Below are 56,904 nucleotides of genomic sequence, written 5' to 3'. Positions count from 1 at the left end.
TGGCGCCGACGGCGAGGGCGGCCATGGCGGCGGCGGTAAACAGGTTTTTCATCAAATGCCTCCCGTTGAAACGGCAAAAGGAAAAGTTTGTTTCGGCAGGGCCCGGCGCAGCGGCCTGTCGTCGGGCGGTTCCGCCTCGAAAGCTTGTTTCGGGACGGATGGTAGCCGATCCAAAGACGACTGAAAAGCTCGTGTTTCGTTCGAGTGAAACCCGCTTCATTTGGTTCATCTGATGGATGCCCACAGGGAAGGCCCTTGGGCTTGAAGGAAAAATCTCCGAGCTGACTTTAGCCCTAGTTGCTTTCCGTGAGTCGGTTCCATAGGCTGAACGCGGACGCAGCACGGCTGCGTGCTGCCGAGGAGTGGGGGCGTTTCGAGCGAGCCGGGCGCGGTGCGGCGAATGGTTTGCGGTTTACCGATTCGTCACCTCTGGTCGATACTCTGGTGCCGTCCCGCGGGGCGGCGGGCGCGGTGTGATCCGCGTCGGCGCCGCATGGCACGCGGGTGGGGGAAGGGGAACCGGCCGGCCGCCGGCTCTCCACAGGTCGGAAGTGGTGGATGAGCGTACTTTTCAAGGCGCTTGAGAAGGCGGCGCGTCAGAACGCCGAAGCGCAGGAGCCCGAGCCGGCAGACGCCGGCGGCGGGGCCTACGGTGCTGCGCCCCTGGGCGCCGTTCCGCCGACGCGACGGCGGAACGGCCTGCGCACCGCCGTGCGCCTTCTCGGCCTCGTCTTCGTGTCGCTGACCGGCGCCTTGGTGGCCGCCCTGCTGGTGTTCGGCGACGACGTCCAGCTCCTGCTCGCCGACGCCTTCGACCCGACGCCTGCGCCCGTCTTCGCGCCCGCCCCGCCGCCGACGGTGGCACCTGCCCCCGAACCCGAAGCCGCCGCACAACACCCCGCCGCACCGGCCGCCGTGCCGGCGCCCGAGCCCCTTGCGCCGACCGCGCCGCCCGAAGTCGCGCAGGCGTCGGCGGTGGAGGCCGCACCGGCGCCTGCCGTCGAGGTCGCTGCGGCGCCGCCACCGGAAGCCGATCCCGCCCCGGCCGTCGAGGCCGCGCTGGCTCCATCCGCCGAGCCGACGCCTGCACCGGCCGCCGAAGCCGCTGCCGGTCCCGCGGAACCCGCCGCCGAAGCCGCTGCCGCACCGGCCGAGCCTGCCGCGGCCGATCCCGAGGACGACATCGCCCTGCTGATGAAGGAAGGCGCCGCCCGCCGGGCCGCCGCCGACGGCCGTGCCGTGCCGGCCGATGCCGGTCCCGTCGTGCCCGCCGTGGCGCCGGCCTCGGCGGTGACGGCGCCGGAGCCGCCCGAACGGGTGTCGGTGGAGGATGCCCTGGCGGCCGATCAGGGGCGGCGTGATGCCGCCGCCGTGTCGGCGCCCATCACCGTCGGCCGCGATCCCGGCGCCAGCGGCGTCGGCGGCGTCAGCGTCTCGGTGATGCCGCGCGACACCCAGGCGAGCCTGGCCGAAGCCTATACGGATCTGGTGCGCGGCAACTACGGCGCCGCGCTGCAGACCTATACCGCCATCGCCGAGCGCGATCCGCGGGAGGTGGCGGCGCTGGCCGGCCGGGCCGCCGCGCTGCACAAGCTGCGCCGGGTGGACGAGGCGCAGGCGGCCTACGAGCGGGTGCTGGCCCTGCAGCCCGACAACCGCGAGGCGCTGGCCAACATGATCACCCTGATCGGCGACAGTGCCCCGCGCGATGCCGTCCGCCGGCTGGAGGCGCTGCAGGCGCAGGCGCCCGACTTCAGCCCGGTGCCCGCCCAGCTCGGCATGCTCTATGCCCGCCTCGGCGACGTCGACCGGGCGGCCGCGGCCCTGCGGCGGGCCATCGGCCTGTCGCCCGACAACGCCCTCTACCATTACAATCTCGCCGTGGTGACCGATCGCGCCGGTCGCCGCGCCGATGCGCTGCGCGCCTATCAGCAGGTGCTGCAACTCATCGAGGCGGGCGCCGGCGGCGGCATCGACCCGCAGCCCGTGCGCCAGCGCGTCGCTTTCCTGCGTGCGAGGTCCTGACCATGCCCTACCTCGCCCACTTCGCCCTCGCGACGCATCCTTTCGGCCTGACGCCGAACACGGAGCAGTATTTCCCGACGGCGAACAACACCCACATCCTGCAGTCGCTGCAATACGCCGCGGCCAAGCGGGGCGGCATCCTGAAGGTCGTCGGCGACGTCGGCACCGGCAAGACCATGCTGTGCCGCCTGCTGCTGCGGGCGCTGATGGACAACCCGGAAACCCGCGGCGGCGTCGCTTACCTCAACGCTCCGCAGGCCGACGGCGAATGGCTGCTGGCGGCGCTGTGCATCGAGTTCGGGCTGGCCGGCTCCGGCAACCGGGCGGAACTGATGCACCGCCTGAACGAGTTCCTGGTGGCCGCCCACGCCGAGGGCCGCACCTGCATCGTCGTGGTCGACGAGGCCCAGGCCCTGGGGGCGGAAGGGCTCGAGACCATCCGCCTGCTCTCCAACCTGGAGACCGAGACGGCGAAGCTGCTGCAGATCGTGCTGTTCGGCCAGCCGGAGGTGGACGCCCTGCTGGCCCGCCCCGACCTGCGCCAGATCAACCAGCGCATCGCCTTCGCCTTCAACACCCAGCCGCTGAGCGCGCCCGAGGTCGGCGCTTATGTGCAGCACCGCATCCGCTGCTCCCGCCTGCCGGGGGTGGAGTTCCCGGTGTTCACGCCGCAGGCGCTGGCCCTGCTGGCGCGCGCCAGCCGCGGGGTGCCGCGCGTCGTCAACATCCTGGCCGACAAGGCGCTGCTCATCGCGTACGGCGAAAGCGCCATGCCGGTCACCGACGCCCACGTCGGCCGCGCCATCGAGGACAGCCGCGCCATCGTCGGCGACGTCCCGAAGGTGCGCGGCGTGTGGGGCCGTCGCCTGCTGTGGGGCAGCATCGCCGTGGAGGCGGCCGTCATCGCCGGCGTGCTGATCTACAACCCCGACCTGCCGCGCCGGGCCCTGGACATGCTGACCGGCGAGGCCGAAGTAGCGCAGCCGGAGCCCGCCGTCCTGGCCCCGCCGCCACCTGCACCCGCCGCGCCCGCGCCCGCACCGGCGCCCGCTGCCGTGGCCCCGGCGCCTGCGGTCGCGCCCGCTCCGCCGCCCGCCCCGGCGCCCGCCGCCCCGCCGCGGCCGGTTCCGGCCGCCGTACCGGCCGCCGCGCCCGAGGCGACCGCACCGCCCGCCGTGGCGGAGGATCCGGGGCCGCGCGTCGCCGTCTCGCCGCCGGTGGTGCCGGCGCCGCAGCCGACGCCCGTGGCCGTGCCGGCTGCCGTCCCGGCTTCCGAGCCCGCTCCGACGCCCGTCGCCCAGCCCGGTCCGCCGCCGGCCCCGGCGCCTGCGGTGCCGCCGGTGGTGCCGTCGTCCCTGGCGCCGCGTCCGGCCCCGGCGCCCGAACCCGTGGCGCCCGCCGCGCCGCGGACCGAGACCGCCGCCGCGCCGATGGCCGCCACGCCTCCGACCCCTGTCCGCACGCCGGTGGCCGAGCCGGTGCGCCTGGCCCCGGTGCCCGACGCCAAGCCCAAGCCGCCCGCCGCCCCGGCGCCGGTGGTCCGCGCGGCGGTATCGGCGCCGGCCGCCGCCACGGCCCCTGCCGCCGCGCCCGCGCCCGTGCCCGCCGCACCGGCCGCTCCCGCTCCCGCTCCCGCAGCCGAGGCTGCCGCCGCGCCGCCGTCCGCCGGTGTTCTCGCCGGCGACGCGACGGTGGTGGGGCGGCGCATGCCCGACGGGTCGTGGCGATGGGAATAGAGGACTTTCTGCTCGCCGCCCTGCTGGGCCTGATCGGCGGCTCCTTCGCCAGCGCGGTGTCCTACCGCCTGCCGCGGGGCCTGCCCATCGGCGCCGCACGGTCGGCCTGCACCAGTTGCGGCGCGCCGCTCGGTCCGCTCGATCTGGTGCCGGTGCTGAGCTGGACGCTGCGGCGCGGCCGCTGCGGGCACTGCGGCGCGTCGGTGTCGTGGCGCTATCCGCTCATCGAGGTGGCGACGGCGGCGGCCTTCGTGCTGGTGCTGTGGGCGGAGGAAGGCCACTGGCTGCCGGCGGCGCTGCTCATGGTCATCGCCGTCATCCTGATGACGGCGGCGGTGATCGACCTGGAATTCGGCATCCTGCCCGACAAGCTGCACATCGCGGCGGCGCCCTTCGCCCTGGCCTACCGCTGGCTGCTGGACGGCACGCCGTGGCCGGCGCTGATCGGCGCGGCGGCGGGCTATGCGGCGGGGCTCGCGCTGCTCTACGGGTTCAAGCTGGTGACCGGGCGCGAAGGGCTCGGGCGCGGCGACGTGAAGTTCCTGGCGGTGGCCGGTCTGCTGCTGCAGCCGGAGCAATGGGTCGCCTTCCCGCTCATCGCCGGCGTCGCCGGCGTGGTGACGGGCCTGCTGTGGCGGGCCAGCGGGCGGGGCGTCGAGTTTCCGTTCGGGCCGGCGCTGATCGGCGCCCTGTTCGTGTGCCTGCTGCTGCCGGGCAACACGCTCGGGGCGCTCGGCAATTGAGTGCGGATGTGAGGTCGAGTTGGTGAGGGATGCGATGGCCGCCGGCCATGGTCTAGTGCGAGGGGGATCGGGTATGGGTGTGGTTTCGGGCGCCGTGCGGCGCTCCCTGCTGCTCGGGGTGGCCGGCGTGACGCTGCTGCTGGCGTCCTGCGGCGGTGCCCACGACCAGGCGGGCGGCCTGACCAAGGAAGACTACGAGGCCCTGAAGGCCCGCCGTCCGGCCGCCGACGCGCGCCCTGTGGAAGAGCCGCCGATCCCCGCCCTGCAGCCCATCCTGGCCGCGCCGCAGCCGCCGTCGCTGGCCGACAGCCGCCGCGTCACCATCCAGGCGACCGAGCCGACGCCGGTGCGCGACCTGCTCATCGAGATCGCCCGCAAGGCCGACCTCGACCTCGAACTGGACCCGCGCATCGAGGGCGGCGTCATCATCACCGCGCGCGACCGGCCCATCAAGGACGTGGTGGAGCGCATCGCCGACCTCGCCGCCCTGCGCTACGAGTTCGCCGACAACCGCCTGCGGGTGGAACTGGACGAGCCCTACCTGGAAAGCTACCGGGTGGATGTTCTTGCCCAGCGCCGTCAGACGGAGACGGAAATCGCCTCTTCGACGGACGTGTTTTCCTCGGTCGGGCAAACCACGACCACCGGCAGCAACCTTTCGTCGGTGAGCGTGACGACCACGGCGGACGCTGATGTGTGGGCCGAAATCAGCAGCAACCTCGAAACAATCATAAGCCAAGCCGGCGGCGTACCGCGGACGGTCAGCGTCACAGGCCAAGCCCGTTCGAGTGCCGCAGAGGCTGCGTCGGGAGGCACCGGGGGCACGAATGCGACGTCCGGCGGCACGGACGCCGGGGCAGCGCCCACTGCCGCCAATCCCGCTAGTGCCGCCGTCTCGGGCTCTTCCACCTCTTCGGCAGGAACGGGAGCCCCCGGGGCCTCTCCGCAGCCTGGAGATACACAAATCCAGGCGGCGCTGGCGGCCGGCGCCACCGGATCGCAGTCGACAGCAGGTAACGGGCAGGCATCAAGCGCGTCTGCCGAGTCAGAATCTGAAGACAACGGCCACTACTTCATCGTGAACCGCCAAGCCGGGATCGTGAGCGTCTACACGACAGGGAGGCAGCACGTCAGAATCCGGAAGTATCTCGAATCCGTTCAGAGGAACTCGCAGGCCCAGGTTCTCATCGAAGCCAAGATCGTCGAGGTGACCTTAAAGGATGAATATCGGGCCGGCATCGACTGGCGAGCGGCGCTGACGACGAATTACGGGGTCTTGGGTGCCAGCAGCCTGCTCTCGGGGCGCGGTCTGAACGAGCTCGGAAACATCGTGGCGCCGGAAACCATCAGCCCCGTTTCGACGATCAGCGGTCGTGGATCCGTAGGCGATGTCAATTTCGAAGGGGTCATCGATCTGGTCGATGAGTTCGGAACGGCTCGAACCTTGTCCAACCCCCGGCTCACTGTGTTGAACAACCAGAATGCCGTTCTGAAGGTGGCCGAGAACGAGGTCTATTTCACCATCCGGGTGGAGCGGGAGCAGAACGACGACGGTCCCGACACGGTCACCTACCAGTCCGAGTTGAGAACGGTTCCGGTTGGCCTCGTGCTTACGGTGCAGCCGAGCATCAATCTCGACTCTCGCGAAGTCGCGATGAGTCTTCGGCCGACTGTGTCTAGAATCGTCGACCGGGTGTCGGATCCCGGTGTCGAGCTGCAGGCCGCCACGGTGAACGCTACCGTGCGCTCGTTGGTGCCGGTGGTGGAAGTGCGCGAAATGGACAGCATGGTCACGCTTCACAGCGGCGATGTGCTGGTCCTCGGCGGCTTGATGCAGGAGCGTACTGCTAATCGCGACTACGGAACGCCGGGGCTGAAGGATGTGCCGTTGCTCGGCATGCCGTTCCGGCGTGAGCAGAAGGACACGCAGGTGGTCGAGCTGGTCATCTTCCTGCGTGCCACCATCGTCAACGGCCGCGACAGCGTCCATCCGGCCGACGTGGAGCTCTACAACAAGTTCACCCCCGACCCGCGGCCGATCGCCTTCTGATCGGCCGGACGGACGGGACAGTGCAAGGGAAACGGTGAGGGATCATGCGGCTCACGCTCGGTGAGACCCCGGGGCAGGGCGAGACGCTGACCACTGCGGCGGAGACCGGGCCGGCGGTGCCGGCGCCGGCGCGCCCGGTGCGGCTCGCACTCGGTGACGCGCCGGGGGCGGGGGAAGCGGCCCCGCCGCCGCCCGCCGAGGTGCCGGCGCCGCCGCGGACCCCGGCGCTCGACCTCGGCACGCCGCAGGAGATCGCCGCCGCCGCTCCGCCCGTCGCTCCGGCCCCGCCGCCGAAGCCGGCCGCGGTGGCGCTCGACCTCGGGGCGCCGGAGGAATCGAAGCCCGTTCCGTCGCCGCCGGCCCTTCCGGCCCAGGCTCGCCTGCCGGAGCCCGAGGCGCCGCCGCCCGCCGCGCCGCCGCCGTCGCCGGCAAAGCCCGCCGGCGCGCTGCCGCCGCTGGAAGCCCTGCCGCCGGCACCCGCGGCTCCGACTGCCGCCAAGCCCGCCTCGGCCCCGCCGCGCGGCCTGCCGCCGCTGCCCGATCTGCCCGCCGCGCCCGCCGCCGCCGCTCCCAGGGCCACGCCGCCGGCCGCCGGCCGTCCCGCCGGTGGTCTGCCGCCGCTCGCGGCGGTGCCGCCCGTCGCACCGCCGCCTCCGCCGCCGGTCCAGGCCGCCGCGCCCGTGCCTCCGCCGCCGCCCACCGCGCCGGTGCCCCCGGTCGTGGCCGCTCCGCCGCCTCCGCCTCCGCCTCCGCCCGAACCTCTTCCGCGCCCGCCGGCCGCACCGCCGGCTGCCGACGGGCCGACGGGCCGGCCGCCCGTGCGCCTCGGCGACAAGCTGGTGGAGCGCGGCCTCATCTCCAAGGACCAGCTGCAGGTCGCCCTGCAGGAGAAGAAGCGCAGCCCCAAGATGATGGGCGAGCTGCTGGTCGACCTCGGCTTCATCACGGAACAGGCGCTCGCCGCCGTGCTGGCCGAGGACTCGGGCTTCGAGCGCTTCGACCCGGCCGGCACCATGGTGGACCCCGAGCTTCTGAAGCTCATCCCCAAGGAAGTCGCCAACCGCTACCGCGTCTTCCCGGTGACCATGCAGGACAAGGCCGTCCGCATGGCCATGGCCGACATCTACGACGTCATGGCGCTCGACCAGATCAAGCGCCACCTGCCGGCCGACGCCGAGATCCAGCCGCTGGTGTGTTCCGACACGGAAATCCAGCAGGCCATCGACCAGTACTACGGTCACGAGCTGTCCATCGACGGCGTGCTGCGCGAGCTGGAGAAGCTGCGCGACGGCGACGTGGACGCCTCGGCGCTGGACGACACCACCGGCGGCTACACCCACCCGGTGGTGCGCCTCGTCAACGCCATCCTGCTCGACGCGGTGAAGAGCAAGGCGTCGGACATCCACTTCGAGCCGGAAGGCAACTTCCTGCGCGTGCGCTATCGCATCGACGGCATGATGATGCAGATCCGCACCATCCATAAGCAGCACTGGGGCGCCTTCAGCCACCGCATGAAGATCATGTCGGGCATGAACATCGCCGACCGCCTGAACCCGCAGGACGGCCGCTTCTCGCTCGCCATGGCCAACAAGCGCATCGACTTCCGCGTCAGCTCGCTGCCGACGGTGCACGGCGAAAACCTGGTGCTGCGCATCCTCGACAAGTCCAGCGCCCAGGTGAAGCTGACCGAACTCGGCTATTCCGAGCACAACTTCGACATGCTCACCAAGATGGTGCGGCGGCCGGAAGGCATCATCATCGTCACCGGCCCGACCGGCTCGGGCAAGACGACGACGCTCTACGCCATCATGAACTACATCAACTCGCTCGATCTCAACATCATGACCCTGGAAGACCCGGTCGAGTTCGAGCTGAGCCTGATCCGCCAGAGCCAGATCCGCGAAGGCAGCCAGATGACCTTCGCCGACGGCATCCGCTCGCTCATGCGCCAGGACCCGGACGTCATCCTGGTCGGCGAGGTGCGCGACGCCGATACCGCCAGCATGGCCCTGCGCGCCGCCATGACCGGCCACCAGGTCTACACCACCCTGCACACCAACGACGCCGCCGGCGCCATCCCCCGCCTGCAGGATCTGGGCATGCGGCCGAGCCTGATGTCGGGCAACGTCATCGGCGTCGTCGCCCAGCGCCTGGGCCGCAAGCTGTGCGACGCCTGCAAGCAGCCGGCGCCGGCGACCGAGCGGGAATGCCGCATCCTCGGCGTCGACCCGGCCCGGCCGCCGGTGATCCACCAGCCCAAGGGCTGCGAGAAGTGCCGCGGCACCGGCTACAAGGGCCGCATCGCCGTGTCGGAGATCCTGCCGTTCAACGACACCATCGACGAGATGATCATCGCCGACGCCCCCCTGTCGCGCATCCGCGAGCGGGCGCGGGACTACGGCTTCGTCCCCATGGTCGACGACGGCATCGGCAAGGTGCTCGCCGGGGTGATGAGCATCGAAGGCCTCATGAAAGCGGTGAACATCACCGACAGGTTGTAGCGCCATGCCGCTGTACGCCTACCGCGCCATCAACGAGAAGGGCCGCTCCGTCCGCGGGCAGATCAACTCGGTCAACGAGACCGAGCTGTTCCAGCAACTGCACGAGCTGGGCCTGGAACTGGTGGACGCCACTACGGTCACCGAGCGCAAGTGGGCGCTCGCCCTGTCGGGCCGGGTGAAGACGCGCGACCTGATCCAGACCTGCCTGCACCTGGAGCAGCTGTCGGCCGCCGGCGTGCCGCTCATCGACGCCCTGGCCGACCTGCGCGAGTCCACCGACCAGCCGCGCCTGCGCAACATCATCGCCGAGATCTACCGCGACGTGTCCGACGGCGCGCCCTTGTCGGAGGCCTTCGGCAAGCACCCCAAGGTGTTCGGCCCGGTGTTCACCGCCCTGCTGGCGGCCGGCGAGGAAAGCGGCAACATCACCGAAAGCTTCAGCCAGCTGGTCAAGCACCTGAAGTGGACCGACGCGGTCAACGCCAAGGTGAAGAAGGCGATCCGCTATCCGGCCTTCATCCTGGCCATGATCACCTTCCTGTTCGCCTTCATGATGGGCTACGTGGTGCCGCAGGTGGTGGGCTTCCTCAAGAGCCAGGGCAACGAGCTGGCCATGCTCACCCAGTCGCTCATCGCCACGTCGGACTTCGTGCAGGATCGCTGGTACGTGATGATCGGACTGCCGATCGTGCTGTTCGTCGGCATCCGCGTCGGCATGAAGGTGTCCTACGGCTTCGCCTACAAGGTCGACCAGGTGATGCTGGTGGTGCCGACCCTCGGTCCCACCATCCGCAAGATCTCGCTGTCGCGCTTCGCCCACTTCTTCGCCGTCATGTTCAATTCCGGCGTGCCCATCCTGCAGTGCCTGGAAACGGCGCAGCGCGTGGTGGTCAACCGCTGCCTGACGGAAGCCATGTCGGTGGTGCGCGAGCGGGTGCAGACCGGCGAGGCCCTGTCGGCGGCGCTCAAGCAGTCCGGCCAGTTCCCGAGCCTGGTGACCCGCATGGTGCGCATCGGCGAGGAGAGCGGCAATCTGTCGGGCACGCTGGAAAACGTCACCGACTTCTACGACCGCGACGTCGACGACACCGTCGACAAGCTCATCGCCATGGCGGAACCCGCCCTGACGGTGGTGGCGGGCCTGATGATGGCGTGGATCGTCGCCGGCGTGCTCGGCCCCATCTACGACAGTTTCGACAAGATCGGCGTGTGAGGTCCGGCAAGATGGCGTCCTTCGACCTCTCCTCCCTGCTCACCCTGCGCCTCGGGCGCCGCCGCCGCTACGTGCTGACGGTGGGCGAGGAATGCGCGGTGCTGACGCTGGTGGGCGGCTCGCGCGTGGAGAACGCCTGGATCGTCGCCGCCGACCCCGAGGAGGGCATCGCCGAGGTCAAGGCGGTGCTCGACCGCGACCGCAAGACGCCGGTCGCCTTCCTGGCCGACACCTTCGAGCAGATCTACCGCGAGGAGGCGGTGCCCAAGGTCGGGCGGTTCGACCAGGCCAAGGTGATGCGCCGCCATGCCGCCTCGGCGGTGCCGGCCGACATGTGGCAGGGGGCGCTGCCGCAGGGCCAGGATCCGCGCGGCGCCAAGCTGTTCTACCTGTTCTGCGGCCTGCCCGGCACGCCGCGCCTGGACGCCTGGATGACGTGGTACCAGGGCCTGCCCAACCCGCAGGACGGCTTCCACCTGCTGCCGCTGGAAAGCCTGGCGCTGATGAACGCCCTGTTCGCCGGCGAGGCCAAGGCGCAGGGCGGCGTGCGCTGGCGCATCATGACCACCATGAACATCTCGGGCGGCCTGCGCCAGATCGTCGCCAAGCAGGGTCGCATGATGCTGACCCGCCTGACGCCGGCGCCGCCCGACGACATGGACGCCCGCGAGGCCGCCGCCGCCATGGCGCGCGACTTCCGCCAGACGCTCACCTACGTCAAGCGCATGGGCTACCGCGAGGGCGACGCCCTCGACCTCGCCTTCATCGTCGACCCGGAACTGGCCGAGGAACTGCGGCAGGTGCCGTGGGAGGCGCAGTCCATGCTCGCCACCACGCCGCACGAGGTCGGCCAGCGCCTCGGCCTCGGCAGCGTCGGCAAGCCGGAGCAGCCCTTCGGCGACGTGCTGCACGCCGCCTGGTTCGGCCGGGCGCCGCGGCCGGCGCTGAAGCTCGCCCGCCGCTCCGCCAACCCGCGGCAGGACCTCGCCCGCCAGCTGGAGCCCCTGGCGCCGCTGGGCGCGGTGCTGGCGACGGCCGGCGTGCTGACCGGCATGTGGCTGACCGGCGAGGCCCTGTGGCAGACCCACCAGGAGATCGAGCGCGCCACGGCGAGCCTCGAACGCGCCCGCGGCCGGCTGGAAACCACCCGCGCCGAGCACGCCGCGCTGCCCTACAACCCCGCCGTCATGCGCGAGACCATGGCGCTGGCGGCGCAATTGCGGCGCGGCGAGGCGGACCTGCCGCCATTTCTGCGCGCCATCGACCAGGGCCTGAAGAACCGCGCCCACGCCACCGTGCTGGAGCTGCGCAACGGCGCCCTGCTGCTGCCCGAGCCCGGCCAGCCGGTGCCGCCGGCCGCCGCGCCGCAGCCTGGCGTGCGCAGCAACCCGCCGCGCGGCGGCCTGTGGGCCGGGATGGAGCTGGAGCTGGCCGACGTCACCGACGCCAAGGCGGCGCTGGTGCTGTCGGAACGGCTGATGGAGGACCTGACGGCGGCGCTGCCCGATGCCAAGGTCATGCTCATCCGCCCGCCGGTGAACATCCTGCCCGACCAGACCATGACCACCACCGTGCGCCTGGAGCGCCCGGCCGAAGACCCTGCGGCACCCGGCGGCGCCCCGCCGCCGCCCGCGCCGGCCGCGGGCGCACCGGGGCAGGGCGGCGAGACCGGCCCCTATACCATGCGCATCGAGATCAGCCGGGGAGCGGCGCCATGAGCACCAACAAGACCCTCCTCGCCTTCAAGCGCCTGAAGCGGGCGACGCGCCTGTCCATCCTCATCGGCGGCGTCGTGCTGCTGTTCGGCGGAGCGCTCATCGTCGGCGGCGAGATGCTGCTCGACGAATGGCGCCTGCGGGCGGACCGCCTCAACGCCGAGATCCGCAGCGTCGACGCCGAGATCCGCACCCTGCGCGACGACATCCAGTACGTCGCCGACAACACCACCGCCTACGAGGCGGCGCTGGCCCGCGGCATGTTCGCCGAGCGCAACCGCCTGGCGGCGCAGGATTCGGTGAAGACCCTGCTGCTCGGCAACCGGCTGGAGGGCAGCATCAGCTTCCAGCCGCAGGTGCGCCAGGGGCCGGTGACCGTCGGCGGCCAGCCCTACGACGTGCTGCGCGAGCCGGTGGAGGTGCTGGCGACCGGCGTGCTCGATGCCGACATGCTGCAGTTCGCCCGCGACGTCGCCGGCGTGGTACCCGGCTTCCTGGTGTTCCAGGACGCGCGGCTGGAGCGCCGGGCGCTGACGCCCGAGGGCCTCACCCGCCTGTCCAACGGCATCCCGGAGCCGCTGGTGGGCGCCCGCCTGCTGTTCCAGTGGCGCAGCGCCGCGCCCTCCGCCGCCGGAGGGCAGGGATGATGCCGCGCCGCGTCGCCGCCGCCGTCCTGGCCCTCGCGGCCGCCGCCCTTCTGGTGGCCGCCGGTCCCGCCGTCGCCCAGGACGCGGCCCCGGCCCCGGCCGAACCCGCCGCCACGCCGGCCACCGAGCCGCCGGTCGACCCGGCGTCGCTGCCGGTGACGCTGATGTTCAGCCTGAAGGAGCGGGTGGCCATCGAGGCGGCCATGCGCGAAGGCGGCCTCGACCGCAGCGTCGGCGAGCCGGCGGCGCCCTTGCGGCCGTTCCTGCGCACGCCGCTCTACCTGTCGGGCATCCTGTGGAGCGCGCCGGGGGACTGGACGGTGTGGCTCAACGGCCGCGCCCTGCGGCCGGGCGACAGCGGCCTGCTCTACAGCATCGCCGAGGTGGACGCCCGCCGCGTCGTGCTGGCCGTCGCCTGGGGCGAGAACACCCGCCTCGTGCAGCTGGAACCCAACCAGACCTTCGTGCCCTCCACCGGGCAGGTGGTGGAAGGGCGGCCGTTCTGAGGCCGGCGGGGCCGCCGGTCCTGCCTCACGGCAGCGGCGTCAGGACGCCGGCGTTGTTGTTGGCCGACGACAGGCCGGTCGGCGTCTGGTCGCAGAGGTCGCCGACGGCCGGGCAGACGTCCAGCCGGTGGACGAAGGAACTGGTGTTGGTGTTTTCCGCCCGGAACTCGATGCGGTCGAAGGGCAGGTCGCCGACATTGACGCCGACGAAGTAGGAGCCCTGGCCGCCGCGGCTGCCGGAGTGCGGCGACAGGCGCACGCGGCCGACCAGGTTCGAGCCGGTGAAGAAGCTGACGACGTAGCGGTCCTGGCCGTTGAACAGCGACATCACGATGCGCGCCCGCGTGAAGTGGTCGTCGAAGGAAATGCCGAGCGTCTCGTTGCCGCCGATTTCCGCCGGGTTGCCGCCGTAGTGCGATTCCCACCACACGCCGATGCCGCGGTTGTCGATGCCGACGTTGCCGCCCAGCGTGTCGATGGTGCCGCCCTGGAACGACACGGCGTTCACGCCGCTGTTGTAGTTGTTCAGGCTGTTGGGCAGCGTCGGCAGGTAGGGCAGCAGGGAGTTGCGGGTGATGGGCACGGCGATGGCCTGCTGCGCCAGCACGGGCTGTTCCGTGGGCGTCGGCGTCGGGGCTGCGGCGTCCGGCGGTGGCGGCGTGCCCGGCCCCATGCCGGCGGCTTCCGCCAGTTGCAGGATGGTGCGCCAGCGGACGATGTCGTCGAAATTGCCGCGCGGCGGCGCCATCAGGGCGTTGTGCGGCACCCAGGCGACCGTGGGCGCGTTGGCGGCTTCCTCGGTCGTCGCATTGCCGTCGGCCGGCACCTGCTGGCCCTGGCTGTCGTAGGCGAGCGCGCCGTCGGCACCGTGGCTGATCAGCACATAGGCCGCGCCCGTGCCGGCCGTGCGGTCGGCGACGAAGGCGCCGGTGGCGGAGACGCGCAGCGAGATGCCCTTGTTGCGCAGGAACTCCTCGGTGGAGACGCCGGCGCCCTCGGGGCAACTGTCGGCATTGACGGAAGTATCGGTATTGGCCGCGACCGAGCTGTCGCAGTAGCGCATGTTGAGCGCGCCGTCCTTGACCAGGCTTTCCTTCACGTCCAGCGCGGCGGTTTCGTTGTCGTAGACGCGGTAGGTGATGAAGCGGCCGTAGCCGTCCAGCGCGTCGTCCATGGCGAGGCCGAGCGGCCGCCACGGCACCACGCCGCGCACCTGCTCGCCGATGCAGCGGTTGTTGGATTGCGGCCCCGACGACAGGCCGGTCGGCGGGCCGCCGGTGGAGTAGACCTGGGTCGGGCAGGGCAGGGCACCGTGGACGATGACGTGGTCGATCAGCGCCTGTTCGATGCGGTCGAGCCGCGCCTGGGTGTCGCGGTCGCGGTCGCCGCGGATGACGCTGCCGCCCCACTGCGACGCCCCGGCCAGGATCAGGCCGATGACCACCATGACGATGGCCGTCTCGAGCAGCGAGAAGCCGGCGGTGCGGCGGCGGCGGGGGGCGGGCGGAGCGGTCATGGCGTGTTGGGAACCGAAATGGCGGTGGCGGTGCAGGTGGTCATCCAGCCCGCATCGGCGGGCGGCAGGGCGAGGTCCAGCGCGCAGTCGGCCACGCCGTCGCCGCAGGCCCTCACCGAGCGCACGTAGAGGCTGGTGGCGGTGCCGAGCCCGTCGGCGCCGGCCGGCAGCGGCTCCACGTAGACGCTGTCGAACAGGATCGCCGGGTCGAGGTTCACCACGCTGCCGTAGCTGGCGTTGCAGCCCGTGACCTGGAACTCGGCCCGCTTGGCGTAGTTGCCGCCCTGGTAGACCACGACGCGCGCCCGCTCGGTATCCGACAGGCTGCCGAGCAGCAGGCGCGTCTTGCCGTAGAGGGCGTCGAAGTGGAAGCTCAACGCCTCTTCCGTGCCCGGCCCGTCGCGGTCGGCGGCGTTGGCGATGTTGTCGAGCGGCGGGATGTCCCACTCGCTGACGGCACCGCCGACGCCGCGCACCCCGAAGCCCTGCTGCCAGCGGCCGGTGGAGGGCGTGGTGACCAGCTCGCCGCGGTAGCTCAGGATCTCGAAGCCGAGGCTCGGCGCCGCCAGCCAGCTCATGCTGCTGTGGCCGACGTTGGACTGCGCGCCGGCGTCGTTCAGGATCGTCCAGTTGAGCGAGCTGCTGCCGCTGGTGCCGAAGCGGTCGTTGAAGATTTCCTGCGACTGCGCGCTGGTGACGGCGCTGCTTTCCGGGCGCGCCGGCCACTTGGGGAAGGACCCGGCGACGAAGTTGCGCAGGCGCGGGTTGGACCGTTCCGCCGGTTCGCCCGGCGAGCCCACGGTGAAGCCGACGCGCACCGCATCCCACGACGCGGGCGTCCAGTCGTACCCCATGGAGACGGTGCGGGTCGGCTTGGTGACGCAATAGGACGCGCGCTCGGCGTTGGCGTCTTCCGCGCCGAAGTTCTGCGTCAGGTCGTCGTAGCCGTCCTGCTTGGTCACGCCGGCCGGCCACACCCAGGACCGGACGTGGATCTGCCCCGTGGAGCAGGCGGTGGTGTCGTCCTCCACCTCCACACGCACCGAGGCCCACTGGTTGGTGCCGCGCTCCAGCCACAGGCGGTCGGCGGCGGCGCTGCTCTGGGGGACGACGCAGGCGGTGGAGCCGGCGTCGGGGCATTCGGCGTTGGCGGCGGTGTCGGCCCCGTCGTTGGGGTTGTGATAGACGTTGTCGATCACCACGGCGACGTGGTTGCGGTCGCTGGTCTCGGCGGCCTGCGGGTCGTAGAAGCTGCGGCCGGTGATGTTGCCGCGCGAGCGCCACACGTCCAGTTCCACGCCGAAGGGCATGACCTGCCGGAAGTCCGACGGGTTGCCGGTGAACTCGCCGGTTTCATACAGGTTCCGCATGCCGACGTTGCTGTGGTTCTGCGAGGCGAAGCCGAGATAGTCGCCTTCCTGGCCGCAGCGCTCGATACCGTAGTAGCCGTCGCGCCGAGTGGGCAGTTCCCACGGCAGCATGGCGAACACCAGCCCGTGCTTGCGGGTGCCGAGGGTGTCGTATTCGAACGCGATGTCGAAATAGGCGCGGACCACCGACTCCTTCAGCTTCAGGGCGTGCTGCGCCCACATGCAGGCGCGGTGGTCCTGGTTCTGCTGGCCGTTGTTGAGGGTGCGGGTGTCCTCGAAGGCGATGATGCCGGTGGCGGCGTCCACCTGCGGCAGATAGCCGCGCTGGGTGTAGTTGTTGGTGGCGGTCCAGCCGTCGAAGGCGCCCGTGGCGGCATTCACCGACTGCAGCGGCTTCGGCGAGAAGTCGATCATGCCGGCGATGGACGGGTTGCCGGGCGTCGCCGCGCCGCTGCCCGTCAGGAGTCCGGCGCGCTCCATCACCTCCTGCAGCGACAGCGTTTCCACGATGTCGTCGAAGTGCGCCGTCGCGGTCACCGGGTCGAGTTCGGCGCCGGCGGCGGTGCGGGTGGTGAAGGGCAGGTCGTAGTAGGTGGTGGGCGGCGTGGTCAGGTTGTCGGCCTCGCGACCGCCGGCCGGCGGGGCGCCGGTGGCGGCGCCGGCGGCGGTGATGCCGCCGCGGCCCGAAGGACCGGCGCTGACCAGCACGAAGGCGCCCGCCGGGCGGTCGCCGGTGACCAGCGGTCCGACGATCTGGTCGGCGGCGCCGCAAGGGGCGCTGTCGGTGCGGCAGACGGTCAAGCCGGTCGTGGTGCCGGTGGCGCCGTAGCGGGTCGACAGGGACTGAGTCGGGGTCGTGGCGGTGAAGTCGGGCTCCACCCGGTAGGCCAGCAGGTTGCCCCAGCGGTCGCCGGCGTCTTCCGGCCCGAGGCCGAGGGTGATCCACGGCACGACGCCGTTGGCCTGGCTGCCGGCGGCGGTGCAGGTGGTTTCCGCGACGCCGTCGGGCGAGGCGGTGGTGTCGGGGCAGGGCAGGCGGTTGTGGGTGGCGGCATAGGCCACCAGCGCATCGACCACGGCGCCCATGTCGTCGCGGGTGCGCGTCTGCATGCGTTGTTCCCGCTGCGCCGAGCCGAGCACCTGGTTGACCAGGATCAGCGCCCCGATGGCGCCGACCACCACCACCATGGCCAGCATGGTGAAGCCGGCTTCGCGGTTGTGGCGGGCAGGGGCGGCGGGGCGGCGGGGGCGCATGGCGGACAGCCTAACGGTCAGGGAGCGCGGGGGCCGAGGCGGGCGCGGGTCGCCACCTGCATGATCGTGGCGAAGCGGACGAGGTCGTCGAAGCTGCCGGGCTCGCCGTCGACATAGGCGTTGCCGGTGCCGGGGATGGCCGGGGCGGCGGCGGTGTTGCGCACCTCGCGCGCATCCGTCGGCGCGGTATTGACGGCGCCGGAGGCACTGATGGCGCCCCAGCCGTTTTCGCCGTGGCTGATCAGCACATAGGCGGCGCCGGTGAGTATCCCGGCGCGCGGGTCGGCGACGAGGTTGTCCGGGGTGCCGGTGGAGGTGTCGCGGTCGACGTAGAACCCGACGTTTTCCAGGCGGGCGGCGATGGCGCCGGCCGTCGACGGGTCGCAGCCGGCGAGGTTCATGCCTTCCGAGGCCGCCGGCGAGCGGACGGGCAGGCAGGTCGTGGCCGAGGTCGGCATGGCGGTCACGTCGACGCGATAGGTGATGAAGTTGCCCCACCCGTCGATGGCGCTTTCCTGCGACAGGCCGAGCACCGTCCAGGGCACCACGCCGCGCGCCTGGTTGGCATTGGTGCCGGTGCCGCAGGAGGCGACGGAGGTGCCGTTCATGCTTCGGTCCTCCTGCCCCGTGACGGCGGTGCCGTTCGCGGGGCAGGGGAGGCGGCGGAACTGCGAGGCATAGGTGACCAGCGCTTCCTGGATCGTCGCCAGCTTGACTTCCGTCTGCTGGATACGCCGGTTGCGCATGAAGTCCTGCGTGAAGTCGAAACTCATCGTGACGACGATGCCGATGATGACCAGCACGATCGCCATTTCGATGAGGGTGAAGCCGGACTGCGATGCAGTCCGGCTTCCATGCGGAGATGAGGCTATCTCACGAGAGAATGTCATTCCGCTTCCAGCGTTTAGTTGGCGAGAGCGCAAACAGTTGCGGTGTTGGTGCCGAAAGACGCCGTCGCCGTGGCCGTAACGGCAGTGCCAGCGGTTGCTTCGGTGGCGGCACGGATGTTGCCCGTGTTGGCGACGCCATCATCATACTTGGTGTCGGCGGCAGCGGCGGCCTCCGAAGGTACACCTTCGAAGCAGACGAGCGTGTCGTTAGCCGTGCCGAGGTTGGTGGCCGTGCCGGCCATCACGTTGCCAGCGAGGAAGGTGATGCTGTCGTTGAAGACATGCAAAGCGACGGCGTTGGTCGGAGTGTTGGCGCCAGGGGCGAGAGAAATTAGGCCGGCAATCCGCAGGCGGAGCGTCGCGGTAGCGCTGTCTGTATTGTTCGCCTCGCCGAAACGCTGGAGCGTATCGTTGAACGGATCAGCGCCGTACCGTTCTTCGTAGGCGGTGATGGCGTCCTGATAGGCCTGCACTTCCTGGATGAACTTCGTCGTCTTCGTGTTGTCGATCAGGTCCTTGCCCTTGATCACGCCGCCGACCAGCAGGCCGATGATGACCAGCACGATCGACAGTTCGATCAGGGTAAAGCCCTTCTGGGACGCATTGGCGTCGCCGCGGGGCGCGGTCTTGTCCATAGTCTTCACCATTCTCTCCTATTCCCTCACCGCCGGCGCGTCCGGCGCGGCGGCCCCCCAACAGGCGGGGAAAGTGCGGTTCATCGGGCGTGAATGCGCAATCGCGCCGCAGCCGATCCATCGGCTACGGCATACTCCTGATGCGATTCAACTTCCACATATTATAGATGACTTTTCCGTCAATTCGATCCACCCCCACGGCATATGCGATAGGTCATACCCGCCTGCGTCGGAGGGTGCGGCCTTGCTCATCCGCCCGCGAGGTCCAGGCAGAGCACCACCGCCCGCCGTCCGTCCGATGGTAGTATGCCGGTCCTTAACTGCCGGTTGACGGCGGCGGCCCCGGCGGCGGTTTCTGCATCGTCCGGCAGGCCGGCGCGCAGGGCGCCGGTGGCGGGGTCGCCGTCGTCCATGCGGGCGTCCAGCCGCAGGGCATCGGCCGCCGGCACGCTGGTCAGGCACAGCGCCGGGCCGAGGCCCATCAGCCCGTCGGCGAACAGGGTCAGCCCGCCGAAACGGTTGTGCGGCACGGGCGCGAAGGCGGCGGTGCGGTCTTCGTCCGGCTGCCACAGGCCGGCGCGGGCGAGGTCGGCCCAGGCGGCCACCGCCTCCGACCGCTCCGGCCGGGCGAGGTCGAGCGCCGGGCCGTCCCACCGGCCGTTGCCGCGCACCCCCGTCACCTCCGCCGCTGCCTCGCCGCCGGCGACGCCGCGGGGGTCGTCGCCGGGCAGGGCGCCGTGGCGGGTGCGGTAGAGCAGCACCAGGGTGCGCAGGGTTTCCAGGTCCTGGCGGGTGGTGAACTGGCGCGTCAGGTCCAGCATGTCGCGGCCGCTGATGCCCACCACCACGGCGAAGACGCCGAGCAGCAGCACCAGCACCACAGTCTGCGCCGCCGACCGCCCTCCGTCCGCCGCGGCCATGACGGCGGCGCCGCTAGAGCGTCAGGCGGGAGGTATCGACGCTGCCGAGGCCGGCGCCGTCGCCCATCCGCGCCTCGCGCATGGCGAGCTTCAGGTCGGTGGCGTTGTCGGCTTCGGCCATGGCCGTCTCCTCGTCGATGACGCCGTCCTTGAACAGGGCGAGCAGCGACTGGTCGAAGGTCAGCATGCCGTTGGCGGCGTTGTCGGCCATGACCTTCTTGATGTCCTTCACCTCGCCCTTGCGGATGAGGTCCTTCACCAGGCCCTGGTTGAGCAGGATCTCCAGCGCCGCCCGCCGCTTGCCGTCCACCGTGCGGACCAGGCGCTGCGACAGCAGGGCCTTCAGGTTCAGCGACAGGTTCAGCAGCACCTGGTTGTGCATGTCCTGCGGGAAGAAGCTGAGGATGCGGTCCAGCGCCTGATTGGCGTTGTTGGCGTGCAGGGTGGCGAGGCACAGGTGCCCCGTTTCGGCGATGTTGATGGCGTATTCCATGGTCACATGGTCGCGGATCTCGCCGAGCAGGATGAGGTCGGGCTTCTGGCGCAGGGCGTTCTTCAGGGCCGACTCGAAGGTGTGGGTGTCGCTGCCCACCTCGCGCTGGGTGACGATGCACTGGCCGTGCTCGTGCACGTATTCCACCGGGTCCTCGATGGTGATGATGTGCCCGGGGGCCGAGTGGTTGCGCTGGCCGATCATGGCCGCCAGCGTGGTCGACTTGCCCGAGCCGGTGCCGCCGACCATGATGACCAGCCCGCGCTTCTCGTTGGCGAGCGCATAGAGCTGGTCGGGCAGGTTCAACTGCTGGAGCGTCGGGATTTCCGTCGTGATCTTGCGGATCACCAGCCCCGGCAGGCCGCGCTGGCGGAAGATGTTGATGCGGAAGCGGCCGGTGCCCTCGATCATGTAGGCCATGTTGAACTCGCACTCGGCCTCGAAGGCGGCGCGCTGGGCGTCGGTCAGCAGCTCGTTCAGGATGCCTTGCACGTGGCCCAGCTGCAGCGGCTGGTCGATGAGCGGCTTGAAGCCCGACCCGCGCAGGATGGGCGGCGCGCCCACCGTGATGTAGAGGTCGGAGCCGTCGGGGCCGGACAGGTCGGTCAGCCAGGCGTGCAGGTAGTCGAGCATCATGGCGCGGCGCTCCCGGCCCTAGTTGAAGAACGACCGCAGGCCGCCGCGCTTGCCGCGCGGGGCGCCGGCCTCGGCGGCGGCGGGCTCGGGCTGCGGCTCGGCGGGCGCGGGCGGCGGCGGCGGGGCGGAGTGGCTCGGCGGCGGCGGGGGAGGCGGCGGCGGCGCGGCCGGGCGGCCGGCGGCGGCGGGCCGGGCCGGGGCGGCGGCGGCGGCCTGCTGCAACTGGTCGTCGCCCTTGGCGAAGGCCTCCATCTCTTTGGCGTCGACGATGCCCTGGTCCACCAGCTTCTGCACCGCGTCCTTCAGGGTCTGCATGCCGTAGCGCTGGCCGACCTGCATCATGGAATAGATCTGCGGCACCTTGTTCTCGCGGATCAGGTTGCGCACGGCGTCGGTGCCGATGAGGATGTCGTGCGCCGCGACGCGCCCGCCGCCCACCTTCTTCATGAGCTTCTGCGACACCACGGCCTGCAGCGAGCCGGCCAGCATGGCGCGGACCATCTCCTTGTCCTCGCCGGGGAAGACGTCGATGATGCGGTCCACGGTCTTGGCGGCGCTGCTGGTGTGCAGGGTGCCCATGACCAGGTGGCCCGTCTCGGCCGCCGTCAGGGCGAGGCTGATGGTCTCGTGATCGCGCATTTCGCCGACCAGGATGACGTCCGGGTCCTCGCGCAGCGCCGATTTCAGCGCGCGGGCGAAGGACTTGGTGTGCTTGCCGACCTCGCGGTGGTTGATGAGCGACATCTTGCTGTCGTGGACGAATTCCACCGGGTCCTCGATGGTCAGGATGTGCTTGTTCTGCGTCTCGTTGATGTGGTTGATCATGGCCGCGAGCGTCGTCGACTTGCCCGAGCCGGTCGGCCCGGTGACGAGCACGAGGCCCTTTTCCTTTTCCGCGAACTTCTTGAAGATCTCGGGCGCGTTCAACTGTTCCAGGCTCGGGACCTTGGTCGGGATGGTGCGGAACACCGCCGCCGCCCCGGTGATGGTGTTGAAGGCGTTGACGCGGAAGCGGCTCTCGCGGCCGAAGCTGATGGCGAAGTCGATTTCCTGCTCGCGCTCGTACTCCGCCCGCTGCTCCTCCGTCATGATGGAGGTGAGCATCTGCTTCACCGTGTCCTGCGACAGGGCGCCGGTCTTGATGGGCCGCAGGTCGCCCGACAGGCGCAGCATGGGCTCGCGCTGGGCGATGAGGTGGAGGTCGGAGCCGCCCTGCTGATGCGTGAAGGCCAGGAGATCGGTGATTTCCAGCTGCTGGTCGCTCATCGTCGTCCGCCGTTCTTCCGGGGTGTCATGGCCGCAGGCCCTGGCCGCGCAGCCAGACCAGACGGTCGCGCGCCGCATCCAGCGGCAGGGTCGCCTGCGCCACCGGGTTGCGGCCGTGGTTGCCGAGCAGCGCCTCGTAGGCGCGGATGGCGGCGCGCGGCCGGCCGAGCCGGTCCAGCGTCACCGCCGCGTTGTAGGCGAGCGCCGGGTCTTCCGGCGCCAGGGCGGCGGCGCGGGCGAACAGGGCGGCGGCCGTTTCGGCGTCGCCCGCGTCCAGCCGGCGGCGGGCCAGCGCATCGAGCAGCACGGGGTTGTCGGGGGCGCCGCGCACGGCGTCGGACAGCAGCACGTCGGCCTCGGCGAGGCCGAGCGGCAGGGTCAGGCGCACGAGGTTGCGGGCGGCCTGCTCGCTGCCCGGCTCGCGCCCCAGGTAGTCGCGCCAGACCGAGACGGCGGCGGTTGGCTCGCCCAGCCGTTCGTGCGCCGTGGCGAGGCCGGCCAGCGCCGTGCGGTCGTCGGGGTTGCGCTCCAGGATGCCGAGGTAGACCGTGCGGGCGGTGGTGCCGTCGCCGGCGGCCAGCGCGGCGGCGGCCTTGTGGTGCGGGCTGTCGCGGCGGTCGGCGGTGACGACGCGGCCGGCGGCGGTGCTGCTCTCGCCGGCGCCGTCGCCGCCCTGCCACAGGCGCACGACGCGGCGCAGGTAGGCCTCGCCGCGGGCGGGGTCGCCGGAATGGTAGCGCCGCACCGCCTCCGACCAGTCGCCGTGCTGATCGTAGAGCTGGCGCAGGTAGAGCGCGCCGTAGGACACGTTGGCGACCGGGTCGAGCGCCTCCGTCACCGTCTGGAAGCCGCCGGCGTGCCACGCCATGGACACCTGCATGCAGCCGATGTCCACCTGCCGGATGCCCTCGCGCAGGGCCTGGGCGGCGCGGGCGCGGGCGTCGTCGGAGGTGGGGTGGTAGCTGCCGGCGCCGGCGATGTTCAGCGTCCACGGCCAGGCGCGCAGGGCCTTGGCCGTGCCGTCCCAGCGGCCGCTTTCGGCCAGCATGATGGCGCGCAGCAGCCCGGCGGGGATTTCCAGCGCGCGTTCCTGGCGCTCCGCCTCGGCGAGGCAGCGTTCGCCGGTGGCGAGGGCCTCGGGGGCGGCGTCGGCGGGCACGTCGGGGGGCGGCAGGTCGTCGGGGTCTTCGAGCACGCCGAAGGCCGGGTCTTCGGTGGCGGCGGCCGCTGCGGGAGCGGCGGCGGCCGGGGCCGGCGTCGGCGCGGTCACCGGGGCCTGCTGGGCGACGGCGGCGGCCGGGGCGCAGACGAGCAGCACCGCAGCCGCCATGGCGGCGGCCCTGCACCCGCGCTTGACTTCCGTCGAGTCCGGCAACCCCGCGTCCCTCACTTTCCGCTCCCTTCTTGTACCGAAGGGGAAGCGGGTCCGTCCATCGATCCTTATGGAAATCGAAGGGCCTAGAGCGAAGGATAGAGGAAAAGGGTTACGAAAGGCTTGCGCGGCCGGCGCGCTTCGCCTTCACCGCCTGGCGATGCCAGCGGCGCAGGGTGGCGAGGTCGGTGCGGGCGGGCGGCGGCGGCGACAGGTCGGACGGGGCCTCCAGCAGGCGGCAGGGCGCCTGCGCCTCGCCCAGGTCCGACAGCACGGCGACGGCGCCGCCGAAGTCGTGGCCTTCGGAATAGGGCGTCACCGTCACCAGCACCGGCACGCCGGCCCCGACGGCGCTGGCGACGCCGATGGCGCTGTCCTCGATGGCGAGGCATTCCTCGGGCTGCAGCCGCAGTCGGGCGGCGGCGCGGCGATAGATGTCGGGGTGCGGCTTGCGGTAGGTGGCGTCCTCGTGCCCGAGGAAGGCGTGGAACCACTCCGGCGCCTGCGGGTCGAGGCAGCGCTCCAGCACGCGCCGGGCGATGGCCCGCCGGCTGGTGGTGGCGAGCGCGATGCGCAGGCGGGCGGCGCGCGCCTCGGCGACCAGGGCGCGGATGCCGGGGCGCAGGGGGATCTCGCCGGCCTCCAGGATCTCGCGGTAGAGGCGGTCCTTGGCGCCGTGCAGGCGATCGAGCAGCAGGGGCGCCTGTTCGCCCTTCAGCAGTTCGGGGCGGTTGGCGGCGAGCCAGGCGGTCAGGCGGTTGCGGCCGCCGGCGATCTCCAGCAGGCCCGACCACGTCGGGGCGTCCCAGCGCCACGGCACGCCTTCCTGCGTGAAGGCGCGGTTGAAGGCCTCGCGGTGGGCCTCCTCGGTCTCGGCGATGGTGCCGTCGAGGTCGAAGATGAGGGCCTTGAGGGTGGGCACGGGGCGCGCGGTCTCTCTGGTCGGGCGACCCGCCACCGGTCGCCGGATCCCCTTGATACCCGGAACCGTCCGCCGTGGCAAACGGGGGACGGCGGCGCCGTCACACCCAGACGCGCTTGCCGTGCAGATAGGCGCCGAGCTTGCGGTCTTCCTTGATGATGTGCTCGACCAGCCACGCCGCCAGGAAGTCGATGAGTTCCTGCTTCACCTCGTCGGTGGGCGTGCGGACGTACTTCTCCGCCATGATGAGCACCTGACGGGTGAGCGCGCGATGGATCTGCCGGTGGCGCTCGTAGTCCGGGTACCCGGCGCCCTTCATCACCAGCTCTTCGCGGGCGAAGTGGTCTTTCGTGTATTGCACCAGTTCCAGGATGATCTTGCCGACGACACGGTCGTTCTTGCGGCCGTCGATGGCGTCCTGCAGATCGTTCACGAACTGGATAAGCTTCTTGTGATCGCCGTCGATACCAGGATCGCCGACGCTCAGTGCGTCCCGCCACGCCAGAAGCGGCATGTCTTCCCCCTCACGGTCCAACGGGGTAAGCCCCACCACATTCTGTTTATGGCATTTTCGCGCCCTGACACCAAAGGGAAAACTTTCGACCGATGTTGTATCGACTTTCGGTAGGGTCGGCAGGGCGGTCACGCCCCGTCTGGTCAAGCCGGGGGTGAACGGCTAATGTCCCGCCATGTCGACGCTTTACGACCTCGCCTGGCCGCTGGTGCGGCGCCTCGATCCGGAAACCGCCCATCGTCTGGCCGTTGCGGCGCTCGCGCGCGGCCTGGTGCCGGCGGCCTCCGGCCCCGACGACTCGTGCCTGCGGACACGGGTGTGGGGGCTCGATTTTCCGAACCCGGTCGGGCTCGCCGCCGGCTTCGACAAGCACGCCCAGTGCCCCGACGCCCTCGGCCGGCTCGGCTTCGGCTTCGTCGAGGTGGGCGGCGTGACGCCCAAGCCGCAGCCCGGCAACCCGCGGCCGCGCGTCTTCCGGCTGGAGGAGGACGCCGCCGTCATCAACCGCTTCGGCCTCAACAGCGACGGCATGGAGGCGGTGGCCGAGCGTCTGGCCGCCCGCCGCCGCGCCGGCGGGCGCACGGTGGTCGGCGTCAACCTCGGCCGCAACAAGGAAACCGACGACCCGACCGCCGACTACGAGGTGCTGATCCGCCGCCTCGCGCCGGTGGCGGACTTCCTGACGCTCAACGTTTCCAGCCCCAACACGCCGGGCCTGCGCGCCTTGCAGGGCCGCGAGCCGCTGACCGACCTGCTGCGCCGCGCCAAGGCGGCCCTGCCGGCCACGGGCGCGCCGCCGCTGCTGCTGAAGATCGCGCCCGACCTGACGCCGGAGGACGAGGCCGACATCGCCGCCGTGGTCTGCGCCGAGGGGGTGGACGGCCTGATCGTCAGCAACACCACCATCGAGCGGCCCGAGTCGCTGCGCTCCGGCCACAAGGGCGAGACCGGCGGCTTGTCGGGCCGGCCGCTGTTCGTGCGCTCGACGGCGCTGCTCGGCCGCATGTGGCGGGCGACGGAGGGGCGCTTCCCCATCGTCGGGGTCGGCGGCATCGGCTCGGGCCGCGACGCCTATGCCAAGATCCGCGCCGGCGCCTCGCTGGTGCAGTTCTACACGGCGTTCATCTACGGCGGTCCGCCGCTGGTGCAGGCCATCAAGGCCGACCTCGCCGCCTGCCTGAAGGCGGACGGCTTCGCCTCGGTGGCCGACGCGGTCGGCGCCGATCACCGCTGACCGACGCAAGGAGACCATCCGCGCCATGGCGAAGATCGACCCGGAGAAGAAGGCCCTGCGCGACCAGGAAGGCCCGCTGCCGCTGGTGATGAACCGCGAGGCGGCGGAAAGCTACTACTGGGGCGACGGGCCGAACCGCAGCATGGGCTGGCGCCTGCTCGAGGGCAACGACCTGACGGTGATCGAGGAGGTCATGCCCCCCGGCGCCGCCGAGCAGCGCCACAGCCACACCTTCGCCCGCCAGTACTTCTATGTGCTGGAGGGCGAGGCGGTGATGGCGGTCGCCGACCGGACCTATGCGCTGAAGGCCGGCGACGGCATCCACGTGTCGCCCAAGCAGGCGCACCAGATCCGCAACGACTCGGCCGCCGAGGTGCGCTTCCTGGTCATCTCCGCCCCCCGCGCCAGCGGCGACCGCACGCCGCGCTGACGGATCCGGCGGGGTTTTCGTCGGCAATGGCCCTGACAGGGCCTGCCGCGATGCGGCATCATGGGCCTTCGTTCACAGGTAAACGGAGGTTCAGAACATGCGTCTTTCCGGCAAGGTCACCATCGTCACCGGCGCCTCGGCCGGCATCGGGCTCGCATGTGCCCGCCGCTTCGCCGCCGAGGGTGCCAAGGTGGTGCTCGCCGACGTCAACGAGGAACGCGGCGAGGCCGCCGCCGCCACCTTGCAGGACGAGGGCCGCGAGGCGCTGTTCGTGCGCTGCGACGTCGGCGCCAAGAAGGAGGTCGACGCGCTGATCGCCGACACCGTCGACGCCTACGGGCGGCTCGACGTCATGATCGCCAACGCCGGCATCGTCCACGCCGCCGACTTCCTCGACCTGGAGGAAGAGGATTTCGACCGCGTCCTGCGCATCAACCTGAAGGGCGTGTTCCTGTGCGGCCAGGCGGCGGCGCGCCAGATGGCGGCCCAGGGCGAGGGCGGGTCCATCATCACCATGTCGTCGGTGAATGCCGTCATGGCCATTCCGTCCATCACCCCCTACGTGGTGTCCAAGGGCGGCGTCAACCAGCTGACCAAGGTCATGGCGCTCGCGCTGGCCGACAAGGGCATCCGCGTCAACGCCATCGGTCCCGGCTCCATCATGACCGAGGTGCTGCAATCGGTGGCCGGCGACAAGGCCGCCATGCACAAGATCATGAGCCGCACGCCCATGGGCCGGGTCGGCGAGCCCGACGAGATCGCCTCGGTCGCCGTCTTCCTCGCCAGCGACGACGCCAGCTACGTCACCGGCCAGTGCATCTACGCCGACGGCGGGCGCCTCGCGCTCAACTACACAGTGCCGGTGAAGGGCTGACGCCCAGGCGGCGGCGGGGCAGGGGCGGCGGCGTCAGGCGTCGGCGTACAGCCCCGCCAGCACCGCCTCGGCATGGCGGCGCAGGTCGGCGACCTTGGCCGGGTCCATGCGCTCCAGCGAGCGGTGGATCATGGTCATGCGGGCGTTGCCGGCCAGCTGCGCGCGGGTGCGGGCGATGAAGTCCCAATAGAGCGCGTTGAACGGGCAGGCGTCCGGCCCCACCTGCCGCTTCGGCGTGAAGCGGCAGCGGCCGCAGTAGTCGGACATGCGCTCGATGTACTTGCCGCTGGCGGCATAGGGCTTGGAGCCGAGCAGGCCGCCATCGGCGAACAGCGCCATGCCGTGGGTATTGGGCAGCTGCGCCCATTCCACCGCATCGGCATAGACCATGAGGTACCACGCATTCACCGCCGCCGGATCGACCCCGGCCAGCAGGGCGAAGTTGCCCGTCACCATCAGGCGCTGTATGTGGTGGGCGTGGGCATGGTCGCGGGTTTCCGTCACCACCTGGCGCAGGCAGTTCATGTCCGTCTCGCCGGTCCAGTAGAACCGCGGCAGCGGCCGGTGCGCGCCCAGGGCGTTGCGCGCCGCATAGCCCGGCATGAAGGTCCAGTAGACGCCGCGCACGTATTCCCGCCACCCCAGGATCTGGCGGATGAACCCTTCCACGCTGTTGAGCGGCGCCGCGCCGGCCAGATAGGCCTCCTCCGCCCGCCGGCACACCGCCAACGGATCGAGCAGCCCGACGTTGAGCGCCGCCGAGATCAGCGAATGGTAGAGGAAGGGCTCGCCCTGCTTCATGGCGTCCTGGTAGCGGCCGAACAGCGGTAGCCGGTGTTCCAGGAAGTGGTCGAGCAGGGCTTCCGCATCGGCCCGCGTCACCGCCATGGCGAAGCCGTCGAGCCGCCCGAAGTGGCCGCCGAAACGCTCCGCCACCAGGGCCAGAACGTCGCGCGTGACGGCGTCGGGGGCGAAGGTCGGCGGGTCGGGCGGGATGAGACCCTTGGGCAGCGGCTCGCGGTTGTCGGCGTCGTAGTTCCACTGGCCGCCGACCGGCTCGCCGGCGCCGTCGAGCAGGATGCGGTGGCGGCGGCGCATCTCGCGATAGAAGTATTCCATGCGCAACTGCTTGCGCCCGCCGGCCCACCGCTGGAACTCGGCGATGGAGCACAGGAAACGGGTGTCGGGGCGGATCTCCACCGGCACGCCGAGGCGGTCCTGCCAGGTCTTCGCCGCCGCCAGCACCCGCCATTCCCCCGGCTCGGTCAGCACCACCCGCTCCGGGCGGTGGCGGGCGACGGCGTCGGCCAGGGACTCGCCGAAGGAGGGCAGGGCATCGGGCGCGTCGAGGCGGCGGTAGTCGACCCGCAGGCCGCCCGCTTCCAGCTCGGCCGCGAAGTGGCGCATGGCCGACAGGAAGAAGGCGATCTTGCGCTGGTGGTGCGGGACGTGGGTGCATTCCTCAACCGCCTCCACCATCAGCACCACGTCGCCCGCCGCATCGACGTCGGCGAGGGCGGACAGGTCGGGCGACAGCTGATCGCCGAACACCAGGCGGAGCGTTCGGCAGGCGGGGGCAGGGGTGGTCATGGCGGCGGGGTCGCTGTTGTTGTCGACAGTCGGCCGGGGTGGCCCTTTGCACGGCTCCCGCCGCGTGGTAGGCAGAAGGCAGGATCGGCCGTCTGTACGGCGGCATCTCCCCCGCGGTTCATCGGAAAGGCACCATGCGTCTGCAGCTTCGCACCTGGCCCGACGTCGAGGGCTACCTCGGCACGTCCACCGGCATCATCGTTCCCATCGGCTCCACCGAGCAGCACGGGCCGAGCGGCCTGATCGGCACCGACGCGCTCTGCGCGGAAGCCATCGCCATCGGCGCCGGCGAGCGTTTGGGGGCCATGGTCGGGCCGACCATCAACATCGGCATGGCGGTGCATCATATGGCCTTCGCGGGCAGCATGACCTACCGCCCGTCGACGCTGATCGCGGTCATCCGCGACTACGTCATGGCGCTGACGGCGCACGGCTTCCGCCGCTTCCTGTTCGTCAACGGCCATGGCGGCAACATCCCGACCCTGCAGTCGGCGTGGTACGAGATCCATGCCGAGCTGCGCCAGAGCGGCGATGCGGCGGCCGGCGCCGTGCGCTTCGGCGTGCAGAACTGGTGGTCGGGCGCGCAGGTGAAGGCCTATGCCGACGAGGCCTTCGGCGCCGCGGAAGGCAGCCACGCCACCTGCACCGAAATCAGCCTGATGCAGTTCCTCTACCCCGACCACGCGCCGGTTCTGGCCGCGCCGCTGGACCCGGCGGTGGCGCCGCACCACACCTTCCACGGTCCGGAACACTACCGCGCCGTCCATCCCGACGGCCGCATCGGCTCCGACCCGTCGCTGGCGAGCGCCGACCACGGCGGCCGCCTGTTCGACATCGCGGTGATGGAGGCGATGGCGGCCTACGAAAAGCTCACCACGGCGGAGTGACCCAGGGGCGCCGGCGCCGTCAGGCGCTGCGGGCGACCCGGCCGTCGGCGGCGGAACCGTGCACCACCGCGCGGTTCTTGCCGGCGGCCTTGGCGGCGTAGAGGGCCTCGTCGGCGCGTCGGCGCACGTCGTCGGGGTTCTCGCCGTCGTGCGGCCAGAAGGCGATGCCGATGGAGCAGCCGACGCGCGCCGTGCCGTCGCTCGTCTCGATGGGCTCGTTCAGGGCCTGGATGAGGCGTGCCGCCACCAGTTCCGCCTGATGCTCGGCGGCGGAGGCGGGCCCTTCCAGGATCAGCAGGAATTCGTCGCCGCCCAGGCGCACGACCACGTCGTTGCCGCGCAGCGATCCGCGCAGGCGCGCCGCCACTTCCTGCAGCAGCTCGTCGCCGGCGCCGTGGCCCATGGTGTCGTTGACCCGCTTGAAGCCGTCCAGGTCGAAGGCGAGGAAGGCCAGCCCGCGGCTCTCCCGTCGGCAGCGGGCCGTCGCCTCCGCCAGCCAGGTCTCAAGCCCGAGCCGGTTCGGCAGGCCGGTGAGCGGGTCGCTGTGGGCGCGATCCTCCATGTCCCGCAGGTCGCGGCGGCTGTCCAGGAGCGAGTCGAGCAGGGCGCGGAGCGACAGCGACAGGCTGGTGATCTCGTGCGCGCCGTCGATGCGCGGGATTTCTCGGCCGTCGCCCTTGCGGATGCCGTCGGCGGCCTCGGCGATGCGGCGCAGCGGCGCCGTCAGCGGCCCCACCGCGTACCAGCCGAGCACGGCGAAGGCCGCGGCGAAGCCGAGGCCGGCCAGGAAGATGTCGCGCTGCAGGGTGCGCACGGGCGCCAGGGCTTCCGCCACCGGCTGGCGCGCCACCACCCGCCAGCCGAGGCCGTCGTAGTCGTCATGGCCCATGCCGAGGGCGAAGCCGGTGAGGTAGTCCTCGCCGTCGGGCCAGGTCTCGATGATCCAGCCGTTGTCACCGCCGGCGGCCCGGCCGAGCGCCTGCAGGTCGAGGGTGTCGCCGCGCATCGCGTCGGGGCCGAGCAGCACCGTTCCCTCGACGCCGACGACGAAGAGCTGCACGCCGATGCGCTCGCGCAGCGGCACCATGAAGGTGCCTTCGATGCTTTCCGCCCAGCGCCAGCTCAGGTGCGCCGTGAGCACGCCCGAGTGGCCGCCGCCGACGGCGTCCACCGGCATGGCGATGTCGACGAACTGCACCGGGCGGCCGTCGGGGTCGGGCAGTTTGCTCGCCAGCAGCTTGGCGTCGTGCACGTCGCCGACGAAGAGGCCGTCCTTGCCCTGGCGGTAGACCGGGCGCTGCGAGATGTCCTGCCCCTCGAGCAGGCCGTCGCTGGCCGCCACCACCACGCCCTCGGGCGACAGGAAGCCGATCCACGAGAACAGCGGGATGGCGTCCTGCAGGCCGTCGACCAGTTGCCGCGCCTCGCCGGGGCGACCGGCCGGATCGCGCAGCGCCGGCAGGGTCGCGAAGGCGCGCAGTTCGCTGACGCGGGCCCACATGGTGCGGTCGAGCTTCTCCGCCATCTGGAAGGTGGTTTCGGACAGCGACTGCCCGATCTCGGCGGTCAGGCGTGTGCCGGCGAGACGTCCGACCCAGGCGGTCAGGATCGTCGTGAGGAGCACCATCAGCAGCGCGAGGGCTATTGCGGTCTGGGTGCGCAGGCTCCAGGACGTGATACGCATCCCGTCATCATGCCGCCGCATCCGAAAGTCGTAAATACAGAGAGGCAACCAGATGAACAAAAAGAAAGCGGCGTCCTCCCGGTAGGGCGGGAGGACGCCGAAGGTTTGCGCGGATCATCGCGCGGGGGGAGCCCTAGGGAGGTCTGTCAGGGCCTCGGGGTCAGACGATGCCGGCCTCGCGCAGCCGCGCCCGCTCGTCAGGCGACACGCCGAGGCCGTCCAGCACGGCGTCGGTGTCCTGGCCGAGGGTGGGCGGGGCGCGGTCGTAGGAAACCGGCGTCGCCGAGAACTTCATGGGGCTGGCCACCAGATCGACGTGGCCGGCCGTCGGGTGCGGCACGCTCACCTTCATGCCGCGATGGACCACCTGCGGGTCGGCGAAGACCTGGTCCAGGGTGTTGATGGGGCCGCAGGGCACGCCGGCCGCTTCCAGGCTGTCGAGCCAGAAGGCCGAGGGCTTGCCGCGGATGGTCTCCGACAGCAGCGGCACCAGGGTGTCGCGGTTCTGCACGCGGCCGCGGTTGGTGGTGTAGCGGGCGTCCTGCGCCAGTTCCGGGCGGCCGGCGACCTCGCAGAAGCGGGCGAACTGGCCGTCGTTGCCGACCGCGAGGATGATGTAGCCGTCGGCCGTCGGGAAGGCCTGGTAGGGCACGATGTTCGGGTGGGCGTTGCCGAGCCGCTTCGGGATCATGCCGCCGGCCAGGTAGTTCATGGCCTGGTTGGCGAGCGTCGCCACCTGGACGTCGAGCAGCGCCATGTCGATGTGCTGGCCCTCGCCGGTGCGCTCCTTGTGCGTCAGCGCCGCGAGGATGGCCGAGGTGGCGTACATGCCGGTGAAGATGTCGGTGATGGCGACGCCGACCTTCATGGGCTCGCCGCCGGGGGCGCCGTCGGGCGCGCCGGTCAGGCTCATGAGCCCGCCCATGCCCTGGATCATGAAGTCGTAGCCGGCGCGGTGGGCGTAAGGCCCGTCCTGGCCGAAGCCGGTGATGGAGCAATAGACCAGCGCCGGGTTCACCGCCTTCAGCGCGGCGTAGTCGAGGCCGTACTTCTTCAGACCGCCGACCTTGAAGTTCTCGATCACCACGTCGCACTCGGCGGCCAGCTTGCGCACCAGCTCCTGCCCCTCGGGACGGGTGAAGTCGATGGTCACGGAGCGCTTGCCGCGGTTGGCCGACAGGTAATAGGCGGCCTCGGAGGTGTCGTCGCCGGCCTCGTTCTTGAGGAACGGCGGGCCCCAGCCGCGGGTGTCGTCGCCGGCGCCGGGACGCTCCACCTTGACGACCTCGGCGCCCAGGTCGGCGAGCATCTGACCGGCCCAGGGTCCGGCGAGGACACGGCTCAGGTCGAGAACGCGGACGTGGGACAGCGGGCCGGTCATGGCGCGGGGATCTCCGGGACTGGCGGAAGGGGAGTAAACGCGGCGGGGCGACCCGTGGGAAGCCGGGCAGGGTTGGGCCGCCCCGCCGCGTTTCGCAGGCGCTTCTTCGGCGTTAGCCGGTGAAGGCCTGCAGTCCGGTCTGGGCGCGGCCCAGGATGAGGGCGTGGACGTCGTGCGTGCCCTCGTAGGTGTTCACGGTTTCCAGGTTGATCATGTGACGGATGACCTGGAACTCGAGGCTGATGCCGTTGCCGCCGTGCATGTCGCGGGCCATGCGGGCGATATCCAGCGCCTTGCCGCAGTTGTTGCGCTTGATGAGCGAGATCATCTCCGGCGCCCAGTTGCCCTCGTCGATCAGGCGGCCGACGCGCAGGCAGGCCTGCAGGCCGAGCGCGATTTCCGTCTGCATGTTGGCGAGCTTGAGCTGGATGATCTGGTTGTTGGCCAGCGGGCGGCCGAACTGCTTGCGGTCCAGCGTGTACTGGCGGGCGCGGTGCCAGCAGTCTTCCGCCGCACCCATGGTGCCCCAGGCGATGCCGTAACGGGCCTTGTTGAGGCAGCCGAACGGGCCGCCGAGGCCGCTGGTGTTGGGCAGCAGGTTCTCTTCCGGCACGAAGCACTCGTCGAGCACGATCTCGCCGGTGATGGAGGCGCGCAAGGACGCCTTCTGGGTGATCTTCGGCGCCGAGAAGCCCTTGAAGCCGGCCTCGACGATGAAGCCCTTGATCTTGCCTTCGTGGGCGTCCGTCTTGGCCCACACGATGGCGATGTCGGAGATCGGGCTGTTGGTGATCCACATCTTGGAGCCCGACAGCAGGTAGCCGCCGTCGACCTTCTTGGCGCGGGTCTTCATGCTGCCCGGGTCGGAACCGGCGTCCGGCTCGGTCAGGCCGAAGCAGCCGACCATCTCGCCGGTGGCGAGCTTGGGCAGGTACTTCTTCTTCTGCTCTTCGCTGCCGTAGGCATAGATCGGGTGCATGACCAGCGACGACTGCACCGACATGGCCGAGCGGTAGCCGCTGTCGACGCGCTCGACCTCGCGGGCGATCAGGCCGTAGGCGACGTGGCTGACGCCCGAGCAGCCGTACTCTTCCGGAATGGTCGGGCCGAGCAGGCCGAGTTCGCCCATCTCGGTCATGATCTCGCGGTCGAAGCGCTCGTCCTCGAAGGCGCTGGTGACGCGCGGCTGCAGCTTCTCCTGGCAGTAGGCATAGGCGCTGTCGCGCACCATGCGCTCTTCATCGGTCAGCTGCTGGTCGAGGAGGAACGGGTCTTCCCACGTGAACGGCGTCATGGCTCCGGCTTCTCCGAACGGATGTCTGTGTCCTGGGTCCGAGGATGGCGCGGCCGGGCAGGGGGATCAAAGACGGAGTTGCGATGCGAGTCATAGGGGAAAGTTATGGCTCGCTTGTCGGGGTGAAGGAATCGGGATAGGTTCGCCAGGTCACCAGGACGGGACGCGCCCATGGATCTCCGCCAGCTCCGCTATTTCCTCGCCATCTGCGACGAGGGTGCCTTCACCCGCGCGGCGGAGCGCCTGCGGGTGGCGCAGCCGGCCCTGTCGGCGCACGTCAAGGCGCTGGAGGAGGAACTGGGCGTCGAGCTGCTGCTGCGCACCGCCCGCGGCGTGGTGCCGACCGAGCAGGGCGCGCGCCTCGCCGCCCATGCCCGCCGCATCCTGGCCGAGGTGGAGACCCTGCGCGACGACATCCGCGGGGCGGAGGCGGCGCCGTCGGGGCCGGTGGCGGTGGGCATCCCGACGTCGCTCGGCATGGTGCTGACGGTGCCGCTGGCGCTGGCGGTGCGGCGGGCACTGCCCGACGTGACCCTGCGCATCGCCGAGGGCCTGTCCGGTCATACGCTGGAATGGCTGCGGGCGGGGCAACTCGACCTCGCCATCGTGTTCGACGTGGACAACCCGCAGCGCCTGACCCTGACTCCGCTGGCGCACGAAGACCTGTGGGTGATCGGCCCGAGCGGCGACCCGCTGCTCTCCGCCGCCGGCCCGCGCGGCCTGGCCTTCGCCGAGGCGGCGGCCCTGCCGCTCATCCTTACCGGCCCGCCGCACGGCCTGCGCGGCGAGGTGGAGCGCACGGCCCGGGCGACCGGCGCCGGGCTCAACGTGATTCTGGAACTGGACGCGCTGGAGCACATCAAGGCGCTGGTCGAGGGCGGCGCCGGCTACACCATCCTGTCGCGCCGGGTGGCGGCGCGGGAACTGGACGAGGGGCGGCTCGCCGGGGCGGTCATCACCGCGCCGACCATCGAGCGCACCATCCAGCTCGCCCACCCGGCCGACCGGCCGCTGTCCATCGCCGCGGCGGCGGTGCGCGGGCTGCTGTTCGACATCGTCGACGACCTGACGCGCGACGGCCGCTGGCGGTAAGGGGTACCTCGGGCGGACGAGTCGCCGGTTCTGACACTCTCCCGCCGGCTGCCGACGCGCCCGACCTTCCGTCCTGGTTGCTTCGGTGCCGGTGCCATGGGGTGCCGCGCGACGAAAGGGCGATGATCGTTCGGCCAAAGGCTCACGCCGGCGGGGGCAGGCTCCCCCCCGGCCGCGCGGCGACCCTGTCGTCGCCGGTTACAGTGCGGGCGGCGGCGCTTCTCCGACGTTCCCGGATATGCGGGGAAATGCTTGCGCTCCCAGCCGGCGGTGGCTCTGGCACGACCGTTGCTGTCTACCGGTGCGAACCCGTGCAGATGACCTGCGGGTACATCAGGGAGACGCACAGAAATGCGCACCATGACCTCGGCAGCCGTCCTGGGGGGACTGCTCGCCTCCATGCTGCCGTTCGCGGCGGCGGAGGCGGCGTTCGTCGACGGCTCGCTCTACTGCGACGGCGGCGGCTCCGCCTCCGTCTCCACCAGCCAGCTGAACATCGACGTCGGGGCGGGGGCCGCCGACGCCAGCGACTGCTACGGGGCCTTCGGGGTGAAGGAGGCCAAGACGACCCTCGGCACCAACAGCGAGATGGACGTGCTGCGCGCCCTGTGGGGCGACCATTTGATCGATGTCGGCAAATGGAACGGCAGTGACGTCGTGCTGAACGTCGACCTCGGCGGCCTCGTCATCACCGGCATCCAGACCACCGGCACCGGCTGGAGCATCAGCTGGGTCGCCAACCCCGCCGACACCCTGCCGGCCAACGTCACCCTCGCCGTCATCCTGAAGGCGGGATCGGCGCAGACCGGCGGAAACCCCAACCGGGTCGGCGCGCAGAACGGCGAGACGACGGCGGATGCCGGAAGCTGGCTGTTCGACAGCCTCTACACCCCCTTCGGCTCCACCGGCGGCAGCGGCACCTTCGCCATCGGCTGGACCAACGGCGGCGGCCAGACCCCCACCCTGTCGCACCTGACGCTGGCGGCCTTCCTGGCCCCGCTGCAGGTGCCGGAGCCGGGAACGGTGGCCCTGCTCGCCGGCGGCCTCCTCGGCCTCGGCGCCCTGCGGCGGCGACGGGGTTGACGCTGGAACGGAAAACGCCCCGCGGGATCGATCCCGCGGGGCGTTTTGCTCGGTCGGTGCCGGCGGCGGATTAGGCGGGGGCGCCGATTTCTTCCGTCACCGTGTTCAGGGCGCGCTCGAAGCGGTCGAACATCTCGTCCACCTCGGCCTCGCTGATGACCAGCGGCGGCGAGAAGGCGACGATGTCGCCGGCCATGGCGCGCAGGATGACGCCGTTGGCCTGGGCGTGGTTGACGACGCGCGGACCGACCGCCTGCGACGGATCGAAGTTGGCCTTGGTCGCCTTGTCGGCCACCAGCTCGACAGCGCCGATGAGGCCGACGCCGCGCGCCTCGCCCACCAGGGGGTGATCGGCCAGGCGGCGCAGGCGGGCCTGCATGCGCGGGCCGACGGTGCCGACGTGGCCCAGGATGTCGCGCTCGGCGTAGATCGCCAGCGTCTCGTTGGCGACGGCGGCCGCCACCGGGTGGGCGCTGTACGTATACCCATGGCCGAACGAGCCGATCTTGCCCGTCTCGCCGCGGATGCCCTGGTAGACCTTCTCGTTGATGAGCACGGCCGAGATGGGCAGGTAGGCCGACGACAGGGCCTTGGCCATGGTCATGATGTCGGGCTCGAGGCCGAAGGTCTCGCTGCCGAACATCTTGCCGGTGCGCCCGAAGCCGCAGATCACCTCGTCGGCGACGAACAGGATGTCGTGCTTCTTCAGGATCGGCTGGATCTTGGCGAAGTAGGTCTTCGGCGGCACGATGACGCCGCCGGCGCCCATGACCGGCTCGGCGAAGAAGGCGGCGATGGTTTCCGGCCCCTCACGCTCGATCAGCGCTTCCAGGTCGGCGGCCATGCGGTCGGCGAAGGCGTCCTCGGTCTCGCCCGCCTCGCCGTAGCGGTAGTGGTGCGGGCAGGAGGTGTGCAGGATGCGGTCGATGGGCAGATCGAAGCTGCGGTGGTTCAGCGGCAGGCCCGTCAGGCTGGCGGCGGCGACGGTGACGCCGTGATAGCCGCGCAGGCGGGCGATGATCTTCTTCTTCTCCGGCTTCCCGATGGCGTTGTGGTAGTACCAGATCATCTTCACGGCGGTGTCGTTGGCTTCCGACCCGCTGTTGCAGAAGAAGGCCTTCGACATGGGCACCGGCGCCATCTGCACCAGGGTTTCCGACAGGCGGATACCCGGCTCGTGCGCCTTGTGGTTGAACATGTGGAAGAACGGCAGCGCCTCCATCTGGCGCTTGGCGGCGTCCACCAGGCGCGGCTCGTCGAAGCCGAGCGAGGTGCACCACAGGCCGGCCATGCCCTCGATGTAGTCCTTGCCGGCGTCGTCGTAGACGCGCACGCCCTTGCCGCGCACGGCGACCATGGGGCCCGACTGCTCGTGGGCGACGGCGTTGGTATAGGGGTGCAGCGCGTAGGCGATGTCGGCGTCGCGCAGGCTGTTGGACGTCATGGGGCGAAACCTCGGGAAACGACGGTTGCGGAAGGGGGCGCTCGATAAGGTGGCGGCCCGGCTTCGGGGAGGAAAACCGGGCCGCCGTCCCTGGGGGAGGGTGCAGGGATCGTGGTTCGCCGGCGGATCAGGCGGCGGCCGCGAGTTCCTCCAGGGTGGACTCGATGATGTCCATGCCTTCCTTGACGAGCGCATCGGACGCGGTCAGCGGCACCAGGAAGCGGATGACGTTGGCGCGCGTGCCGCAGGCCAGCAGGATCAGGCCCTTCTTGGCGACGGCCTGGACCAGCGCCTTGGTCAGGTCGGCGGCCGGGGCGCGGGTGTCGCGGTCGGTGACCAGCTCCATGGCGACCATGGCGCCGAGGCCGCGGATGTCGCCGATGCACGACAGGCTGTTCTTCTGCGCCATCGCCTTCAGGCGGTCGGTCATCAGGGTGCCGATCTCGTTGGCACGGGCGACCAGGCCCTCTTCCTCGATGACGTCCAGCACGGCGAGGCCGGCGGCGCAGGCCAGCGGGCTGCCGGCGTAGGTGCCGCCGAGGCCGCCGGGATTGGCGCCGTCCATGATCTCGGCCTTGCCGGTCACGGCGGACAGCGGGAAGCCGCCGGCGAGCGACTTGGCCATGGTCATCATGTCGGGCTCGACGCCGCTGTGCTCGATGGCGAACATCTTGCCGGTGCGGGCGAAGCCGGTCTGGATCTCGTCGACGATGAGCAGGATGCCGTGCTCGTCACAGATCTTGCGCAGGGCCTGCAGCCACTCGGCCGGGGCCACGTTGAAGCCGCCCTCGCCCTGCACGGGCTCGAGGATCATGGCGGCGACGCGGGCCGGGTCGACGTCGGACTTGAACAGGGTGTCGAGGTACTTGAGCGAGTCTTCCACCGAGACGCCGTGGTAGGCGTTCGGGAAGGGCGCGTGGAAGACCTCGGCCGGCATGGGGCCGAAGCCGGCCTTGTAGGGCATCACCTTGCCCGTCAGCGCCATGCCCATCATGGTGCGGCCGTGGAAGGCGCCCGAGAAGGCGACGACGGCGGAGCGCTTGGTGTAGGCGCGGGCGATCTTCACCGCGTTCTCCACCGCCTCGGCGCCGGTGGTGAGGAACAGGGTCTTCTTGGGCGAGTTGCCCGGGACCAGCGCGTTCAGCTTCTCGGCCAGCACCACGTAGCTCTCGTAGGGCGTCACCTGGAAGCAGGTGTGGCTGAACTTGTCGAGCTGGCCGGCGACGGCGGCCTTCACCTTCGGGTGCATGTGGCCGGTGTTCAGCACGGCGATGCCGCCGGCGAAGTCGATGTAGCGCTTGCCCTCGACGTCCCAGATCTCGGCATTCTCGGCCCGCTCGGTGAAGACGGGCAGCATGGTGGCGACGCCGCGCGGAATGGCGGACTCGCGCCGGGCGGCAAGTTCGGTATTGGCGGTCATGTCGAATACGCTCCGAATGAACGGTTGAGTCTTATGGAAGCTGGTGGAAGTGCGTGAGCCTGCCCGGCTTTACTTGATCCCACCCAGGCACATGTACTTGATCTCGGTGAAGTCATCGACGCCGTACTTGGAGCCCTCGCGGCCGATGCCGGATTCCTTGATGCCGCCGAAGGGCGCGACTTCCGTCGAGATGATGCCTTCGTTGATGCCGAGGATGCCGTACTCCAGCGCCTCCGACACGCGCCAGATGCGGCCGATGTCGCGGGCGTAGAAGTAGGCGGCGAGGCCGTACTGGGTGTCGTTGGCCATGGCGATGGCCTCGTCCTCGGTGTCGAACTTGAACAGCGGGGCGACGGGGCCGAAGATCTCTTCCGAGAACAGCTCCATGTCCTTGGACACGTTGGTCAGGATGGTCGGCTCGTAGAAGTTGGAGCCGGCCGCGTGGCGCTTGCCGCCGATCTCGACCTTGGCGCCCTTTGAGACGGCTTCCTGCACCAGGCGCTCGACCTTGGCGATGCCCTTCTCGTTGATGAGCGGGCCGGTGGTGACGCCTTCCTCGAAGCCCGAACCGACCTTCATCTTGCGCACGGCGTCGGCCAGCTTGGCGGCGAAGGCGTCGTAGACGCTCGCCTGCACCAGGATGCGGTTGGCGCAGACGCAGGTCTGGCCGGCGTTGCGGTACTTGGACATCATGGCGCCGGCGACGGCGGCGTCCAGGTCGGCATCGTCGAACACGATGAAGGGCGCGTTGCCGCCGAGTTCCAGGCTCACCTTCTTCACGGTGCCGGCGCACTGCTCCATGAGCAGCTTGCCGACGCCGGTGGAACCGGTGAAGGACAGCTTGCGCACGATGGGGTTGGACGTCATCTCGCCGCCCACTTCCTTGGCATTGGACGTGGTGACGATGTTGAACACGCCCGCCGGAATGCCGGCGCGCTCGGCCAGTTCAGCCAGCGCGAGGGCCGACAGCGGCGTGTCTTCGCCCGGCTTGATCACGGCGGTGCAGCCGGCGGCCAGCGCCGGGGCGACCTTGCGGGTGATCATGGCGTTGGGGAAGTTCCACGGCGTGATGGCCGCGACGACGCCGATGGGCTGCTTGATCACCAGGATGCGCTTGTCGGCGCCGTGGCTCGGGATGACGTCGCCGTAGATGCGCTTGCCTTCCTCGGCGAACCACTCGATGAACGAGGCGCCGTAGGCCACTTCGCCGCGCGCTTCGGCCAGGGGCTTGCCCTGCTCGGCCGTCATCAGCTTCGCCAGGTCTTCCTGGGCGGCCATGATCAGCTCGTACCACTTGCGCAGGATGTTGGCGCGTTCCTTGGCGGTCTTGGCGCGCCAGGCGGGCAGGGCACGGTCGGCGGCCTCGATGGCGCGGCGGGTTTCGGCGGCGCCCATGTCGGGAACCTGGGCGAGTTCCTTGCCGTCGGCCGGGTTGGTGACGGCGAAGGACTTGCCGCTGTCGGCGCCGGCCCAGGCGCCGTCGATGTAGGCCTTGTCGCGCAGGAGCTTGGCGTCGGTGAGCTGCACCATCGTGTTCATGCCTCCTTGGTCTGGTTGGGGGGACGCAGCGGTTCCGGCCCCGCAGGAGCCCGACCTCGTGCCGCATCCGGCCTTTGCTGGCGTGGTATCGAGGCTACCACGTTTAAAAAAATAAACAACGCATCCGGGGCCGTTCCGTCACGGTCCATTCACGCCGAATCCCGGGGCTCCACTGTCACTTTCGGTCTGGCAGCCCGGCGTCTGTCAGTTTAAAATATTTGACGAACAAGAAACGGGAGGACTGGGGACATGGATTTCGACGTGGGCGCCCGCCTGCGTGCCATCCGGGAACAGAACGGCCTGTCGCAGCGCCAGCTCGCCCAGCGGGCGGGCGTGACCAACGGCACCATTTCGCTCATCGAGCAGAACCGCAACAGTCCCTCCGTGGCCTCCCTGCGCAAGGTGCTGCAGGGCATTCCGATGTCGCTGGCGGAGTTCTTCTCGACCGAGATGCCGCCGCGCGAAAAGATCGTCTTCAAGCCGTCGGATCTGGTGCAGCTGACCACGGAAATCGGCAAGGCCGGCAAGGGCCGGGTGCTCTACCGCCAGGTCGGCGACCTGCGCAACCGCACGCTCCAGATCCTCCACGAAACCTACGAACCGGGCGCCGACACCGGCCGCACCATGCTGCAACACGCCAGCGAGGAAGGCGGCATCGTCATCTCCGGCCGCTTCGAACTGACGGTGGGCGACCAGAAGGACATCCTGGAACCCGGCGACAGCTACCTGTTCGACAGCCGCCAGCCCCATCGCTTCCGCAATCCCTTCGACGAGCCCTGCGTCATCATCTCCGCCTGCACGCCGCCGTACCTATGAGGCGGCGGCGAGGCCGAGGAAGGTCGCCAGCGCCCCGTCGAGGGCGGCGATCTGGTCGCCGCGCAACTGCCCGATGACGCCGCCGATGTTCCGCCTGGGGATGGCGTAGATCTTGTCGACCATGGCGTAGGAGACCTGCTGCAGGCCGCTCGCCTCGCCGGGGGCGAACGACGGGCGGAACAGCGGCGCGTCCACGTCGTGGGTCGTCAGTGGGCAGACGACGATAGACTCCGTCCCGCCGAACTCCTCCGCCTGAACCACCACGGCAGGTCGCGGCTTACGGCTGTAGGGGCCGGACCCGGCGACGAGGACGATGGCGCCGCGCTTCACTCGTCGGCTCCGAAATCGCCCGTTTCCTCCATGAAGCGGGTGATGTCGTCTTCGTCGGGTGACCGGGCCGCGTTGCGCGACTGCCGCTCGGCTTCAGCGGCGTAGTCGGGTGACTGGCGATCCGGCACCCACAGGACGACGGGACGCAGGCCCTTGCTGCGCTTTTCCTCTTCTTCCTGCGGTGTCGGCTTCCAGTCGTGTCCCATCGCATCGGCTCCTGCGGGCGGGTTTCCCCTAATCTAGAGCACCCCGCCCGCGGGAACAACGTGATGGCCTCAGCCCTTGATGCCGCGCAGGCGCTCGCCGCGGCGGCGCAGGGCTTCCAGGCTCGCCAGCAGGGCCACCGACAGGAGCGTCAGGATGGTGGCGACCGCCGTGATGGTCGGGCTGATGTTCTCGCGGATGCCCGAGAACATCTCGCGCGGCAGGGTGCGCTGCTCCGGCCCGGCGACGAACAGCACCACCACCACCTCGTCGAAGCTGGTGGCGAAGGCGAACAGGGCGCCCGAGGCCAGGCCCGGCAGGATCAGCGGCAGGATGACGCGGAAGAACACCGTCGTGCCGTTGGCCCCCAGGCTGGCGGCGGCGCGGGCGAGGTTCATGTCGAAGCCCTGCAGCGTCGCCGTCACGGTGATGACGACGAAGGGCGTCGCCAGCGCCGTATGCGCCAGGATCAGGCCGAGATAGCTGGCGGTCAGGCCGAGCGGGGCGAAGAAGAAGTAGAAGCCCACCGCCGTGATGACCAGCGGCACGATCATCGGCGACAGCAGCAGGCCCATGATGAGCCCCTTGCCGCGGAAGCTCGCCCGCACCAGCCCGAGGGAGGCCAGCGTGCCCAGCGTCGTCGCCAGCAGCGTCGAGGCGATGCCGACGATGAAGCTGTTCTTCAGCGACCGCATCCAGACCTCGGAGGTGAAGAACTCCTCATACCACTGCGTGGAGAAGCCTTGCAGCGGATAGGTCAGGAACTGGCCGCCATTGAAGCTGAGCGGCATGATGGCGAGGATCGGCGCCATCAGGAAGAAGAACACGAGGCCGGAACTGATCCACAGGGTCCAGGTCCAGAACTTTTCGCTGGCGGTCCGGGTGTGCGTCGACATGGCGTTTTCCTTCCCGTCCTCAGCCCATGCGGATGTTGTCGGCGCCGACGAGGCGGTTGTAGACGGTGTAGAGGATCAGGGTGGCGACCAGCAGCACCGCGCCGAGCGCCGAGGCCATGCCCCAGTTCACCGTGTCCGACGTGTAGAAGGCGATGAAGTAGCTGATCATCTGGTCGGCCGCACCGCCCACCAGGGCCGGCGTGATGTAGTAGCCGATGGAGATGATGAAGACGAGCAGGGCGCCGGCCGAAATGCCGGGCAGCGTCTGCGGCAGGTAGACGCGCACGAAGGCGGTCACCGGCGGCGCGCCGAGCGAGGTGGCGGCCTTCAGGTACACCGGCTTGATGCCCTTCATCACCGAATAGAGCGGCAGGATCATGAACGGCAGCAGGATGTGCACCATGGCGATGTAGACGCCGATGCGGTTGTAGATCATGCGGATCGGCTCGTCGATCACGCCCACGAAGCGCAGCGTGTCGTTGATGAGGCCCTGTTCCTGCAGCAGCACCACCCAGGCGGCGGTGCGCACCAGCAGCGAGGTCCAGAACGGCAGCAGCACCATGATCATCAGCAGGTTGGCCTGCTTGGGCGGCAGGTTGGCGAGCAGATAGGCCACCGGAAAGCCCATGATCAGGCAGATCAGCGTCACCATCGTCGAGATGACGAAGGTCCGGGTGAAGATGGTCAGGTAGACCGATTCCTGCTCCGGCGCGCTGACGATCTCGCCGCTCGCGGTCTTTTCCATGTCGACGGCGCTGAGCAGGAAGAACGACGTGAAGGGGCCGCTGGCGCGGTCGATGGCGCCGAAGGTCTCGATCTCGCCCCAGGCGGGGTCGATGTCGATGAGCGTCTGCTTCCAGCTTTCGGCCGTTTCGGGCAGGCGGCGCGCCGTGCCCATGACGAAGGTGCGCGCACCGTTGGCGTCGTAGTTCAGGCGCCGGGCGGCGGTGGCGATGGTGCGCTCCTCGCGGCTCTGGCGCATGTCTTCGGCCAGCGCGGCGTAGACCGCTTCCGGCGGCAGGGCCGTGCGGTCCTGCCACTGGTCGATGGCGGCGGTGGTGCGCGGCCAGACCTCGGACAGTTCCGTGTCGTGGACGCTGCGCAGCATCATGTCGCCGATCGGCACCACGAAGGTGATGAGGAGGAAGGCGAGCAGCGGTGCGATCAGACCGAAGGCCTTGAGCTGCTTCATGCGTTCGGCGCGGCGCAGCTTCGCCTTGAGGGCGGAGCGCTCGGCGCGGTCGGCCGGCGGGGTCCCCGCGGCCTGCGAAAGGGCGATGTCGGAAGGCATGGGCGCTCTTCTTCCGGTAAGTCGTGAACCGTCGGGGCGGCGGCCCGGCACCGCCGCCCCGCCCGGGCAATCAGGCTTCGCGCAGGCGCCTTACTGGGTGGCGGCCCACTTGTTGAAGCGCTCGGTCAGGCGGTCGACGTTCTCCAGCCAGAAGGCGTCGGAGATCTGCACCGCGTTGGCCATGTTGGCGTCGTAGGTCGGCAGATCCTTGGCGCGCTCTTCCGGCACGGCCTTGATCGCTTCCTTGTTGGTGACGCCGTAGGCGATGGCCATGGGCAGCTGCTTCTGGGTCGCCGGCTGGCCGACGAAGTTGAGGAACTTGTAGGCCTGCTCGGTGTTCGGCGAACCGGCCAGGATCACCCAGCTGTCGACGGTGTAGAGAGCGCCGTCCCACTGGATGCCGAAGTTGCGGTTGTCCTGCTTGTTGGCGGCGTCGATGCGGCCGTTGTAGACGGACGTCATCACCACTTCGCCGGAGGCGAGCAGCTGCGGCGGCTGGGCGCCGGCCTTCCAGAAGATCAGGTCGTCGCGAATGGTGTCGAGCTTCTTGAAGGCGCGCTCGACGCCCTCGTCGGTGCGCAGCACGTCGTAGACCTCGGCCGGCTTCACGCCGTCGGCGATCAGGGCGATCTCGAGGGTGGTCTTCGGGCCCTGGCGCAGGGCGCGCTTGCCGGGGTACTTCTCGGTGTTGAAGAAGTCGGCCCAGCCGTCGGGGGCGTCGGACAGCTTGTCCTTGTCGTAGCCGAGCACGAAGTCGTACACGATGGCGCCGACGCCGCAGTCGTGGGTCGCGGCCTTGAGGTAGGCGTCACGGCCGCCGATCTTCGACCAGTCGAGCACCTCGTAGAGGCCTTCCTCGCAGCCGAGCTCCAGCTCTTCGCTCTCCACCTGCACCACGTCCCAGGTGGCGGCGCCGCCCTGGACCTTGGCGCGCAGCACGCCGATGCCGCCGTCCCACGACTCGTCGATCATGGGAACGCCGGTTTCCTTGGTGAACGGCCCGAAGTAGATGCCCTTCTGGGCTTCCTGGTAGGCGCCGCCCCACGACACTACGGTCAGGTCGCGGGCCTGTGCGGCGCCGGCGGCGGTGGCGACGACCGCGGCCGCGGCGGCGGAAATGATCGCCTTCCTCACGATGCTCATTATCGAACTCTCCCTGCTGATTGGTGACGCGGTCCTCCCTGCACACCGGCCGCGCGGGGGCGGGCCGGGTACCGGTCGCTGCGTCAGGCGACCGGGTCGAGCGCCAGGCAGTTCTCGGCGGCGAAGCTGACGAACATTTCCTCGCCCGGGCGCGGAACCGCGCGGCCGGCGCGGAAGCGCATCTTCACCGTGAACTCGTCGTTGCCGGCCACCTGCATGCGCACGCGCATGTGGTCGCCGAGGTAGATGGTCTCCCGCACGCGGGCGGGCAGGCGGTTCGGGTGGTCGGGGCCGACGCCCTCGATGTCCACCTTCTCCGGGCGGAACGACAGGCTGGTGCGGGCGCCGACGCCGCCGACGTTCACCGAGCGGGCGGTGATCTGCTCGCCCGAGTCCAGTCGCACCGAGCAGAACGCCCCGTCGATGCTCTCGACGGCTCCGTTCAGGATGTTGTTCTCGCCGATGAAGTGGGCGACGAAGCTGTTCTGCGGATTTTCGTACAGGTCCGAGGGCGAGGCCAGCTGCTGGATGATGCCGTCGTTGAACACCGCGATGCGGTCCGACATGGTCAGCGCTTCCGACTGGTCGTGGGTGACGTAGACCACCGTCACGCCCAGGCTCTCGTGGATGTGCTTGATCTCGATCTGCATGTGCTCGCGCAGCTGCTTGTCGAGCGCGCCGAGCGGCTCGTCCATGAGCACCAGCTGCGGTTCGAACACCAGCGCGCGGGCCAGCGCCACGCGCTGCTGCTGGCCGCCCGACAGCTGCGCCGGGCGGCGGCTGCCGAGCCCCGCCAGCTTGACCATGTCGAGGGCCTTGCGGGCGCGTTCCACCTGCTCGGACTTGTTCACCTTGCGCACCGACAGGGGGAAGGCGACGTTCTCTTCCACCGTCATGTGGGGGAACAGGGCATAGTTCTGGAACACCATGCCGATGTCGCGCTTGTGCGGCGGGGTGTTCTTCAGCGAGCGGCCGCCCAGCTTGATGTCGCCGTGGGTCGGGACCTCGAAGCCCGCCAGCATCATGAGCGAGGTGGTCTTGCCCGAGCCCGACGGGCCGAGCATGGTGAGGAACTCGCCCTTGCTGATTTCGAGGTTGAGGTCTTTGACCACGAGGGTTTCCCCGTCGTAGGTCTTCTGCACCCCTTCGAAGGCCACCAGGGGGGCTTGCGTGCCTGACATCGTGCCGTCCCGTTTCTGCGTTCGTTAGTCGTGGAGCCGTGCCCGCCGCCCCGGCGGGTGCCACCCGGCCCATGCATTTGCAGCATGGCAGCGTTTAAATTTTTCGACAACTCCTTTTGTGCGTAAATTTCGTGCGCAGGCACCTTGCCATGCGCATATGCACAAAACGCGGGCATCGCGGCGTAACGCTTGTGCAATGGGCTTAAAATATTAGACGGCGACGAGGCGTCGGGGTCACACGCCGCGCGCGCGGATGTGGCGCTGGTGCGGCGCCGTCCATGCGGCTTGGCGCAGCGGTTTCGGACCACGGGCGATGCGGCCTTCCCAGCCTTGACGGGGGGCGGCTTTCCGCGCATCGTGCCGTTTTTCCGACCGCCCCAACTTCCCCCCAAGGAGGGTCCGCAAGGTGCTTCTGAAACCGTTGCGCGTCGCGGCAGCCGCCGCCGTGGTCGGCCTGTCGCTGCTCACCCCGCAGGCGCAGGCCGCCGACACCAAGTCCGTCAAGATCACCGCCATCGTCGAGCATCCGGCGCTCGATGCCGTGCGCAAGGGCGTGATCGAGGAACTGGCCGCGCAAGGCTTCAAGGAAGGGGAGAACCTGGAGGTCGAGTTCCAGTCGGCCCAGGGCGACGTCGGCATCGCCGGCCAGATCGCCAAGAAGTTCGTCGGCGATTCGCCCGACGCCATCGTCGCCATCGCGACTCCGTCGGCCCAGGCGGCGGTGGCGGCGGCGCGTGGGCGCATTCCGGTGGTATTCTCGGCCGTCACCGATCCGGTCGGCGCCAAGCTCATCCAGGAAGAGGGCAAGTCCACCGCCACTGTCACCGGCGTGTCCGACCTGACGCCCGTCGCCAAGCACCTCGCCCTGGTGCAGGAGATCGTGCCCGGCGCCAAGACCATCGGCATCGTCCACAATCCGGGCGAGGCCAACGCCGTCGTGCTGGTCGACCTCGCCAAGAAGGCGGCGCCCGACCTCGGCCTCGAGGTGATCGTCGCCTCGGCGCCCACCTCGGGCGACGTGCTGCAGGCGACCCGCTCGCTGGTCGGCAAGGCCGACGCCGTCTACATCCCGACCGACAACACCGTCATCTCCGCCCTGGAAGCGGTGCTGAAGGTCGGCGAGGAAGCCAAGCTGCCGGTCTTCGCCGGCGATACCGACAGCGTCAACCGCGGTGCCGCCGCCGCAGCCGGCTTCGACTACTACGACGTCGGCCGCCAGACCGGCGCCCAGGTCGCCAAGATCCTGCAGGGCACCAAGCCGGCCGACATCCCGGTGGAAGGCGTCGAGACCATGAAGCTCGCGGTCAACCCGGCCGCGGCGGCGCGCATGGGCGTCACCCTGCCGCAGCCGCTGGTGGACCGCGCCGAAACCGTCGTGAAGTAATTCGAGTCGTCCTCCGGCGCGGGGCCGTCCGCCGGGCGGCCCCGCAGCCTTTTCGGGGAATCCTCCCGTGTCGCTCATCGCATTCCTCGGCGCCATCGAGATCGGCCTGCTGTTCGGCCTGGTGGCGCTGGGCGTCTATATCTCCTTCCGCATCCTCAACTTCCCCGACCTGACCGTCGACGGCTCCTTGCCGCTCGGCGCCGGCGTCGCCGCCATGCTCATCGTGGCGGGGGTGAACCCCTATCTGGCGACGCTGGCAGCCTTCTTCGCCGGCTGCTGCGCCGGACTGATCACCGCCTGGCTGAACGTGCGGCTGAAGATCCTTCACCTGCTCGCGTCCATCCTGACCATGATCGCGCTGTTCTCCATAAACCTGCGCGTCATGGGCAAGCCGAACATCGCACTGCTCGGCGAGCCGACGGTCTTCACGCCGTTCGAGGACCTGGGCCTGCCGTTCTACTGGGTGAACCCCATCGTCCTGCTGGTGGTGGTGGTCGCGGCCAAGCTGCTGCTCGACCGCTTCCTGCTGTCGGAGACCGGCCTCGCCATGCGGGCGACCGGCGCCAACCAGCGCATGGCGCGCGCCCAGGGCATCGATACGGGGCGCATGACGCTGCTCGGCATCGCGCTGTCCAACGGCATGGTGGCCTTCGCCGGGGCGCTGTTCGCCCAGCTGCAGGGCGGGGCCGACATCACCATGGGCGTCGGCGTCATCGTCATCGGCCTCGCCGCCGTCATCCTGGGCGAGGCGGTCATGTCGGTGCGCACCATCGTGCTGGCGACGCTGGCCTGCATCCTCGGCTCCATCGTCTACCGCCTGATGGTGGCCGTGGCGCTCAACGCCGACATTCTCGGCCTGCAGGCGCAGGATCTCAAGCTCATCACCGCGGTGCTGGTGGTGGTGGCCATGACCCTGCCGGGCATGCGCCGCAAGTTCGCCCTGAAGAAGATCGCCGCCGGCGGGGGAGTGCGCAAATGATCGACGCCAGCGGCCTGCACATCCGCTTCAACCCCGGCACGCCCATCGAGAACCACGCCCTGCGCGGGCTGTCGCTGTCGATCCCGCAGGGGCAGTTCGTGACGGTCATCGGCTCCAACGGCGCCGGCAAGTCGACCTTCCTCAACATCCTGTCGGGCGAGCTGATCCCCGACGAGGGCACGGTGGTCATCGACGGCCAGGACGTCACCTCCTGGCCGACCGCCCGCCGCGCCGGCCTCTGCGCCCGCGTCTTCCAGGACCCCATGGCGGGCACCTGCGAGGGCCTGTCCATCGAGGAAAATCTGGCGCTGGCCGCCGCCCGCGGCCATCGCCGGGGCCTGCGCGCCGCCGTGCGCAACGAGCTGCGGGACGAGTTCCGCGAGCGCATCTCGGTGCTCGGCCTCGGGCTCGAGAACCGCCTGTCGGACAAGATGGGCCTGCTGTCGGGCGGCCAGCGCCAGGCGGTGAGCCTCGTCATGGCGACGCTCAACCCCATGAAGATCCTGCTGCTCGACGAGCATACGGCGGCGCTCGACCCCAAGACGGCGGCCTTCGTCATGGAACTGACGGACCGCATCGTCGGCGAGAAGCAGCTGACCACGCTGATGGTCACCCACTCCATGCGCCAGGCGCTGGACCACGGCCACCGCACGATCATGCTGCACGGCGGCGACGTGGTGCTCGACGTCCAGGGCGAGGAACGCCGCGGCATGAAGGTGGAGGACCTGCTCCACATGTTCGAGAAGGTGCGCGGCGAGGAAGTGGACGACGACAGCCTGATTCTGGGGTGAGGGTGGGTGGGCGAGGGCGAGGGCGCGCCATTTCGCCCCGACCTCTCCCACCTTGTCATGCCCGGCCGCCGAGCCGGGGCTCCGCGGCATCCACTGCGCCGGCCGCCCCGGGGGCATTCTCCACGACTCCCGTCGGGGGCGCCGTGGATGGCCGGATCAAGTCCGGCCATGACAATTTCCGACGTTCTATCAACCACTTGTCATGCCCGGCCACCGAGCCGGGCATCCGCGGCGTGCACGGCGCCGGCCGCCGCGGGGACAGTCTCCACGACGCCCGTCCGAGGCGCCGCCGATGGCCGGATCGACTCCGGCCATGACCAATCATCTCATCATACCAACAGCTTGCCTCACCCCTGGCACAGCTTCCACGGGCCCACGTCCAGGTGGAGGTGGTCGGCGTGGTCGGCGTCGGCGTTGGGGCTGAGGACCACCTGGAAGACGCCGCAGGCCCCCTTGCTCGCCTGCCGCAGGAAGTCTCCGAGCGGGCCGCGGTCGTTCCAGTTCTGCTTCACTCGCGCGATGCGGCCGTCGGCGAACTCGAAGGCCATGATGTCGATGGCGCGGCCGTAGGCGTGTTCCGACAGGCGGGAGCGGTTGGAGGTGCGGCCGCGGCAGACATAGCCGCCGGCGTGGTGCACCTTCACCAGCGCGCTACCCATCACCCGCTGCGCCAGCGGCTGCAGCACCTGCGTGTCGTAGGCGAGCAGCGCCTGCGCCAGACCGCAGCTCACTTCCACCGGACGGTTGAAGGGAACGGTCTGCGTCTCATAGAGCGAGATGGCGGTCGAAATGCCGCAGCCGTCGCCCTTGGCGGTATCGGGGATGCGGTTGAAGGCGACGTTGGCGCTCACCAGCCCGACGATGCACATGGGGCCGTCGGTCGGCATGCCGCTCACCTGGGCCGGCGGCGGCGGCGGCGGCGCGGTCTTGGGGCCGGCGCAGGCGGCCAGCGCGAGGGCCAGCCCGACGGCGAGCAGCGGAAGCGTGCGATGCGCGGCGGCCATGCGCCTTCTTCCCGGTCCAGTGCGAGGGTTCCGACCGGTTGTACGGCATCGGGCGAGTCGCGTCCAGGCGCAGCTGTCCGGGCCGCGTGAGGCGCGGGCCGCAGGACAGAGAAAACGGGGGAGGAAAGGGGTGGGCCGCCGGGTTGGGGGGCCCGGCGGCCCGAACGATCGGCAGAGGGCATTGGGGAAAAGGGGGGTGCCCTTGGGGTTTGCCGATCGAAGCGCGAATTCCTCTACGACGCCGTCCAGTGGTTGGCGCCGGTGAGCCTCCGGGGGTTTTGAAGCGCAAGAAACCCCGTCCACTCGCCTGAAACCCTGCAAGATCGACGGGAACTTCGCAAGCGGGAAAAAGCGGCAGGTTGCCGCACCCCCGACGGTATTCTCCTCATAGGCGCTGCTCTACCGCCCCCGGAAGAGCTGGCTCCACTATATCCACGCCCGCGCTTCCTTACCATAGCGAAATTTACCGTTGCGCGAAAAGCCGTGGCCTTTTCGCGCGACCGGAAAGAGCAACGGCAGGCGGCGGGGCCTCAGAAGCGGAAGGAGACGCTGAAGGCGCCGAAGGTGTCGCCGCTGTCCTGCCCCTCGAACCGCTCGGTGCGGTAGACGTGGGTATAGGCCAGGCGCACGCCGTCGATGGTGACCGCGAGACCCGCCTGGATCTCGCCCACCAGCCACTTCTTCTCCACGCTGGCGCTGTCGCGGAAGGTGTTGCCGTCGAGGAAGATGTCGCGCAACACCAGCCGACCGTCGACACCGGCGAAGAGGTACCAGCCGAAGTCGGTGTCGGGCACGAAGAAGTCCGAGCCCGGCAGGCTCGGGCGGATGCGCGGCGGGCCGTAGTCGGCCGGCAGGTCCTGGCCGATGCGGAACATGAGGCCGCCGTTGCCGTAGACGAAGGCGTTGCCGACCGCGCCGCCGGCGTGCGGCGTCACGTCGGCCTGCAAGCCGACGTAGCGGCTTTCCCACATGGCGCGCCACGCCCGTTCGTAGGCCAGGTTGACGATGGGCTCGTTGTGCAGCTGGTTGTCCCAGCCGGCGGGATCGCGGGTATCGATGAGGTCGTGGACGAATTCCTGCGTGTCGTCGGCCTGCGACGCCGGGCCGACGACGCCGAGCGTCAGCTCCAGGGTGTCGAGCCGGCGGCCGGAGTCGTTGATGATGCCGATGGTGCCGTAGGTGAAGCCGGCCCACGGGTGATCGTCGGGCTGCGGCGCCTTTATTTCGATGTCCTTCGGCGTGTACATGCTCTGGCCGATGGCATAGGAGACGCGCACGTTGCCGTCGTCGGCGAACAGCGGCAGGGCTCGGGCGGCGTTCTCCAGCCACTGCGGCACCGCGTCCTCCGGCGACAGGTAGGCGAGGCGGAAGCCGTTGGTGTAATGGCGGTCGGTGCCGGTGAAGACGTCGTTCTCCACCTGCACGCTGAGGATCGCCTTGTCGTCCTTCACCACGCGCGGCGCCAGCGGCACCTCCTCGGCCGGCGGCGGCGCCGTCTCGGCGGCGGCCACGGGCGGATCGAAGTACACCGGCGTATCGGCGGCGGGGGCGTCCTGCGCGGCGGCGGGGGCGGGAAGAACGGCGACCGAGGCGGCGGCGACGGCCGCCGCGGCGGCGATGGGGAACGTGCGGATCACGCCGGGGGAACTCCTGGCCGGGAAGGGTGGAAACGAGTCGGGTCGCACCATAACGTTTTCACCCTGCCGGTGGATGGTGTCATCTTGATGACGCGGCAGGCTTGTCCTGGCGACGGCGCCCGCTACATGGTACGGCACACGGCCGAACGTGCGGGAGGGTCCGGGCATGGCGGAGATCATCAACCTGCGCGAGGCGCGCAAGCGCAAGGCGCGGGCCGAGAAGGAAAAGCAGGCGGCCGACAACCGCATCCGTTTCGGCCGCACCAAGGCCGAGCGCCGCCTGGGCGACCTGGAAAAGTCCCGCACCGACCGCGACCTGGACGGCAAGCGCCTGGCTGACGACCCGCCCGAGGACGACGGCGCCGGCTCGCGCTGACGCCGGTCGCCCGCGCATCGGCGGGTGCCGGATCAGCCCTGCGCCGCAGCGGCCTCGCGGGCGGCCGCACGGGCCGCCTGTTCCGCCGCCTTGTCGGCCTTGGCGGCCGCCTTGTCGGGCGTCGGCCAGAACGGCTTGACCGAGCCGAAGGCCTTCCACCGCTCGCGCGCGCCCTCCAGCAGATGCGTCTCGCGCGCCCCGTGCCAGCCGGCCACCAGCCCGGCGGCCCACATCTCGCGCCGATCCTCGGCCTTGGCGACGGCGTCGTGCAACTGGTCGTGGGCGACGGCGATGTCGTTCAGGGTGCCGAGCTCCTCCTGCAGGCCCTTCAGCGCCTTCACGAAGGTCTTCGTCTTCTTGTCCGACCACAGGTCGCCGAAGAACTCGGCGGCATAGCGCAGCTTCTTGATGCGCACCCGCAGGCGGTGGCGTGCCGGGGCGTCGAGCCCGGCGAAGCGCTTGCCCTTCTTGAGCACGCCGGCGTGCGCGGTCGCGAGGATCTCCGCCGCCCGTCCGCCCACCGGCCGGTCGAGCCGCTCCGCCAGGTCGGGATCGACCGGGTGCAGCCACGCGCCGCCCTCGATCCAACTGCCGATCTCCAGCATCAGCGCCGTGAAGCGCCGGCTCTCCACGGCGGCGACGGCCTTGGCGTAGTGGCGGTCGCGCCGCTTGTCGAAGCGGCCGATCAGGGCCTTCAGGCCGTCCTCGTCGGAGTGGGCATGCCGCACCGGCTCCAGGATCTCGGCGATGAAGACGTCGGTGTCGCGGGCCGGGCCCAACTCGTCGGTCAGCCATTTCAGGCCGGCCTTCAATTCGTCGGTGGCCGGGCTCCCGACTTCGGCCTTGAACACCGACAGGGCGCTGCGGAGGCGGCGCAGGGCGACGCGCATCTGGTGCACGGCCTCCGGTTCGCGACGGTCGCGCAGCGCGGGTTCGTTCTCCAGCAGGTGGCGCTGGCAGCTGCGGCAGATGGTCTGGATGGCGTCGCGCAGGGGCATGTGCGCCGTGACCGTCGGCTCCGGCGCCTTGACCGCGTCCTTCGCCAATCCGCCGAGCAGGGCGTAGCCGCGTTCCGACTTAGACCGCGTGGACAGCCGCACCGGCGCCACGTCGTGCAGGGCGCGGGCGATCTCGAACAGGTGGGAGGGATCGCCGCGCACCAGCTCCAGCTCCACCTCGCTGATGGGGCGGCTGCCGCGGTCGGTGGAGACGGCGCCGCGGTCGAAGGTCATGGCGACCTCCCACGTGCCGTTGCCCAGGGTATAGGTGGTGCGCTTGAACTCGGTGACGAACAGCGGCTTCAGTTCCTCCATCACGCCGGGGCGGGCGAACAGGGTCTGCAGGCCGGTCGCCATGATCGCCTGCGCGTCGGGCGAATCGCCGACGATGTCGTGTTCCCACTCCTTGCGGGCGAACAGGCCGGCGCCGCCGTCACCGCGCGACTTGACGTTCTGGATGCGCCGCTGCCCGGCGTGGCGCACCCGCAGGCTGGCGCCGCCGTCGAACAACAGGAAATCGGGGGTGTCGAAGTAGACGGACTTGAGCGGCCGGGTCTGGGCGCGGCCGCGGCGCGTCGCCTTGACCACCCCGGCGCGGCGCAGACGATCCATGTCCTCGGGCGCGACCTCGAGCTTGAGCTCGATCTCGGTATTGTCGTCCATGATGGACATGCACGGTCCCTCCTGTCCTGGCGTCCGCGACCAAGGTAGCAACCGACGCGGCCATCACAACCGTTTCGACGCGGGTGCCGGGAAAGCCTACATCGACCATGGGATGGGACAAGCCGTCTTTTCCGCAACGCCGCCGTCTTGCCAGCGCAAGGCGGGACCGGTACGGTTACCCCACCTTCGGCCGAGGCCGTGCCCCGCGCGGGCCGTCCGGCAGGCCGACTCGGCAGGGCTGTGGGGGATCGCGCGTGAGGTCTGTGAAGCAGGGACTGCTGCCGCTGGTGGTCGCGGCGGCGCTCGCCGGATGCGCTCCGGCCGGGGGCGGCGGGCTCGACGGCCTGATGGCCCCGCGCGTGTCGCACAGCGACCTGGCCTATGCCGCCCTGGCCCGCGGCGACCTGCGGCAGGCCGTCACCCAGGCCGATCTGGCGCTGGCCGAGGATCCCGACGATCCGCACGCGCTGCTCGCCCGCGGCGTCGCGCTGCGCTCCGGCGCCGGCAGCGAGGCCGAGGCCGCCGCCATCTTCCGCCGTCTGACGGAGTCCGAGCGGGCGCGCGACGCGGTGGTGTCCGGCGGGCCGTGGAGCGGCATGGCGACCACCACGGTCGCGGCCCTCGCCGGCCGCCAGCTCGACGCCATGAACATGGCCACGGCGCGTCCCGCCGGCCTGACGCCGCCGCCGGGCACGGTCATGGCCGCCGCCGCGCCGACCGCGGCGGGCGAGGTGTCCTCCCTCCCGGCGCGCACCGAGCCGCCGCTGTCGGGGATCGAGCTTCTCAATGCCGCCCAGCGGTTCCTCGTGCTGCGCCGGCTGCGCGACGAGGGGATGATCACCGACGGCGAATACGGCGGTCGCCGCGCCGCCAACATCGGTGCCCTGCTGCCCTACAGCAGCCAGACGCCGCCCGCTCCGGGTCTCGGGCGGCCGGTGCCGACCGCCGAGCAGGTCATGGCCCGGCTGGACGCCCTGCGGGAGTCGCTGACGGGCGGATCGCTGCGGCCGGAGGAGCACTTCGCAGAGCGCGAGTCCATCCTCGACGCCCTGCTGCCGGCCGATCCCAAGACCCGCATGGCGCCGCCGAGCCCGCCCACCAGCCTGGCCGATGCGGCCGAACGGGCCGATGCGCTGCAGCGCCTGCGCGACATGGGCGCCATCAGCAAGGACGAATACGGCCGCGAGCGCGCCGCCCTGGAGAAGGCCGCCGGCCGCCTCATGACGCGCGCCGACGGGGCGGGCACCGTGCTGGTGCCGAAGCCGACCGGTAAGGGGAGTTCCGGCAAGAAGCCGGCCGCTCCGGCCAAGCCCGCCGTTCCCGCCGCGCCACCCAAGACCGATGCCGAGGCTCTGGCCGCCGCCGCCGCGCGCGGCGGGGATCCGAGCCGCATGGTGGGCCGCGGTCCGGTCGTGGCGGAAGCACCGGCGGCGCCGGCCCCGGCTCGGCCGCCCGGCTCGCCGGTGGTGCTGCATCTGGCGTCCTACAAGAGCAAGGAAGCGGCCGAGGCCGGCTGGGCCGCCCTGCGCGGCAAGTTCTCCTCGGTGCTCGGCGCGTTGTCGCCGCGGTACGACGAGGTGAATCTCGGGACCGGGCAGGGGACCTATTGGCGCCTCAACGCCGGGCCGCTGTCGGATTCGGCGGCGGCGCAGCGCCTGTGTGACCGTCTGGCGGCGCAGGGGCAGTATTGCCGTACGGCCTTCGCCGAGGGGTGATCGGCCACGCGCCGATTTTTCCCTTGCAGGGCCGGGCGTCGTTCGATAAGGTCCGTCTTCTTGCAGCGGGGTTCTCCGCTGCAGGCCTCCGGAACCTTCGGCTTTGCTCCGCGACCTGATGTCAGGTGCGGGCCGATGGCGTCTCCGGATCCGGTGGCTTCGGTCGCTGCGGTCCGGCGGTGAAAAAACCGGTTGACAGGGTTCGGTTGGTTGAGTAGAAACCGGCCCCTCGCTGCGAGGCGGAGATGACCTCCAAGGCGCTGCGGAAGAAGAGAAAAAAGAGGTTGACAACGACTTCTCGCTTCTCTAAATAACGGCCTCCCCGGCGGGCCGGGCGGTTCTGAAAGGGCCGCGGAACACGGGGACGGAATTCTGGAGCTTCTGGCTCCCTGCTCTTTGACATCGTGAACGAACGGAAGGGATGCGCAGGCGGCGGTTCGGCCTAATGGGATCGAACAGAATGCCAGCGCATCTTGGGAAGCACCCGATCGAAGTCCTTCGGGACGGAGATCAGGATGTGACGCAAAGCGTTTTGCAAGAATGTTCCGATCCGTCAAGATCAACATGAGAGTTTGATCCTGGCTCAGAACGAACGCTGGCGGCAGGCCTAACACATGCAA

General features: G+C 70.3%; 48 protein-coding genes (1 of these 48 only partly in view). 21 read left to right on the top strand and 27 right to left on the bottom strand.

Annotation, left to right across the window (positions count from 1 at the left end; all coding sequences use genetic code 11):
- Positions 1–52, bottom strand: partial view of an amino acid ABC transporter substrate-binding protein gene (locus tag CRP50_RS20375; protein ID WP_097281036.1) — the start only. Its footprint begins 974 nt before the window's first position; the window shows 52 of its 1,026 coding nt (coding positions 1–52); its start codon is at positions 50–52; its stop codon lies beyond the left edge, outside the window.
- A 506-nt stretch (positions 53–558) separates the two neighbouring features.
- Between CRP50_RS20375 and CRP50_RS20370 the strand changes: the two genes are divergently transcribed.
- The 9 genes from CRP50_RS20370 (at position 559) to CRP50_RS20330 (ending at position 13,136) form a co-directional block, all read left to right on the top strand.
- A complete protein-coding gene (locus CRP50_RS20370; protein ID WP_097281035.1) occupies positions 559–2,025 on the top strand; it encodes a tetratricopeptide repeat protein in 1,467 nt (488 codons plus the stop codon).
- Positions 2,026–2,027: 2 nt separating this feature from the next.
- A complete protein-coding gene (locus tag CRP50_RS20365) occupies positions 2,028–3,761 on the top strand; it encodes an ExeA family protein (RefSeq protein ID WP_097281034.1) in 1,734 nt (577 codons plus the stop codon).
- Positions 3,752–4,504 carry a prepilin peptidase gene (locus tag CRP50_RS20360; protein ID WP_097281033.1) on the top strand — a complete coding sequence of 251 codons (753 nt, stop codon included), beginning with the start codon at positions 3,752–3,754 and terminating at the stop codon, positions 4,502–4,504. The genes CRP50_RS20365 and CRP50_RS20360 overlap by 10 nt, the downstream gene beginning before the upstream one ends.
- Positions 4,505–4,577: 73 nt before the next feature.
- The gene (locus CRP50_RS20355) at positions 4,578–6,554 is read left to right on the top strand and encodes a pilus (MSHA type) biogenesis protein MshL (protein ID WP_097281032.1); all 1,977 of its coding nucleotides are present in this window, start codon (positions 4,578–4,580) and stop codon (positions 6,552–6,554) included.
- Positions 6,555–6,598: 44 nt separating this feature from the next.
- A complete protein-coding gene (locus tag CRP50_RS20350; RefSeq protein ID WP_245913578.1) occupies positions 6,599–9,055 on the top strand; it encodes a GspE/PulE family protein in 2,457 nt (818 codons plus the stop codon).
- Positions 9,056–9,059: 4 nt separating this feature from the next.
- The gene (locus tag CRP50_RS20345; protein ID WP_097281031.1) at positions 9,060–10,268 is read left to right on the top strand and encodes a type II secretion system F family protein; all 1,209 of its coding nucleotides are present in this window, start codon (positions 9,060–9,062) and stop codon (positions 10,266–10,268) included.
- An 11-nt stretch (positions 10,269–10,279) separates the two neighbouring features.
- Positions 10,280–11,986 (top strand): hypothetical protein, encoded by a 1,707-nt coding sequence (locus CRP50_RS20340; RefSeq protein WP_141415210.1) that lies wholly within the window; start codon positions 10,280–10,282, stop codon positions 11,984–11,986.
- Entirely contained in the window at positions 11,983–12,630 is a 648-nt protein-coding gene (locus CRP50_RS20335; RefSeq protein WP_097281029.1) for a hypothetical protein, read from the top strand. Before CRP50_RS20340 ends, CRP50_RS20335 begins: the two co-directional genes overlap by 4 nt.
- Positions 12,627–13,136: a hypothetical protein gene (locus CRP50_RS20330; RefSeq protein ID WP_097281028.1), complete on the top strand. Its 510-nt coding sequence runs from the start codon at positions 12,627–12,629 to the stop codon at positions 13,134–13,136. The genes CRP50_RS20335 and CRP50_RS20330 overlap by 4 nt, the downstream gene beginning before the upstream one ends.
- A gap of 25 nt (positions 13,137–13,161) precedes the next feature.
- On the opposite strand, the gene CRP50_RS20325 is transcribed toward CRP50_RS20330, so the two are convergent.
- From CRP50_RS20325 to CRP50_RS20280, 10 genes are all read right to left on the bottom strand, one after another.
- On the bottom strand, positions 13,162–14,652 hold the full coding sequence (locus CRP50_RS20325; RefSeq protein WP_097281027.1) for a type II secretion system protein: 1,491 nt from the start codon (positions 14,650–14,652) through the stop codon (positions 13,162–13,164).
- Entirely contained in the window at positions 14,649–17,276 is a 2,628-nt protein-coding gene (locus CRP50_RS20320) for a type II secretion system protein (protein WP_097281026.1), read from the bottom strand. The genes CRP50_RS20325 and CRP50_RS20320 overlap by 4 nt, the downstream gene beginning before the upstream one ends.
- A gap of 17 nt (positions 17,277–17,293) precedes the next feature.
- The gene (locus CRP50_RS20315; RefSeq protein ID WP_097281025.1) at positions 17,294–18,166 is read right to left on the bottom strand and encodes a prepilin-type N-terminal cleavage/methylation domain-containing protein; all 873 of its coding nucleotides are present in this window, start codon (positions 18,164–18,166) and stop codon (positions 17,294–17,296) included.
- 14 nt (positions 18,167–18,180) lie between these two features.
- Positions 18,181–18,801: a type II secretion system protein gene (locus tag CRP50_RS20310; RefSeq protein ID WP_176525279.1), complete on the bottom strand. Its 621-nt coding sequence runs from the start codon at positions 18,799–18,801 to the stop codon at positions 18,181–18,183.
- 248 nt (positions 18,802–19,049) lie between these two features.
- Positions 19,050–19,721, bottom strand: coding sequence for a hypothetical protein (locus tag CRP50_RS20305; RefSeq protein ID WP_141415209.1), 672 nt, complete (start codon positions 19,719–19,721; stop codon positions 19,050–19,052).
- A gap of 13 nt (positions 19,722–19,734) precedes the next feature.
- Positions 19,735–20,850: a PilT/PilU family type 4a pilus ATPase gene (locus tag CRP50_RS20300; RefSeq protein WP_097281022.1), complete on the bottom strand. Its 1,116-nt coding sequence runs from the start codon at positions 20,848–20,850 to the stop codon at positions 19,735–19,737.
- Between the two features lie 18 nt (positions 20,851–20,868).
- Entirely contained in the window at positions 20,869–22,116 is a 1,248-nt protein-coding gene (locus tag CRP50_RS20295) for a type IV pilus twitching motility protein PilT (RefSeq protein WP_097281021.1), read from the bottom strand.
- A gap of 25 nt (positions 22,117–22,141) precedes the next feature.
- Positions 22,142–23,446: a lytic transglycosylase domain-containing protein gene (locus tag CRP50_RS20290; RefSeq protein WP_097281020.1), complete on the bottom strand. Its 1,305-nt coding sequence runs from the start codon at positions 23,444–23,446 to the stop codon at positions 22,142–22,144.
- Positions 23,447–23,600: 154 nt separating this feature from the next.
- Positions 23,601–24,410, bottom strand: coding sequence for an HAD-IA family hydrolase (locus CRP50_RS20285; protein ID WP_176525278.1), 810 nt, complete (start codon positions 24,408–24,410; stop codon positions 23,601–23,603).
- Positions 24,411–24,510: 100 nt separating this feature from the next.
- Entirely contained in the window at positions 24,511–24,924 is a 414-nt protein-coding gene (locus tag CRP50_RS20280; RefSeq protein WP_097281018.1) for a bacteriohemerythrin, read from the bottom strand.
- A gap of 175 nt (positions 24,925–25,099) precedes the next feature.
- Between CRP50_RS20280 and CRP50_RS20275 the strand changes: the two genes are divergently transcribed.
- The 3 genes from CRP50_RS20275 to CRP50_RS20265 all read left to right on the top strand — a co-directional run bounded on the left by CRP50_RS20275 (position 25,100) and on the right by CRP50_RS20265 (position 27,462).
- Positions 25,100–26,158: a quinone-dependent dihydroorotate dehydrogenase gene (locus CRP50_RS20275; RefSeq protein ID WP_097281017.1), complete on the top strand. Its 1,059-nt coding sequence runs from the start codon at positions 25,100–25,102 to the stop codon at positions 26,156–26,158.
- Between the two features lie 25 nt (positions 26,159–26,183).
- Positions 26,184–26,588 (top strand): cupin domain-containing protein, encoded by a 405-nt coding sequence (locus CRP50_RS20270; RefSeq protein WP_097281016.1) that lies wholly within the window; start codon positions 26,184–26,186, stop codon positions 26,586–26,588.
- A 97-nt stretch (positions 26,589–26,685) separates the two neighbouring features.
- Complete coding sequence (locus CRP50_RS20265) at positions 26,686–27,462, top strand: SDR family NAD(P)-dependent oxidoreductase (RefSeq protein ID WP_097281015.1); 777 nt, start codon at positions 26,686–26,688, stop codon at positions 27,460–27,462.
- 33 nt (positions 27,463–27,495) lie between these two features.
- Here the strand turns inward: CRP50_RS20265 and CRP50_RS20260 are convergent, their stop codons facing one another.
- Positions 27,496–29,052: a cryptochrome/photolyase family protein gene (locus CRP50_RS20260; RefSeq protein ID WP_097281014.1), complete on the bottom strand. Its 1,557-nt coding sequence runs from the start codon at positions 29,050–29,052 to the stop codon at positions 27,496–27,498.
- Between the two features lie 134 nt (positions 29,053–29,186).
- On the opposite strand from CRP50_RS20260, the gene CRP50_RS20255 reads away from it, so the two are divergent.
- On the top strand, positions 29,187–29,939 hold the full coding sequence (locus CRP50_RS20255) for a creatininase family protein (RefSeq protein WP_097281013.1): 753 nt from the start codon (positions 29,187–29,189) through the stop codon (positions 29,937–29,939).
- A gap of 19 nt (positions 29,940–29,958) precedes the next feature.
- Here the strand turns inward: CRP50_RS20255 and CRP50_RS20250 are convergent, their stop codons facing one another.
- The 3 genes from CRP50_RS20250 to CRP50_RS20240 form a co-directional block, all read right to left on the bottom strand.
- Positions 29,959–31,623 (bottom strand): diguanylate cyclase domain-containing protein, encoded by a 1,665-nt coding sequence (locus tag CRP50_RS20250; protein ID WP_097281012.1) that lies wholly within the window; start codon positions 31,621–31,623, stop codon positions 29,959–29,961.
- Between the two features lie 160 nt (positions 31,624–31,783).
- On the bottom strand, positions 31,784–33,004 hold the full coding sequence (locus CRP50_RS20245) for a CaiB/BaiF CoA transferase family protein (RefSeq protein WP_097281011.1): 1,221 nt from the start codon (positions 33,002–33,004) through the stop codon (positions 31,784–31,786).
- Between the two features lie 112 nt (positions 33,005–33,116).
- Entirely contained in the window at positions 33,117–34,298 is a 1,182-nt protein-coding gene (locus CRP50_RS20240) for an acyl-CoA dehydrogenase (RefSeq protein WP_097281010.1), read from the bottom strand.
- Positions 34,299–34,469: 171 nt separating this feature from the next.
- Between CRP50_RS20240 and CRP50_RS20235 the strand changes: the two genes are divergently transcribed.
- Positions 34,470–35,390, top strand: a complete 921-nt coding sequence (locus CRP50_RS20235; protein ID WP_097281009.1) for a LysR substrate-binding domain-containing protein — start codon at positions 34,470–34,472, stop codon at positions 35,388–35,390.
- Positions 35,391–35,741: 351 nt separating this feature from the next.
- Positions 35,742–36,473, top strand: a complete 732-nt coding sequence (locus tag CRP50_RS20230; protein WP_097281008.1) for a PEP-CTERM sorting domain-containing protein — start codon at positions 35,742–35,744, stop codon at positions 36,471–36,473.
- Positions 36,474–36,543: 70 nt separating this feature from the next.
- Here the strand turns inward: CRP50_RS20230 and CRP50_RS20225 are convergent, their stop codons facing one another.
- From CRP50_RS20225 to gabD, 3 genes are all read right to left on the bottom strand, one after another.
- Positions 36,544–37,917 carry an aspartate aminotransferase family protein gene (locus CRP50_RS20225; RefSeq protein WP_097281007.1) on the bottom strand — a complete coding sequence of 458 codons (1,374 nt, stop codon included), beginning with the start codon at positions 37,915–37,917 and terminating at the stop codon, positions 36,544–36,546.
- Between the two features lie 127 nt (positions 37,918–38,044).
- Positions 38,045–39,337 (bottom strand): 4-aminobutyrate--2-oxoglutarate transaminase, encoded by a 1,293-nt coding sequence (gene gabT / locus CRP50_RS20220; protein WP_097281006.1) that lies wholly within the window; start codon positions 39,335–39,337, stop codon positions 38,045–38,047.
- Positions 39,338–39,406: 69 nt separating this feature from the next.
- Positions 39,407–40,867: an NADP-dependent succinate-semialdehyde dehydrogenase gene (gabD, locus tag CRP50_RS20215; protein WP_176525277.1), complete on the bottom strand. Its 1,461-nt coding sequence runs from the start codon at positions 40,865–40,867 to the stop codon at positions 39,407–39,409.
- Between the two features lie 258 nt (positions 40,868–41,125).
- Here gabD and CRP50_RS20210 point away from each other — a divergent pair, with 258 nt between their 5' ends.
- Entirely contained in the window at positions 41,126–41,692 is a 567-nt protein-coding gene (locus CRP50_RS20210) for a cupin domain-containing protein (protein ID WP_097281005.1), read from the top strand.
- On the opposite strand, the gene CRP50_RS20205 is transcribed toward CRP50_RS20210, so the two are convergent.
- The 6 genes from CRP50_RS20205 to CRP50_RS20180 all read right to left on the bottom strand — a co-directional run bounded on the left by CRP50_RS20205 (position 41,687) and on the right by CRP50_RS20180 (position 46,737).
- Entirely contained in the window at positions 41,687–42,022 is a 336-nt protein-coding gene (locus CRP50_RS20205; RefSeq protein WP_097281004.1) for a type II toxin-antitoxin system PemK/MazF family toxin, read from the bottom strand. The two genes, CRP50_RS20210 and CRP50_RS20205, sit on opposite strands and share 6 nt — an antisense overlap.
- On the bottom strand, positions 42,019–42,228 hold the full coding sequence (locus tag CRP50_RS20200) for an antitoxin MazE-like protein (RefSeq protein ID WP_097281003.1): 210 nt from the start codon (positions 42,226–42,228) through the stop codon (positions 42,019–42,021). Before CRP50_RS20200 ends, CRP50_RS20205 begins: the two co-directional genes overlap by 4 nt.
- A gap of 69 nt (positions 42,229–42,297) precedes the next feature.
- Positions 42,298–43,122, bottom strand: coding sequence for an ABC transporter permease (locus CRP50_RS20195; RefSeq protein WP_097281002.1), 825 nt, complete (start codon positions 43,120–43,122; stop codon positions 42,298–42,300).
- 19 nt (positions 43,123–43,141) lie between these two features.
- Positions 43,142–44,413 (bottom strand): ABC transporter permease, encoded by a 1,272-nt coding sequence (locus CRP50_RS20190; RefSeq protein ID WP_097281001.1) that lies wholly within the window; start codon positions 44,411–44,413, stop codon positions 43,142–43,144.
- Between the two features lie 90 nt (positions 44,414–44,503).
- Positions 44,504–45,556 (bottom strand): ABC transporter substrate-binding protein, encoded by a 1,053-nt coding sequence (locus CRP50_RS20185; RefSeq protein ID WP_097281000.1) that lies wholly within the window; start codon positions 45,554–45,556, stop codon positions 44,504–44,506.
- Positions 45,557–45,639: 83 nt separating this feature from the next.
- Positions 45,640–46,737 carry an ABC transporter ATP-binding protein gene (locus tag CRP50_RS20180; RefSeq protein WP_097280999.1) on the bottom strand — a complete coding sequence of 366 codons (1,098 nt, stop codon included), beginning with the start codon at positions 46,735–46,737 and terminating at the stop codon, positions 45,640–45,642.
- A gap of 406 nt (positions 46,738–47,143) precedes the next feature.
- On the opposite strand from CRP50_RS20180, the gene CRP50_RS20175 reads away from it, so the two are divergent.
- The 3 genes from CRP50_RS20175 to CRP50_RS20165 all read left to right on the top strand — a co-directional run bounded on the left by CRP50_RS20175 (position 47,144) and on the right by CRP50_RS20165 (position 49,891).
- Positions 47,144–48,121 carry an ABC transporter substrate-binding protein gene (locus tag CRP50_RS20175; RefSeq protein WP_097280998.1) on the top strand — a complete coding sequence of 326 codons (978 nt, stop codon included), beginning with the start codon at positions 47,144–47,146 and terminating at the stop codon, positions 48,119–48,121.
- Positions 48,122–48,188: 67 nt separating this feature from the next.
- On the top strand, positions 48,189–49,100 hold the full coding sequence (locus tag CRP50_RS20170; protein WP_097280997.1) for an ABC transporter permease: 912 nt from the start codon (positions 48,189–48,191) through the stop codon (positions 49,098–49,100).
- Positions 49,097–49,891 (top strand): ABC transporter ATP-binding protein, encoded by a 795-nt coding sequence (locus CRP50_RS20165; protein ID WP_097280996.1) that lies wholly within the window; start codon positions 49,097–49,099, stop codon positions 49,889–49,891. The genes CRP50_RS20170 and CRP50_RS20165 overlap by 4 nt, the downstream gene beginning before the upstream one ends.
- Positions 49,892–50,238: 347 nt before the next feature.
- Here the strand turns inward: CRP50_RS20165 and CRP50_RS20160 are convergent, their stop codons facing one another.
- Both CRP50_RS20160 and CRP50_RS20155 read right to left on the bottom strand, forming a co-directional pair.
- Positions 50,239–50,895, bottom strand: coding sequence for an extensin family protein (locus tag CRP50_RS20160; RefSeq protein ID WP_097280995.1), 657 nt, complete (start codon positions 50,893–50,895; stop codon positions 50,239–50,241).
- 530 nt (positions 50,896–51,425) lie between these two features.
- Positions 51,426–52,532 (bottom strand): lipid A deacylase LpxR family protein, encoded by a 1,107-nt coding sequence (locus tag CRP50_RS20155; protein ID WP_245913575.1) that lies wholly within the window; start codon positions 52,530–52,532, stop codon positions 51,426–51,428.
- 166 nt (positions 52,533–52,698) lie between these two features.
- On the opposite strand from CRP50_RS20155, the gene CRP50_RS20150 reads away from it, so the two are divergent.
- A complete protein-coding gene (locus CRP50_RS20150; protein WP_097280994.1) occupies positions 52,699–52,908 on the top strand; it encodes a DUF4169 family protein in 210 nt (69 codons plus the stop codon).
- Between the two features lie 32 nt (positions 52,909–52,940).
- Here CRP50_RS20150 and CRP50_RS20145 read toward each other — a convergent pair whose 3' ends face one another.
- Positions 52,941–54,578 carry a CYTH and CHAD domain-containing protein gene (locus CRP50_RS20145; RefSeq protein ID WP_097280993.1) on the bottom strand — a complete coding sequence of 546 codons (1,638 nt, stop codon included), beginning with the start codon at positions 54,576–54,578 and terminating at the stop codon, positions 52,941–52,943.
- Between the two features lie 245 nt (positions 54,579–54,823).
- On the opposite strand from CRP50_RS20145, the gene CRP50_RS20140 reads away from it, so the two are divergent.
- Positions 54,824–56,284, top strand: a complete 1,461-nt coding sequence (locus CRP50_RS20140) for an SPOR domain-containing protein (protein ID WP_176525276.1) — start codon at positions 54,824–54,826, stop codon at positions 56,282–56,284.
- Positions 56,285–56,904: the final 620 nt, after the last annotated feature.

This window comes from Caenispirillum bisanense (assembly GCF_900230255.1).
GTDB lineage: Bacteria > Pseudomonadota > Alphaproteobacteria > Rhodospirillales > Rhodospirillaceae > Caenispirillum > Caenispirillum bisanense_A.
This window is presented reverse-complemented; position numbering and strand designations above follow the sequence as displayed.

Bases quoted from the DNA above. Each gene is read 5' to 3' on its own strand.
- CRP50_RS20370 (WP_097281035.1), top strand. From the start codon at position 559: ATGAGCGTACTTTTCAAGGCGCTTGAGAAGGCGGCGCGTCAGAACGCC.
- CRP50_RS20365 (WP_097281034.1), top strand. From the start codon at position 2,028: ATGCCCTACCTCGCCCACTTCGCCCTCGCGACGCATCCTTTCGGCCTG.
- CRP50_RS20360 (WP_097281033.1), top strand. From the start codon at position 3,752: ATGGGAATAGAGGACTTTCTGCTCGCCGCCCTGCTGGGCCTGATCGGC.
- CRP50_RS20355 (WP_097281032.1), top strand. From the start codon at position 4,578: ATGGGTGTGGTTTCGGGCGCCGTGCGGCGCTCCCTGCTGCTCGGGGTG.
- CRP50_RS20350 (WP_245913578.1), top strand. From the start codon at position 6,599: ATGCGGCTCACGCTCGGTGAGACCCCGGGGCAGGGCGAGACGCTGACC.
- CRP50_RS20345 (WP_097281031.1), top strand. From the start codon at position 9,060: ATGCCGCTGTACGCCTACCGCGCCATCAACGAGAAGGGCCGCTCCGTC.
- CRP50_RS20340 (WP_141415210.1), top strand. From the start codon at position 10,280: ATGGCGTCCTTCGACCTCTCCTCCCTGCTCACCCTGCGCCTCGGGCGC.
- CRP50_RS20335 (WP_097281029.1), top strand. From the start codon at position 11,983: ATGAGCACCAACAAGACCCTCCTCGCCTTCAAGCGCCTGAAGCGGGCG.
- CRP50_RS20330 (WP_097281028.1), top strand. From the start codon at position 12,627: ATGATGCCGCGCCGCGTCGCCGCCGCCGTCCTGGCCCTCGCGGCCGCC.
- CRP50_RS20325 (WP_097281027.1), bottom strand. From the start codon at position 14,652: ATGACCGCTCCGCCCGCCCCCCGCCGCCGCCGCACCGCCGGCTTCTCG.
- CRP50_RS20320 (WP_097281026.1), bottom strand. From the start codon at position 17,276: ATGCGCCCCCGCCGCCCCGCCGCCCCTGCCCGCCACAACCGCGAAGCC.
- CRP50_RS20315 (WP_097281025.1), bottom strand. From the start codon at position 18,166: ATGACATTCTCTCGTGAGATAGCCTCATCTCCGCATGGAAGCCGGACT.
- CRP50_RS20310 (WP_176525279.1), bottom strand. From the start codon at position 18,801: ATGGACAAGACCGCGCCCCGCGGCGACGCCAATGCGTCCCAGAAGGGC.
- CRP50_RS20305 (WP_141415209.1), bottom strand. From the start codon at position 19,721: ATGGCCGCGGCGGACGGAGGGCGGTCGGCGGCGCAGACTGTGGTGCTG.
- CRP50_RS20300 (WP_097281022.1), bottom strand. From the start codon at position 20,850: ATGATGCTCGACTACCTGCACGCCTGGCTGACCGACCTGTCCGGCCCC.
- CRP50_RS20295 (WP_097281021.1), bottom strand. From the start codon at position 22,116: ATGAGCGACCAGCAGCTGGAAATCACCGATCTCCTGGCCTTCACGCAT.
- CRP50_RS20290 (WP_097281020.1), bottom strand. From the start codon at position 23,446: ATGGCGGCTGCGGTGCTGCTCGTCTGCGCCCCGGCCGCCGCCGTCGCC.
- CRP50_RS20280 (WP_097281018.1), bottom strand. From the start codon at position 24,924: ATGCCGCTTCTGGCGTGGCGGGACGCACTGAGCGTCGGCGATCCTGGT.
- CRP50_RS20275 (WP_097281017.1), top strand. From the start codon at position 25,100: ATGTCGACGCTTTACGACCTCGCCTGGCCGCTGGTGCGGCGCCTCGAT.
- CRP50_RS20270 (WP_097281016.1), top strand. From the start codon at position 26,184: ATGGCGAAGATCGACCCGGAGAAGAAGGCCCTGCGCGACCAGGAAGGC.
- CRP50_RS20265 (WP_097281015.1), top strand. From the start codon at position 26,686: ATGCGTCTTTCCGGCAAGGTCACCATCGTCACCGGCGCCTCGGCCGGC.
- CRP50_RS20260 (WP_097281014.1), bottom strand. From the start codon at position 29,052: ATGACCACCCCTGCCCCCGCCTGCCGAACGCTCCGCCTGGTGTTCGGC.
- CRP50_RS20255 (WP_097281013.1), top strand. From the start codon at position 29,187: ATGCGTCTGCAGCTTCGCACCTGGCCCGACGTCGAGGGCTACCTCGGC.
- CRP50_RS20250 (WP_097281012.1), bottom strand. From the start codon at position 31,623: ATGCGTATCACGTCCTGGAGCCTGCGCACCCAGACCGCAATAGCCCTC.
- CRP50_RS20245 (WP_097281011.1), bottom strand. From the start codon at position 33,004: ATGACCGGCCCGCTGTCCCACGTCCGCGTTCTCGACCTGAGCCGTGTC.
- CRP50_RS20240 (WP_097281010.1), bottom strand. From the start codon at position 34,298: ATGACGCCGTTCACGTGGGAAGACCCGTTCCTCCTCGACCAGCAGCTG.
- CRP50_RS20235 (WP_097281009.1), top strand. From the start codon at position 34,470: ATGGATCTCCGCCAGCTCCGCTATTTCCTCGCCATCTGCGACGAGGGT.
- CRP50_RS20230 (WP_097281008.1), top strand. From the start codon at position 35,742: ATGCGCACCATGACCTCGGCAGCCGTCCTGGGGGGACTGCTCGCCTCC.
- CRP50_RS20225 (WP_097281007.1), bottom strand. From the start codon at position 37,917: ATGACGTCCAACAGCCTGCGCGACGCCGACATCGCCTACGCGCTGCAC.
- gabT (WP_097281006.1), bottom strand. From the start codon at position 39,337: ATGACCGCCAATACCGAACTTGCCGCCCGGCGCGAGTCCGCCATTCCG.
- gabD (WP_176525277.1), bottom strand. From the start codon at position 40,867: ATGGTGCAGCTCACCGACGCCAAGCTCCTGCGCGACAAGGCCTACATC.
- CRP50_RS20210 (WP_097281005.1), top strand. From the start codon at position 41,126: ATGGATTTCGACGTGGGCGCCCGCCTGCGTGCCATCCGGGAACAGAAC.
- CRP50_RS20200 (WP_097281003.1), bottom strand. From the start codon at position 42,228: ATGGGACACGACTGGAAGCCGACACCGCAGGAAGAAGAGGAAAAGCGC.
- CRP50_RS20195 (WP_097281002.1), bottom strand. From the start codon at position 43,122: ATGTCGACGCACACCCGGACCGCCAGCGAAAAGTTCTGGACCTGGACC.
- CRP50_RS20190 (WP_097281001.1), bottom strand. From the start codon at position 44,413: ATGCCTTCCGACATCGCCCTTTCGCAGGCCGCGGGGACCCCGCCGGCC.
- CRP50_RS20185 (WP_097281000.1), bottom strand. From the start codon at position 45,556: ATGAGCATCGTGAGGAAGGCGATCATTTCCGCCGCCGCGGCCGCGGTC.
- CRP50_RS20180 (WP_097280999.1), bottom strand. From the start codon at position 46,737: ATGTCAGGCACGCAAGCCCCCCTGGTGGCCTTCGAAGGGGTGCAGAAG.
- CRP50_RS20165 (WP_097280996.1), top strand. From the start codon at position 49,097: ATGATCGACGCCAGCGGCCTGCACATCCGCTTCAACCCCGGCACGCCC.
- CRP50_RS20160 (WP_097280995.1), bottom strand. From the start codon at position 50,895: ATGGCCGCCGCGCATCGCACGCTTCCGCTGCTCGCCGTCGGGCTGGCC.
- CRP50_RS20150 (WP_097280994.1), top strand. From the start codon at position 52,699: ATGGCGGAGATCATCAACCTGCGCGAGGCGCGCAAGCGCAAGGCGCGG.
- CRP50_RS20145 (WP_097280993.1), bottom strand. From the start codon at position 54,578: ATGTCCATCATGGACGACAATACCGAGATCGAGCTCAAGCTCGAGGTC.